Here is a 57,671-nt window from a genome sequence, read left to right on the forward strand (position 1 = left end):
CGAACTCTAGCTAGTGCCACTGCCAAACTCAACCTCTGCTTCATCAGGCTCATGATTAAGAGGCTTGCAGGTTCTTCCTAAGATGTCAAATGGGTTCTATAGATTTAGCCAGAAGTTTATGGTTTGATTTGTTTTTTCAACCTGTATTCTTCTTTAAGGACAAACTATTTGATATTTTTGGTTCTTTCTTAACTATATTAATAGCTATAGAGTTATTAGAAAACATCACAGGGTATTTACAAAAACACATTATTCAAGTTGAGTTAGTTATCGTTACTTCTTTAATTGCCGTAGCTCGCAAAATTATTATATTGGATTTAAAAAAAGTATCAGATAATGAATTGTTTGGTTTAGCCTGTGCTATTATTGCTCTGTCAGTTGGGTATGGAATTGTCAAATGGAGCAATGGTAGAAAGATAGAGTCCAATAATCATTGAATAATAAAATTATTACAATATTAAAAACATTTTTTAAAATATAAATACTACTTTTGATTGATTTTATTTAAAAAATATATGCAATATATCTTAAATGATAAAATAAAATTTAATACAAATGTATTGTAAGTTGGAAATTATGAATGGTTGTTTTACTCAATATGAAGCTCAAAACAATTTTTAATTGAGTTTACTACGCGGTAATCTCTAGTTACAAATGGCGGTGTCTACTATGCACATCAATTTTAGTTTGCAAAGCATAAATTCAATGGTAAACATAATTTTAGAGATTCCGGATTTATATTTATTAAAAAATACTCAATTCATAAAATCCTTTTCTCCTAGCTGTTAACCATGTCTCATAAAATGCTCTTAGGTCAAATCGTCTATAGCAGCTTTGCAGCCACAGGTTTTAGGACGGTGACGAGCGAACAGATCACCCCTCAAATCCAGCAAGCGTTTATGGAACGGGTTGTTTACCAGCACTGGGATGCCTATAAACCGCCGAAGTCTGGTTTCCGAGCCGTGTACATACATCAATTGGCCCCAGAGCAAGTCTTATTTGGCTGGTTATATAACGATGGAACAGATGATATAGCTCGCAGCGATGTACCATATTTTGTTGGCTACTACTTATCTGCACCGCTACTATTTTATTTTCAGCTAGAGCAAATTTTTAACTGTCTCCACGCAGGGCCATTAGCATGGATAGACAGAAACCGCCCACCAAAAACACCACAAGGCATTGTCATACAAAACGCGTGGAGTTACAAACCTGTGCGTCCTGGGGTAGCGATTCCCGCCCTCATCCGCGCACGTAGCCATATTGCTTTGAAGCAAGGAGAATTACTAAATTTATTTGTTCCATTTGATCCACAAGAAAATAACGTTGATAGAAATCTTCAGACTCAAACAGAGGATATAGATAACTGTGCAATTTATACTCGTTATTTAGTTAAAGCTGTAGAAACTGGTCTTGTATCTCTCAATGATGATGTTAATGTTATTAACACAAAGATTAAACAACCTTACCAAGGGTATAAAAAAAATTTGCAGCAATACGAACAAGCGTTTGTTTCGGTTGTTCAACGCGATTCCTCAATTTCCGAAGATATTCATCATAAATTAAAACGTTTGCAGCATAGTTTACATTTAATAAAAGAAGATATAGCCAGAGTTGAAGCTCGTTTTGAAAACGCAACTATATCAACTTTAAACAGTAGCAGTATTAAAAATAATTTTTCCCTATCACGTATAGTAAGTGTTAGTGCTACTATTTTGGCGATCGCCGCAGGAGCGACGGCACTTAATCAAATCAAAGTCCCGCTAGATCCTTCCCTACAGCCACGGGTCATCAATAAACCTATACTTAGCCAAAACCCACTTCAAATACAAAATATACCTCAAGGAATCTTTAAATATAGTGGTTCTAGTACATTTAACTTTTTGCGATCGCCAAATGTAATATCAACTTTTAACCAAGCTCATCCTCAATTTCAGCTACGATACATTGAACCAAAAGCAGACAAGCCTAGTTCTAATACGGCAATTCAAATGTTAATTCAAGGGCAAGTTAGTTTTGCTCAATCTTCTCGACCCCTCCAAAATCAAGAGTTAAAAAAAGCTAAAGCGCGTGGTTTTTTTCTAGAAGAGATTTTAGTAGGTATTGATGGCATCGCTGTCTATGTTAATCCGCAATTGTCCATACCTGGTTTGACCATCTCTCAATTAAACGATATCTACACAGGCAAAATCCGGAATTGGAGAGCAGTAGGTGGGCCAAATTTGCGGATTACTCCTTTTAGCTATGAGCTTGATGATGGCAATACACAAAATTCAGAAACAGTAGAATTGTTTCAAAAAGAAGTATTGAATGCCAAACCATTTGCTTCAAGAGTTCAAAAGGTGCGAGATACGATAGAGTCTATCCGTAAAGTCGCTAGCACTCGCGGTGCTATTAGTTATACTAGAGCCTCAAAGGTTGTTTCTCAGCACGCTCTACGTCTTCTGCCCTTGTCAAATAAATCTAACCAACCTTTCGTGGCTCCTTTTGCTCAAAGCAATACGACTGCTGTAAACAGTTCTGCTTTTATTAACGGCTCTTACCCCATCAATAAAAAAATATTTATTATTGTTAAACGAGATGGCAGTTTAGATGAACAGGTTGGTTTAGCTTATGCCAACTTCCTGTTAACACCTCAGGGACAAAAATTGATAGAAGAAGCTGGTTTTGTGCCTATCCGCTAGGAAAATCCTTGAGCATATGCTTCTAATGCTAATTCTGCGCTTTGTTTCAATAGCAATGACAGGTGCTAACTTTGATTGCACCTTGGTATGGCTTGAATAACCATGTTTCTCATAGCTGTCTCCAGATTTGTTTATAAATTGACTCTAAGTGGGAATACTAATTTTAACCAGTGTAGCTGGCTGCAAAACTTGTGAGGTTGATATCCATGCCAGAAATTAATATAGGTGAATCGTTAGCTCACCCCCTAGTCAGATATCGTAACCATTTAGAATTTAATGGATATTCTGTGGAAGAAGATGATGAGTTGCTTTTATGCCGTCATCAAAGAAAGCATAGTTTGATAGTTAAACACATACATAATCGAGGTGCGCTAATTAGAATACTTTATTCCTGTAACCTCAATATCAATAGAGTTTCTCTTTTGGAATATGTGAATGAATTAAATCTATTATTTATGTTCATGAAAGCATATATTGATAACTTAGGTAGTAACCTATATATGGAAATTTTCTGTGAAGGCGAATATAACAGAACTACTTTTTCTATTACTCTAGACAATATTGAATATGATATGGAAACGTTTGTTAATTATCAGCAAACTAGAGAGTATTTACTGTAAATACGAAATTTAATAACTAATTTTATGGTGGGTTATGCCCATCATAAATATTTTCATTATATGTAAGTAAAAATCCAACAATTATAATTATCTGTAATCAAATTAGGCTCATCAAAAAATGTATATTTTTATTTGGTACTTTGAAAGCGATCGCCTGAAGTTTATCTATCCTTAGCATACAATCTGAATATGGCTTTAATATTTTGCAACAATTACTAACTATAAATCTAGATTTATCGAGTTTTTTTGTTAACAAGTATTAAGCAAAAATTGATCGATAATCTGTATAACTTCGTGATGTAAGATCCAAAAGATAGTAAAAGGCGATTATACAGAGTCTAAAGAGAAATGGCACAGGATCGGAAGTCAACGGTTGTAATTACAGGTGCGTCCTCTGGAGTAGGTTTGTACGCTGCAAAAGCATTTGCTCGCAGAGGATGGCACGTTGTCATGGCCTGCCGAGATTTGGCAAAGGCAGAAAAAGCGGCTCAAGAAGTGGGCATACCCAAGGACAGCTATACTATTATGCACATTGACTTGGGTTCTTTGGATAGTGTGCGGCAATTTGTCAATAACTTTAGAGCCAGTGGTAAATCTTTGGATGCGTTGGTAGCTAATGCGGCAATTTATATGCCCTTAATTAAAGAGCCTTTACGCAGTCCAGAAGGTTATGAGTTAACCATGACCACTAATCACCTTGGTCATTTCTTATTGTGCAACTTGATGTTGGAAGATATGAAAAAATCTCCAGCAGCAGATAAGCGGATGGTGATTTTAGGAACTGTAACCCACAACCCCGATGAACTGGGTGGTAAGATTCCGCCACGTCCTGACTTGGGTAACTTGGAAGGCTTTGCTGCTGGCTTTAAAGCACCGATTTCGATGATTGACGGTAAGAAATTTGAACCAGTCAAAGCTTACAAAGACAGTAAAGTTTGCAACGTGCTGACTATGCGCGAACTACATCGCCGTTATCACGATTCTTCTGGTATTACCTTCACTTCTCTGTATCCAGGATGTGTGGCTGAAACACCGTTATTCCGCAACCACTATCCACTATTCCAGAAAATCTTCCCCTTGTTCCAGAAATACATCACCGGGGGATATGTCTCTCAGGAATTAGCTGGCGAACGCGTTGCAGCAGTAGTTATTGAGCCAGAATACAAGCAATCTGGTGCTTACTGGAGTTGGGGAAATCGTCAGAAAAAAGATGGTAAATCTTTTGTACAGAGAGTTTCTCCGCAAGCACGGGATGATGAAAAAGCTGAACGCCTGTGGGATTTGAGCGAGAATTTGGTTGGTTTGGCAGCAAAAGTGCTGAGTTAAAAGTGCTGTTAGCGGTAGCGGGGCATTTAGCCCTTGCTGAGTAGTGTTTACTGTAATCAGCACTCAGTCAGCTAAACAAGTCCCCAGCTTTTAAGAAAGGTTGGGGGCGATCGCATTACTGCTAAGAAACTTGTTAGAGTGAAACAACATCCAAGATTTAAGATCAAAGCAATCTAAAATTGTTTGACTCTAACCTAAGATAGATGTAATATTTCTATTAATCGAAGGGGAGTAGCTACTGGCAAAAGTTTCCAGCCAGTCCATCTGAATCAACATACTGGTGATGAACCTGGTTCAGATGTCAAATATTCAAGTATTTGAAAGCGAGACCTTCACTAAGTTCACAGACAAAATGTGAGCTTGGTGAGGTCTTTTGACTCTCTTCAAGCTCACATCAGGGAAAATTCTTCAGGAGCTTGAGAGAGTGTTAACAGCTTTTACCGCAGGTTTATTATTAATTACCGTTTCAGAGCTTGGTGATAAAACCTTCTTTATCGCCGTGATTTTGGCAATGCACCATTCACGGCGGTTGGTATTTACAGGCGTTATAGCTGCCTTAGCGGCGATGACCATCCTCTCGGTGGTATTTGGGCAAGCCGCATCGTTACTGCCAAAAGTTTATATTCATTATGCTGAAATTGCTTTGTTTATAGCCTTCGGGATTAAGCTGTTATACGACGCTAGTAAAATGCCTGCGTCTACTTGTAATAAGGACGTGGTAGAAGAGGCACAAGCGGCTGTTAAACAAGCAGATTTACAACTACCAAAGCGAAAAACACCTTGGGCAATTATAACAGAAGCCTTTTTATTAACATTTATGGCAGAGTGGGGCGATCGCACACAAATTGCCACTATTGCATTAGCTGCTGGCAATAATCCGATAGGGGTGACTACAGGAGCCATTTTAGGGCATGGAATTTGTGCAGCGATCGCAGTTATTGGTGGCAAACTCATCGCCGGACGCATTTCTGAACGTCAACTCACCTTAATTGGCGGCTGCCTGTTTTTAGTTTTTGGTGTAGTTGCCGCCATAGAAGGAGTGTGAGAAGAGGCCGGGGAGCAAGGGAGAAACTTCCCCTCTGCCCCTCTGCCACCATCTTTCCATTATGGCTTGGGCGTACTTGCCGGTGCTGGTGCTGGTGCTGAGGTTGCAGCAGGCGTAGGAGTTGGGGCAGTTGTAGCAGCTTTGTTAATTTCGTCTCTATATTGAGCCGGGGCTAAAGCTGCGGCATTATCAAACAGAGGTTTGGCTTGCGTCATTTTACCCTGTTCTTTTAACAGCATGGCTTTGGCTAAAACGGGGCGAAAATCTTTAGGGTCTTTCTTAATGGCTTGGTCATATACATTAATTGCCTGGGTATAGCGTTTTTGGACAGCATAAACATTGCCTAGTAGTACTTCCACAGCGACTACATTCACGCTTCCAGGCTGAATTGTATTTACTTGGTTGGCATTAGTCAAAGTTTCTTGTAATAAGCCAACAGCCGCTTCTGGACGTTGTTGATCTAACAGCAGTCCCACCATACCTTGCAAAGCCTTTAAATCACCAGGTTTGGTATCGAGAATTGTCCGATAAGCCTTAGCTGCACCTTCCTTGTCTCCAATTTGCTGCTTGGCTTGAGCTAGTAAAACTCCATATTCTGACCTTTCGGGATTCAACTGAGCTAGCTTTTCCAGAGGGGCAATTACCCCTTGAATATCACCTTGGTTAAGACTTAAAAGTTGTAGCCGCGCTTGTAATAAACCTTTAAGAGCAGTTTGATTTTCAGGTTCCCGTTGCAAAACTAGTTCATAACCCCGTACCTCGTCTTGCAATTTTGTTTTTTGGTCAGTGGAAGCTAAGTTCCCTTGAGGACGAGCAGGATTTTGGTTTGTAGATGTTGGGTTATTAAATGCGCCAATTATAGGCACCACAGATACACCCACAAACATTAGAACTGCTAATGCCAAGATTACCCGAACTATCCAACGATTACGCGGTTGAGACACAATTGTGTAATTCTCCAGAACTCTAATGACATTATGAATGAAGAAAGGCAGAGGGCAGGAGACAGGAGGCAGGAGGACAAAATTTATTTATGAACAAAGTCAACAAATGTAATTTGAACCGTGTCGCACCACAAATTAACAGTCTCTTTTGTTGCTAAATCTCCATTTATTTATGGAGATTCCCTTCTGCCTTCTGCCTGACGCTCCTACGTCGCTCTAAGCGAAGCTGTGCCGTCAGGCTTGACGCTACGCTAAAGTCCTCCTGCCTTCTTGACAAATCGGAAATGAAAAATTTCCAAAACTGTACGGAATACCGCCAATTGTCTGTGAATTTTATAACAAATAACTATTTACGCTGCTAAAGTAAGTGATGACTTTAGGGGGAGCCGTCAAAGTTGTACCTATGATATGCTTCCGAAACTAGTGTCTAGACGCTAGATTAAACATTTAGAGTATAAATGTAAATTTAGCGTTTTTTAGATTGTCTGGGCGTTTTGATGTGACTTTGTGGAAATAAATATACTTTCATCAGCCGCACAAACGCTCTTTCCATCTGCCTTAGTAAAATCCCACAATGGGATGTGTCTCCGCCGCAAGGAGTTTCTATGAATTCCGACCTGATGCCTTCGCCTGAATCTTCTAATTTGTCCCAGTCCAATCAGCCCGAAACCAGTGTAGAGACTACCGCTAATGTACCTACAGTAGCAGACACAGTCTCGAAATCTGAAAATTTAACTATTGACCCTAGCGAGACTACTAATGATGGAAATTTAGCCAATCGGCAGCAACCGATTCCACCGCCTAGCGAACCAATGCAGTATAGAGCAATTGGTTTAGTTCGAGGTCGCTATATTGCTAGCGAGGAACAGTTTACCCAAGGTACGCTGCTGACTGCGGATGGAGTGGAACTCCAAGCCGTTCTCCTCGGTCGAATTATGAGCTTGGTTAAGAATCACCTGGATTTAGAAAAAAATCATCTGTGGGTAGTTTATCCAAGAACTAAGCAAGAAAGTGATGCTTTGCACATCCAAATTGTGGGTGTGTGGGAACCAGAAAATCTGGCGAAACAGCAAGCACAAGATTCCGCAGCTGATGAATCGCCAACAACTAATGATGCTGTAACTGATAAAAACGACATCAAAGCCTCATCAGATATTCCCGATGGTGGTTTTTCTGTGCGTGGCGAGGTAGTTTACCAGTCTTTTGATGACAAGAACTTAGTTGTCAAAATTAAGCAGGCTGCTCGCAAACAAGATGAAAAACCTAAATATTTTAAGTTAAAACTCAAAGGTGTCCTGGCTACCAAAGCTGTGGGCAAGTTCTGGGACTTCCAAGCGAAACGAGATGGCGATCAATTGGCCATAGAAACGGCTGAAGCGATCGCGGATTTGCCCAAAAAACGCAGACCACCCCTAAGAGGTGGCGGTGGTGGGTTCCGTGGTGGTGGTGGCGGTGGTGGTCGCCGACCATTCCCCCCCAGACGCAACACAGGAGACAGCCCCAGCCCACGCCCTGTTAAGAGAATAGGCGGCGAAGCCTCTCCGGTTTCAAAACCTTTACCAAAAAGCTCGGCTCCTGCTCCCAAGCCGATTAAAAAACAAAAGCCACCGCAAGAGTCATAAAGTCTGTAGACGCGCAGCGGCTTGCCGCAGGCTAGTATGAAGGATGAAATTTAACACTTCATCCTTCAGCTTTTTTTATGCCCTAATAAGATTAAAAATCTGTCCACCGGTCTTGGGGTAAAAAAGATCGCTCCATCGGAATTGGGGCGACTGGTTCTGTCAGGGTAAATTTGCCTTCTGCAATCCATTGTTTTAACTCTGTAGCAACTTGCCGAGATAACAACATACTGGCTAAAGGTGCAGCTCGCACTGTTTTATTCTCAATGGTGAGTCGTCCAGATTTTAGTTGGGCGTAACTCACCAAACCAAAGGTAGGACGAACGCGCCGAGGAATGGAAAAATCGACAATTGGCGCAACTAAATCTTTGTCTTGAACTGCACAGTGTTCAACTACAGCTTCGTTTAATACAGGGAACGGTATCCCCACACCCAACATCAACGAGGGGCCATAACTTTTGAAATAACAACCACGCACCCACCTCGCTTCCATTTGCTTGGCATCACCAATTAAAGCTAAGGTTGCAGCTGGCCCAATAGGTGTACGGTTAGCTAACCGCTTTTGTAAGGGGAAGTGTTGCGTTCCTTCCCAAGCAATATAGCCGACACCACCGCCCAAAAAAATCCGCGTCCCAATGCCAATAAGTTGCAAATCAGGGTCATTGAACAGAGGAGAAATTGCCCCAGGATTAGAGTAGACAGCGTTACCTAGATGGGGTTGTAAAGGGCCGAGATAGGTAAATAATGGGCGATCGCCACCATTCACACCTACGATAAAATTTTGATAAAGGTTGCGCGGATTAAATAAATAAAACTGATTTATCGTGTCACGGGTAATTGTTGTTTCAAACGTTGCCCGTGGGTAACAATCTGTAACTTGCCCTTGCGCCCGGACGTGTACTTGTTTCCCTGCAATCAAATCTTGGATGACGTGACCGCCGCCACGTTCCCGGACTTCTTCTCCGTCCATTGTATCAACGGCACAACTAGCACCTAAGTATAAATCTACAGCCCCAAACCCGGAATATGCAGGTACGCCATCTATCCAACAACGGCGAATTTTAATGGGGGGGTCGGTGTGTCCAAGATTAATAATTGCACCACTTGATTCCATTGGCTCAAACGTGCCAGTAGTAATTACATCAACTTCTTTTGCAACTTTGCTTACGCCGACTTCTGCGACTCGTGCTTTGACTTCTTCAACTGTGAAAACGACTGCACGCTGGCGGCTGATTTTCTCGTTAATTTCGGCGATCGTTCGCATATTATTTCAAATTGGGATGAGTAGGTATGGTTTAATTTACCTGCAACAGCCCTATAGTAAAGATTTTGCAGCGTATCTGGACTAAATTGTTTCTGGATCAATATTTAATTCTCGCAGTTTAGCCGCTAATCTTGCGGCTCGTTCTTGAGCTAGTTCTTTTTGCTGGCGTTCAAACTCTGCTGCTTCTTCTGGAGTGAGAACTAGTTGACCTTCTGAGGTAAAAAATCGCAATAATCCCTCATAAATTCCCAAATATAAACCTAACTGCTGACTCCACAAATGTCCTTGAGTATTTGGTTCTAGCGGTTGGTATTGACCATCGACTAAATGAAAACCTGCAAATTCTTGACTTTCTGGGTCAAACCAAAAATAATCAGGTGTGCGGAATGTATTTTGATAAAGTTTTTTCTTCAAATCTTTATCTGTTTTTGCAGTTGATTCTGAAAGAATTTCGAGAATTACGTTAGGATATTTACCTTCTTCTTCCCAAACTACCCAACTTTTGCGAGTTCTGCGTTCTGTGTCTAGTACTACAAAAAAATCAGGCCCTCGGAAATCTTCTGTTTTGCGTTTGTTCCAACTGTAGTAAATGGTGAGATTACTAGCAATGTAGAAATCGTTTCTGTCTCGCCACAACCATTCTAAACATTCAAAAAGTAGGATGATTTGACGCAGATGCAGTTCTGTTTCAAAGGGAGGTTCGTCGCTATATAAATCTCCTGGAGGAAAGATAACATCTTCTGGGGTTGTTTGAGGAGCGTCTATTTCTTTAGCGAAGGACATGAGGACATTACTGCATCTGGTAGTTATGGGCTTATTGTAACTTTGAATCTAAGGTTTCTAAATCATAGTGTTGGCAGAGGGTTTTAAGTTTTTCTTTTATGAGCGATCGCACATTCTCTGGTGCTACAATCACACAATCTTCGCCATAGTGCAACACTTCCCGAATTAACCAGAAGGGATTTGATACTCGTCTTACGACTTGGCGCACCTCTCCAATAACTTCGTTGCTGATGTCGTTGGGTTTCGGTTCATAAGATTTGATCAAACCTTTGTACAAGTGTAAGTGTACTTGGAGGGAATCTAGCCCTTCATGTCGCCAGTGTCCGTTGATTGGTACCACACCCTTGATTCTATCCAGGCGTAAACAGCGATTGTGGATGAGTTCTGGAAAATCGGTATTTGGAATATCTTCAGTTTCGTCACACCAAATATTTAAGAAAAAACGCTTTTCTTCAAAACTTATTTCGGCATAACGCACTGTAAAAGACAAGTCTCCAAGTTGAGGATTTGCATAGAGTAAGTGAAAGGGTTGTTGATTTTGGCGGAATTGATCTGTCAAAATGCGCCACGCTTCTGTCGGTTGGCTGACTTGCTGGAGTAGCAATTGGCGCATGGGAGGCTCAAGTTGACCTCTTTCTAATAAAAGACTAGAGATAGTTTGCGCTTGTTCAATAAAACCAGAATCCTTCAACAGTCCGATAGCTTGCTGGAGTGCAGCTACTTGTGTTGAGTTTAAGGTGAACGGTTCACCAACTTCAAACTCTTGTTGGGCGATCGCTACTATTAAACCCGAAATACTCGGTTCTTTACCCCAATAGATATTGAGACGGCGAGCTATCTCCTCTAGTTGTACTCTTGTACCTGGGACAACTGAAAGTGTAAGTGCTTCTTTTTTTCTAGACATTTTTAAAATATACTTGCACTTTAGAAGAAACTATGTCATTTTAGATTTATTCTAAATACAGATTATCTCAAAATACAGGCATTTACCATGACAAAATACAGAATTAGCCTGAAATCAGTGTATTCGCGTCTGGCTGACTCATTACCTCAAGGATTAACCCTACCTAAAGAAATTTCCTCACTATCATGGCATCAAGCAGAAACTTACCAAGCATTACAAGACCCAAATATAGATGTTGTCTTCAATACAGCCATGACAGGTGATGGTAAAAGCTTGGCTGCTTATTTGTCCGCTATGATAAAGCGCACGTACACTTTAGCAATGTATCCTACAAATGAACTCGCAAGAGATCAAGAAAAACAGGTGCAAGGATACAAGGATATTTTTAAACCAAGCAAAAATCCGCAAATCAGACGATTAACCGCAGCTATTTTAGAGCAACATATTGCTGCTGGTCAGATATCTTCCAAGCGAGATGGTATAGAAGACTTTTCTACTAACTATGAAATTCTGCTGACGAACCCTGATATTTTCCATTACATCCATAATTTTTATTATTTGCGAGGAAAAATAGATAACCCTGACAGGTTATTCAGACGTATAGACGAGAATTACAAATTATTTTTATATGATGAATTTCATGTTTTTTCCTCTCCACAAATAGCCAGTGTAATCAATACAATCCTTCTCATGAAACACACTGGTAATCCTAACAAGAAATTTCTGTTTCTTTCTGCCACACCTAATGAATTACTTAAGAGTTATTTTCAAAAAGCAGGGATAGAACCAAAGATTATTAATCCGGTTGAGGTAGGAGCTTATAAATTTGAATCAGATTCGACAAATATTGGTTGGCGACAGATTAGTCAACCTATTGATTTATACTTTCCTCAAGCGATAGAACCGAATTTAAGTTCTAGCTACAAATGGATAGAGGAAAATGCTGAAACGGTAATTTTAAAGTTTTTTCAAGACCATCCCAACAGTAAAGGTGCAATTATTCTCAATTCAATTGCAGCAGTTAAAAAGTTATTACCTAAATTAAAAGCTATTTTTGAGCCACGATGGCAGGTTAGAGAAAATACTGGTTTAACTGGAGAAACTGAAAAATCTCAGTCAATAGCCGAAGCCGATTTACTTTTAGGTACATCTACAATTGATGTTGGCGTTGACTTTCGGATTAATTTCTTAATTTTTGAAGCTGCTGATGCGGGAAATTTTATTCAAAGATTTGGTAGGCTTGGTAGACATGAAGGATTTGAAACTTATCAAGCTTATGCTTTGATTCCTAACTTTCTGGTTGCTAGGTTGTTTAATGATAAATCTCATCCTTTAGAAGATGGAGAAACTTACGATCGCATTCAGTTTAATGATGCTATTCGTGACTCTTGGGTATTTAAAAACGACTTTAAGTATTATCCCAAGCGTTGGGGTGGAATCCAATCATTTTATATATACTCTATCCTCAAAAATAATGCTCATATGCAAGAAAAGTATCCAGATATTGATAAAAATTTTGGAACGAGCATTCAAAGAGCTTTAGAAATTAAACTTGAAAACATGAAAGCTCAATATTATCGATGTAAAGGTGAAAAGAAAGACAAAATTATTGATGAGGCTAGAAGTTTTCGCGGCAGTAGTCAGTTAGATTGTGCAATTTATGATTTAACTAATCCAGATGAGCCGGAAGCAGAAAGATTTAAAATGTATAATCTTCCAGGTATTCTCAGTAATTTTGTTTTCGAGTTATGGGATGAAAATAGTTTTATAGAAAAAGCTGAAAAAGCCGGAGTAATTACGACTCGTTTTGATAAAGCTTTGTGTTATTTAAAGTTAAAAGATTATCGGGAAGTGCGGGAAGATTGGCACTTCTATTATCCAGGAAATCTGAGAAATTTGGCTAAATCTGGCAAGGTGCAAGTTCTCCCAGATAAACAAAATGAATTACAGGGTTTAGAGATTTGTCAACGACACGGTTACGGTATCAACCAGATTAGCGATGCTGTGAGTAGACGTAAACTAGTGTGCTTTATTTCAGACCGCGATCGCAACTATTTACGCGCCACTCTTGGACTACCTATGCACTTTCAAGCTTACCCCCTCACTAACGAGCCAGAGGATAAAAGTCCACGCTACACCATTAGTTTTGGACAAGATGCGCTGTTGTTAGAAACCTTAACTTGGCATTGGAAGCCAAAGGACGATGAAGGATGGATATGTTAGAACTAGAGGCTATTAAAGGTAAAGGTGTATGAGTAATAATGATTTGCTTTCTCGCATTTCTATCGACCCAAATATTTGCTTTGGTAAACCCTGCATTCGCGGACATCGTATTTGGGTATCACTAATTTTGGACTATTTAGCTGGAGGTACCACAATAGAAGAAGTTCTAGAAGCTTATCCAAGCATCGAAAGAGAAGATGTACTTGCTTGTATCGCCTACGGTGCAGAGATGGCGCGGGATGTTTTTGTAGAACTTCCTTTGAACCAAAAAAAAGAAGCAAGTGCATGAAATTAAAGCTAGATGAAAATATCGACTTGCGCGTTGTAACTTTGTTGCAATTAGCAGGACATGATGTTGCAACAGTACCAGGACAAGGTTTAAGTTCTGCACCTGATACAGAAGTTATTGATGTTTGTCGCAGTGAGGGTAGATGTTTAGTCACTTGCGACAGAGGATTTGGAAATCGGTTGAAATATAATCCTGCTAACTATGCAGGTATTGTAATCATTCGCCTACCTTCTCGCTACACATTCGCTGATTGGCGTGAAGCGATTGAGACATTAATTGCTGGGTTGGAAGCCGCAGATGTGACAGGTAAGTTGTGGATGATCCGACAAGGAAAGGTATTGGAATATCAAGCTATTGAGGAAACAGATTAATGAGCGAATTTGATGATAATCTTCCCGAAGAAGTACCAGATTTTGAAACAACAGAAGATGAAGATGATGAATCACCGATAAAACGTGAACTTCTGACTATTCGGTTATTCAAAGAAGCTGTCAAAAAAACTCAAGGAAATACAGGCGATCGCATCCTTGAAAAATTTGCAGATTACGTCCTACCTAACTTAATACAACAACTAGCAGGAGCAACCGCTAAAGGTGGTAAATTCTTTGAAATTACAGTACCAATCATTAATGCTAAGAGAGCATTAGAAGGAAAAAAGCCACTTCGTAGAGATAATGCAGGCGACCAGTCTATAGTTGCTCATTTACTTAATGGTCTATTTCCCAGTTATCGAATTTTAAAAAAATTACAAGCAGAAGATATAAACACAAATCCTGTTAGGCGTAATTGTGAAGAAATACAGACATCTGTATTTATTGTTTCATACATCTTGCATGACTATGAAAAATTCCCTGACTATACAGATTGGCTAGAAAAAAACTTGATCAAGCGCAACTGGGAAGAAGAACCACCAAAAAAATTAGATGCGCCTAATCTGGGACGTGGCTACATATCCAAAAAGATTTTAGATTTTGGTTTACAACACTTACTAGGAGAAGCTTGGGAAGAATTAATTGATGACATCATTGAAATTAGTAGCAATGCAGGCGTAAAAAATGATGCAGATTTAGGTTTAGTTACTCGTGGCTTAAAACCTTTAGATGATGAAAGGCTAGATAGTAGAATTAGACAAGTTTTAATTGACTTAGTTTCACTATCTGATTTATTTGCTTCAGTCGTCAAACACCCACGAGATGTAGAAGATGGTCGTTTACCTACATTACTGAACAAATTAAGTAATCATCAATTAAAACTTACCTATCATTCTCTTTCAGAGAATCGCGGTATTCTCACCAATATTTTCAATAACACATTAATAGCAGCACATCCCCAAGATTTTTATACACCATTGCTGTATTTACCTGATGGTGTTGTCTATTTAGCTACTGTTGATGCTCCTCCGATTACAATTGATACAATTCCTGAACAAGTTATCGCCAAAATTAAGAACCTGTGTGCAGAAAAACTCAAAGAAAGACAAACAGGTTTTAATCGGGATGGTAAAGGTTTTAAATTCGCTGATTATTACTGGTTATTTTTTGATGTAGTTGAATTAATGGAAGTGAGTATTGACGCTGCTTCTCGACTACTTCCAGACTCAAAAACTGCTTCTGCTGAAAAGCGCGGCGAAAGCTTACAGAGTTATCAAGCACAAGGAGAATTACCTGAATATTTAAACTTACAATTTCCTAATGAAGTCCGTATCGATCGCTTGGCTGAATTTGGCGATATTTTGTGTCGAGGAATTTGGGGTAGTTGGTGTGAAAAAATTAACGATTGGCAAAAACAATTCCCAAAAAATCAGAGAAAAAATATTCCTGATTTAGATTTAACGCAAAAACTGGCAGAATATTTAGAATTATCAGCAGAAATTCCAGCTATCAGACAAATTCAATCTTTGAAAAAAACAGGTGGTGTACCTCTAGATTGGTATTATTTATCAGCCCAATACTTTCGCATACATTCAGGTTTAAGCTTTGCTGAAATTCTGGAAGTAATGAAAGGAATGGTAAATCATGCTGCTACTTTGATTAGACCAATTTTAGCAGAGTTTCAAGATATGCCCGATGGCTGGGATGACTTAAAAACTTATGTTAACCGAATCATATCACTACCAACAGGTGCAGTTATTAAACCAGAACCAGATTCATTTTTAGTTGAACTAAAACGCTATAACGCTGCAAAAATTACAGGTAGAGGACGAGAAAATGTTTGTGCAATTTCTAGTTCTGCATATACTGTGACTGAACAAATGGAATCAGCCACTTTATTTGCACCTCAAGTCTACAGTAACCGTCAGATTTTATTTAATGCTCAAGCTGCTAAACGGCAAATTTGCTCAATTTGGTCAATTGAAATCATGTTGAGACAAATTTTGATGAACCAGACGAATGCTGTAGGCGCAGATTTTGAAAGTCGAAAGTATCGCTATCTATACCTTTATCCAACTTATTTCTTTACCCCAGAAACCAATAAATTTTTACAACTGGCTTACAATCAATTTGCTCGAACTCGGTTTGATGCAGAAATGCGTAAGCATTTTATCACCGAAAACCAAGTTGCTAACTTTGAAATTGAAGATTACTTAAAAGTAGATTCTCTGTTAATTAAAGAAAATCTCAAGCCAGAAGACGATCGCACTTTCAAAATTAGTTTTCCAGAACATGAAACTTTAACGTTTTTCTTTCTCGGTTTACCGCCAGGAAGAGAACACACAGATACAGAATCATGGGTAACACCAGCTTGGTTAGCATTAACCTTACCGCTGGTTCTGGATGTAAAAGTAGTTGCATCAGAATCACCTGTACCACCTTTTATTAGTGGTGCTGATTTTGAAGAAACAGTTTTACTAGATGGAGAACATCAAGCAATTCGTTCTTTGATTAAAAAAGATAACTATCGCTTAGATAGCATCTTACCTCGTACTTCAGAAAAGCGGGAATTTTCACCACTTAACGCGCTGACTGCGGCTTACTCTATTCATTTAGAAGCAAATCGCAAAAAAGATGGCGACCCAGATTGGGGGAAATTAGCAGACTTAGCACGAGATTTAGAAACCAGTCCCTTGTATGTATTTCATTACCTGAATAAATGGTTGCGAAAGCAAGACAAAATAGATTCTGTGTCTATTGCTAAAATTCGCCTGTACCAATATCTTTACTATTGCTTTGACCATAAAGGAGATAATATGACGAAACTTGAGGAACTAACTAAGTTATACCGCAGATTTTATCGAGCTAAAAGCAAAGGTAAATCACCAAAAACTAATGCAATTCTTAAACCAATTGACGAGGCTGCTGATGTCATTTTGAAATTTGAAAAAGCTATAGCTAGTGATAATAAATCTCTTACTGAGGTAGTAGCAGCACGTTTAGCAAAACTCATGAATAATGTTCGACGTAAAGAAGCTGAAGGACAGGGTGCGTATGACTTAGTTAAGGGGGAGATGCGATATTTAACTTCTGAAGAAGAACGACAAGCAGTTTATAAGTTTGCTGAGTATTTTGTAGAGGTAATTTTTTATGAATGTTTTAAAGGCGATCGCGCACGTTTATCAGGTACACAATTGAATCTTATTAAAGATACTTGTGAGTATCTTTATAGAGTAGCAGATGATGAATACTGGAAAAACCGTAAGCAAAATTATCCTGAAGATATTACGGATGTGGATACTGATGCTGAAGATGCAGCATAGTCATAAAGCTGAAAGTTGTTATCAACATTAATACTGGAGTAATCAAACCATGAAATTTCTAAACACCATCGATTCTAAATTTTTCCATGACACCATCCCTGCTAAACCAATGGGTAAATACGTTCATTTCATTACTATCCGCGTTACTGAATCTTACCCTTTATTCCAGACAGATGGTGAACTTAATAAAGCCAGAGTCCGAGCAGGAATTGAAAATAAAGAACCGATTAGTCGTTTAGCAATGTTCAAACGCAAGCAATCAACACCAGAACGTTTAACAGGAAGAGAATTACTACGTAACTATAAAATTGGTGATTGGGAAAAATGCGATTACAACGTTGACTTTAGCAAAACAACTCCTGATTGTATCCTCTATGGTTTCGCTATTGGTGATTCTGGTTCTGAGAAATCAAAAGTAGTTGTAGATACAGCTTACTCAATTACACCATTTGATGATTCTCATCTGAATTTTACCCTCAATGCACCTTTTGAAAATGGCACAATGAGCCGACAAGGTGAAGTCACCAGCAGAATTAATAGCCAAGACCATATTTTACCTCAAGTGTTTTTCCCCAGCATTGTTAGACTGAAAGACCCAACTGAAGCTGGATTTCTCTACGTTTTCAATAATATTCTGAGAACACGCCACTATGGAGCGCAAACTACCCGTACTGGTAGGGTACGTAATGAGTTAATAGGAGTAATTTTCGCTGATGGTGAAATCGTTAGTAATCTTCTCTGGACACAAAAAATATATGACTTAATGCAGCAAAAAGGAAAAATCAATCCTCCAGATCCACTTAATGAAGATGATGTTTTAGAGAATGCGACACAAGCAATGATTGATTTGATATCTCAAGAGTGTATATCTCACACAGATTTTGTTGGTACATCTTTCACACCCCTTTTGAATGAAGTTAAATCTATTACTAGTAATGAAAATCGACTGCAAGAAATGTTGAGTCAAGCAAATACTGAATCATCTGTTTATGCTCAGACATGGGTGTTAAAGGCAGGTAAAAAAGAACCCAAAAAAGATAGCAAGAATAATAAAAAAGCTGGGGTTGCAACGGAGTAAATAATATGGTTTCAATTTACCGTTGTGAATTAGAACTCAACGACAGCTTGTATTATGCCACGCGTGAAATCGGGAGACTCTACGAAACCGAGCCAGTAATTCACAATTACGCTCTCTGCTATGCACTAGGTTTAGTTGATAGTGAAGTCTACTCTACCACTGTTGCAGAAGAACATTCCTATCGCTATTTTTGCCCCGAACAAGTACCAAAATATGAGGAGCATTTAACGCCACTCAATAAACAAGGTATCTATGTTACTCCAGCGCGTGCAGTTAGCCATACTGCCATTCTCAACACCTGGAAGTATGCTAACAACAATTACCACGTTGAAATGGAGAAAACGCATAAAAATATCCCTAGTTTTGGTAGAGCGAAAGAAATTGCACCGGAAAGTATATTTGAGTTTTTTGTCATTTGCCAAAAAGAACTCAAATTACCAAAATGGATTCGTTTAGGTAAATGGATGAGTAAGGCTGAGGTAAAGGTGGAACAATTACCTCAACCTCAAACTACTGAAGGTTTATTCACCTGCAAATATCCTTTAAATCCTTTAGATGTGATGTTTACTAATCAAGTGATTAGTTACGATGTGGTGAATATGCCTCCAGTTAGTTTAATTCAAAATGTCCAAATGCGAGGGCAATACTACCAATTTACTGAGATGAAAGACATCAAACTTCCGGTTCGGATGGCATATCATTTTCATAGCTAATTATTACTGCAACGCTCCGCACTTGTGAAACACTATCAGCAACAATCAAACGCCTTCCCCAGCGACTACCTCAATAACTTGTGGGGAGAAATCCACGCTTGTCCGTACTTTGCTGTCAACAACCTCAACCGCGATTTTGTCCGTACGAAGGGATTTTCTGTGGTATTCAGGCGATCGCACATCTCTACAGTAGAGCAAAAATTCCCCTACTTCAAACCTTACCTAGATTTGGCTCTCCAGCCTAACTGTAATGCTTTTTACCTCAACCCCTTACTCCTCAAAGAAGGTTCTCGCGTTGACCCCCATATCGACCGTTCTCTACGTTCCTACTGCAAAACCGTTGAACCGCCTACCTTTGTCAGCGTTCTCTATGTGCGCGTACCAGAAAATATGGAAGGTGGCGAACTGGTACTCAAATCGCACAAACGCCAACTAGGACAAATTAAGCCACAGATGAATACCTTACTTTACTTTCAAGGTGATTTAACTCATTCTGTCAACGCCGTGAAAACCCCTGGAAATCGCCTGAGTTTAGTTTGCGAACAGTATACTTTAAGCGATGTCGAACTCGTAGAAATACCAGAGTTTACCATCGAGTCTAGAGTTGCTCAATCTACAGCAAAAAAACGCAAGTAATTTTTTTGACTTTTGACTTGATTATATGCCCCACAGCCTAGTTCTTAACCTGCTTCCTCAGTCAACAATTCCGCCGCAGTATCTCACTGGTAGACATTTACACGCTTTATTTTTAACCCTTGTCAGTTCTGTAGATCGAGAATTAGGCGATCGCTTACATGATTCTACCGCAGACAAAGCCTTCACCCTCTCCCCCCTACAAATTAGTAGCACTAATTCCCCCCTTTTGAAGAGGGGTAAGGGGGGATATAAACTGCGCTGGGAACATCAACAACCAATTCCCGCCGGAACTCCCTGCTGGTGGCGCGTTTCCTTATTAGATGACACCCTGTTTAGTCAACTAACGCAACTATGGCTAAATCTCAATCCTAGTCACCCTTGGCATCTTGGCCCGGCTGACTTGTATATTACCAGCATTCAAGGCACACCCCAATCAACGCAACCTTGGGCAAATGCTTGTACTTACACTCAATTGTACGAAGAAGCTAGTGAAACTGAACGCTCACTTAACATTACCTTCGCCACACCCACCGCCTTTCGCCAAGGGCAATATGACAGTACCCTTCCCACCAGAGAATGTGTTTTCAATTCTCTACTTTCGCGGTGGAATAAATATAGCAACATAGAATTTTCTCAAATTGCTCTAGAGTCAATCTTCCCTTCTTTTATTAATATCCACACAGAAATATTAACTGACTCTCGCAGCAAATTTATTGGCATTATTGGCGAAGTTAATTATCGAATATTAGGTGAACTTGAACCCATACAAATTAAGCAAATAAACGTTTTAACTAACTTTGCATTATACGCAGGAGTCGGACGTAAAACAACAATGGGTTTAGGCATGGTAAGACGAATCTGAACAGAGAGGCTAGGGAATAAATTATTCTCTCTGCGTCTTTGCACCTCTGCGTGAATAAATCAAATCTACAACTTACTCAATCATAAAATTATGAACGATATCGAATATGTTCCAATTGCAGCATTAAACCAATATGCTTACTGTTCGCATCGCTGCTGGCGGATGTTTTGTGCAGGCGAATTTATTGATAACCAATATACAATTGAAGGCACAACTTTACACGATCGCGTCCATACTATAGGAGAAGGACAGCGTGAAGAAACTTGGCAAATCCGCGCAATTTGGTTGAAATCAGACCAGTATAAACTTATCGGTAAATCCGATTTAATTGAATTAGAAAATGGTGAATGCTATCCCATCGAATACAAACGCGGACGCAAAGGCGAATGGGATAATGATGAATTGCAAGTCTGCGCTCAAGCCTTATGTTTAGAAGAAATGACAGGCAAAACTATCAACACTGGCTATATTTATTATGCCCATTCCCACCAACGCCAACTAGTAGAAATTAAAGACGAATTAAGACAGAGTGCGATCGCAACAATTGAAGCCGTCCAAATGCTATTATTTACAGGTGCAATGCCCAAAGCCATCAAAACAAAACGCTGTGATGGATGTAGCCTATCTCCTCAATGCCTACCCCAATCAGCCGACAAAGTAAAACGCTATCAAGAAGCAAGCTAAACCCTCCGCGAAACTCTGCGAGAACTCCGCGCCACTCTGCGTTAAAAAAAACTCTCTTTTACCTCTAATAAGGAAACAATCATGGGTACAGTGTACATCAGCCAAGAAGATGCTTTCATTGGCAAAATTGATGAACGTCTCAGCGTCAAATTCGAGAAAAAGACAATTTTAGATGTCCCACTCATCAAAATAGAAGGTGTAGTAGTTTTAGGACGTGCTACTGTTTCACCTGCCGTTATTTCTGAACTGCTACAACGCAACATTCCTCTAACATTCCTCACAGAAAATGGTCGTTATTTAGGACGCATAGAACCAGAAGTTACGAAAAATATATTCGTCCGCAAAGCCCAATGGCAAGCCGCCGGGGAATCAGCCCAAGCAATTCATGTAGTTCAAGGATTTGTACGTGGTAAATTGAAAAATTATCGTCAGATTCTTACTCGTCGCCAGCGTGAATGTCCAGATATAGATTTATCTAAAAAGATTACACAATTAGAACAAGCGATCGCACCTATTGATACAACTCACAACATCAACTCATTGCGCGGTTTAGAAGGTGCTGGTAGTGCAGCTTATTTTGGTTGTTTTAACCAACTAATTAAGAATGCAGAATTTCAATTTTCTCACCGCCTGCGTCGTCCGCCAACAGATCCGGTGAATTCTTTACTTAGTTTTGGTTACTCCTTATTGCGCCATGATGTACAGGGGGCAATTAATATAGTAGGTTTTGATCCATATTTAGGATATCTGCATTGCGATCGCTATGGTAGACCCTCTCTAGCACTAGACTTGATGGAAGAATTTCGTCCCCTAATAGTAGATGCAGTTGTATTATCTACCTTAAATAAGCAACTACTAACACCCGCAGATTTTATCACCGAACCCTTAAGCGGTGCAGTTTCCCTTACACCAGAAGGACGAAAAAAATTCTTAACCTTATATCAACAGAAAAAACAATCGGAATTTAAACATCCCGTTATGGGGCGTAAATGCACTTATCAAGAAGCCTTTGAACTACAAGCGCGGTTATTAGCGAAATATCTTATGGGTGAAACCGAGAAATATCCGCCTTTGGTTTTGAAATAGGTAACAGGTTAGAGGTTACAGGTTACAGAGGAGAAGGTCTTAGTGAAAGACAATTTAAAAAAGAAAGTGGTTGTATCTTACGATGTTCCAGAAGACAAACGCCGGACGAAAATCCATAAAATTCTCAAGTCTTATGGACAGTGGGTGCAGTATAGCGTGTTTGAGTGCCAGCTTACCGAGACTCAATATGCCAAATTGCGATCGCGTTTGCACAAATTAATTAAACCAGATACCGACAGCATCCGCTTTTACTTTCTCTGTGCTTGCTGTTTTGATAAAATCGAACGCATCGGTGGCGAACAACCCCGCGACGAAACCATTTTCTTTGCTTAATGCGCGGATGGGTAGGTGTAAAAAATCGGGCTTCAGGAAAAATGGCTGTATTCCTTTTATGACAAGCGTTTGCAGAAAAAATAAATTAAATCTATCCGCGCGCCTTGTACAGTAGTCTAGGTTTCAGCTATTTCCCTTTCCTCAACCCATATTCTCTACTGTTATAATCAACCCATCCGCGAAACTGAACCTCGAAAACCAAATACAGACTAGCTTTTGGGCTACCGCAGTTGAAATTTCAATTAATCCCTATCAGGGATTGAAACAGAATCAGATTCTTGCAAAAATCTTAATCTTCGCCAGTTGAAATTTCAATTAATCCCTATCAGGGATTGAAACAAGTTTTGGAATAGCTTCCTGGTTCACTTTCTCTTGTTGAAATTTCAATTAATCCCTATCAGGGATTGAAACTTTCAAATAAGTCAACACCTGATTTTTGAGAATAATGCTCAAGTTGAAATTTCAATTAATCCCTATCAGGGATTGAAACGTATACTTTTTTATATAGTGGAGGTTTTGAACCTTCAGTTGAAATTTCAATTAATCCCTATCAGGGATTGAAACATTTTGTAGACTTAGTATCTTTATCAGTATCTATGTTGAAATTTCAATTAATCCCTATCAGGGATTGAAACAGCATCACAAGACCAACAAAAAACACCTAATCAAAAGTTGAAATTTCAATTAATCCCTATCAGGGATTGAAACCAGGACAGGAAACATATAATAGAACTTTTCTAACTGTTGAAATTTCAATTAATCCCTATCAGGGATTGAAACAGTAGTTACAATAACTATCTTTTTATTTAGTGACCGTTGAAATTTCAATTAATCCCTATCAGGGATTGAAACCCGCTTCGAGGAATGCTTTACTCATCTTACGACCTCTACGTTGAAATTTCAATTAATCCCTATCAGGGATTGAAACAGTAGCCATACTCCATAATTAAACTCTACAAAAAAGTTGAAATTTCAATTAATCCCTATCAGGGATTGAAACAAACATCCTTGCCATTTATCCTCATGATCAGTATGTTGAAATTTCAAGTAATACCTATTAGAGATTAGACATCTTACAAAATTATTTGCGCGCTTTCCTTTGCGTCTTTGCGCCTTTGCGCGAGGCAAAAGAATATTGATGCAAGAGGTTTATTGATACCTCCTACCTTAAAAATAGAACTCACCAAGGATTACCAATCATCGTAAAAGCTGACCAAAAATAAGGATGATTCAGGCTTTTATCACCCAGTTCTATCAAAGCTGGCGGGAGAGTAAAATCCCCGCTAGGAGTTTTGAGTTTGCCATCTTCTAGCCTGACTTCTCCTTTCAGCATTCCTACTTGTGCGCGTCTGAGGGCTTCGGCTTTGATGGGGGCTTTTCGCAGCTGTTCATAAAATTCGGTCATCAGTCCAAAAGTGCCTTCATCGGAGACATACCATAAACTTGCTAACGCAGACTTAGCACCAGCTTGCACAGCAAAGCCAGCAAAACCTAACTCTGCTTCTTCGTTACCCAAGGCTGTACGACAAGCACTCAACACTACTAATTCGACGGGTGGTTTATTCCAGCCGAGTTGCCGCATTTGATCCATTTTTAATTGGGTATCCCACAATTGAATATAGGAATTACCTGGCGCACCAGGTCTAAATTCGCCATGAGTAGCTAGGTGAATAATACCGAAGGGTCTTTCTCTTCGTTGTTCTTTGAGATTTTGTAAAGTGAAGCCTTCATTTAAAAATGATCTACCTGGCCAAAGCTTTTGAGTGATGGTAGTTAATTCTGTTGGTACAGCTGGTAATGGATCTTGGTTGGGGAATTGAGATGCACCCATACCCAAAACTTCAGCTTTTCTGATGTCAACATATCTAGTATCGGTAAGGCTAAGGCTGGGCATTAACCCAACACTGTAGGTTTCTATTAAATACTTTTGACCATCATAAAGGGCAGCCACCGGCATCGATCGCAAACCTGTATCCATGAGAAAGACTAAATTATTAATTTGCCGTTCTTTAAGTCCAGAAATAATTGGTGTAATTAACCACTGGTATAGTTGTTTCGACGGTGTGATATAGCTACGTCGCAATGATGGGTCAGTCACAAGACTAGTAAATTTTTGGCTGGCTGCTAAAACTTGCGATCGCGTTACATTTACTACTTGACGAATTGGTTCACCCTTAGCTGTCACCACTACCAATTCTAAAAGGTCATTATCTTGGGTAAGAAGATTTTCTTCTGGTGCTAGACCTGCTTTAATAGTTCCAGGCACAAACGAAACATAAATCAATGCTGGTTTTACACCAGCTGCACTTTCAATATCTACTAATATCTGACGGGCTTCGTTAATTGTTGTAGCTGGAGTTGGACTTCCACCTAAATATTTTCCTACTTTATCAGTAAACTTTTCATCGATTTTGGCTAATTTTGTGCCATGTTCTGATTTTGGCGGCATAAATCCTCCATGTAGCGGTGGACGTGGAGGGCGTGGAGGATGTTTTGTCAAAATCTCTGGGTCGGGAGCATCATCTAAATCAGGATTATTATCTGGAGGAATAGTTGGTGGAATATCTGGTGGAATATCTGGTGGAATGATTGGTGGTTGAGTGACATTTATGCTAATTTGCTGTGGTGCAGATGAAGAAACAACATCATTAGCTCTAATAGTAAAAGCAGGAATAGAACCACTAGCACCAGTTGGTGGTGTATACACCAGAACTGTACCTGGATTAAGAACGGTTCCTGATGTGATTGGTGTACCATTTTGAAATGTCAGATTTCCCGATGAAATCGCATCAAAAATGATAGTGCGATTGTCATTATTGGCATCAGTTGTTAATGGATTTAAAGAACCAAAAGTAAATGTGACAGACTGATTTTGTTGAGTGTTAGGTAGAGAATTTGCAGTAACAGTAGGCAGATTGTTAACAGAAATAATTGAAATACCATTAGGAGTACCCACAGCAATACCACCATTAGGAAGTACAGGAAAAATATTAACTGTTGATGTGGGTGTAATGGTTGTATTACCAGTATTAATTACACCTATTGTTCCATTGATGCTGGGATTACCAACTATAAATGGTAAGTTATTCGGCCCACCATCATGTTGAATAGTGATTGTCCCTGATTGAGTAGTACCACTAGAGTTAATCGTATCGTTACTGATAACTTCAATTAAAGGGATTAATCCCGTTCCTCTGACAACACCATTTGCTAAAATGCTGACATTGCCACCTTGACCTGTTCCAGTATCACTAGTAGCTTGAGCATTGATACTGTTAAAAGTAATATTGCTACCAAAGGGTGTACTAGTGGCGTTAAGTGTGACTGCACCAGCGATCGCATCACTTCCAAAACCTTCTGCTGATGTATTAATATTACCAGAGGTAATACTATTTCCAGATATTAGCCTTACTTGACCAGATGCACCATCAATTTCATTGGCAAATGATGTATTGATATCATTAGTTGTAATGCTACCTCCTGCTGCTAATTGAACTAAGCCACTAGGTTGAAAGCTGGAAGTATCTATATTTTGAGTAGTAATATTACCTCCGGCTGTTAAATTGACACTGCCAGATCCATCAAAATTAGAAGTATCTATATTTTGAGTAGTAATATTACCTGTGGCACTGATAATTACAGGCCCACCATCACCGCTAAATGAGATGTTGCCTGTAACATTAACATTACCTGGGAAAGATGGGCCGCCAACTTCGTTAAAAACTATTGGTGCAACGCCAAAGTTTGTTCCTAAAATATTAGTTTCACCTGCTCTTAAAATCAAAGCTGGCTGACTACTCAAGGTTTGCACATCTGTGACGCAATTAGGAGAAACACTACCACCACAAATAGCAGTACTGCTAGGAAGTGCTGTATCTGCACCAGTAATCACAATTTCACCAGCCGAGATACTACCACGGGATTCTACCTTTAAAGATGGCCCTGTATAATTACCAAATGTCACATCTTGATTAGAACTAATAATTGGGTCAACTAAACTGATAAAATTGCCTGCTTGACCTTGAGAAGTAAGAATCGAAAACTTACCAGCACTACTAAAGTGAGCATCTAAAGAAATTTTGCCATCGCTGATTAAAGTTAAATCACCACCGCTAATAAAAGGGGTTTTATCTAAATGATTGATAGCAAAAACATCAATAGCTTGATTACCTTTAATTGTGAGATTACCACCAGCAATAGCGGAAAAGTTTTTGGCTACACTATCACGGATGATAACTGTATTTTGAGCTAGTAAGTTTAAGTTACCTGTTGTTAGAAGTTGACTTTCTGGTAATGTAAGATTTTGGTTAGCAGCGAGAGTAATATTTTTAGCTTCTGCATTGGTCACTACAACATCGCCATTTTCAACTTTCAATCCCGAACCCGTAAGTTGTACTTCTCCATTACTGTTAACTTGTACTTGAGAAGCGTTATCACCACCGCCACCAGTTAACAATGCTGGTAGAGAATTCGTAGTTGAATTATTAGTAGTAGTGGAATTCAATGGTTGAATTTCTAAACTTAATGGGTTCCCAGGTATAGTTAATTTGAGCAAACTACTACCGGGTACAGTTGCAACAGTAATGTTTCCCCCTGGTGCTGATAGGGTTCCGGTACTAACAACTGTACCGCCGAATAAACTCAAGTTATTGCCATAGGGAACAGCCAAATTGCCTTGATTTAAAATAGCACTGGTCACACTAGAATCAAAGGCGAAGCTATTAGGTGAACCGATGAGTGCATTATAGTTATTTGTCCCGATCGCATTAAACCACCCATTACTAAAACCAATGCGATCGCTTGTTGTTGCTGTAAACGATGCTGGCACATTTAAACTAGCATTATTCCCAAAAACAATTCCGGCTGGGTTGATTAAATATAAGTTAGAATTACCCCCAGTCACACGGATCAAGCCATTGATAAAAGAAGCTTGTCCACCTGTAACTCTTCCTAAGATATTTTGAATTGATGGTTGCGATAAAAAGTTAGCTGTTTGATTCGCATCTAGCCCAAATTTGCTAAAGCTGTGAAAGAGGTTGGCTTGATCACCACTTAAAGTTCCACCACTAATATTAATATTGTTACCTTGAGTATTGACAACTGTACCAGTGCCATCAGCAGCCGGAGTGATTGATTGGGCTTTAACGGTTATAGGTAGTAGCGATAATATTAAGGCTAAATTACTAACGGCTAATACTTTAACTGTAGGTAATAAACTCTGACTCAAATTAGGTCTTGTTTGTGCTAAAGCACTTTTAATAGCAGCTTTTAAATAACGTTCTCGATGATAAACTGTAATAACTAATGAAATGACGGGCTGCATAAATGCTTTAGTTTTTTGATTTATAAAATTTTCCTTGTATGAATAGGCTACCCATTAATTCATCAGCTTTTATAAATTATTAAGAGTTGCCGTTTATCCGTTATAAATCTTATTAATCGCAGCTTTATACCAATTCGTAATTCGTAATTCAGAAGTAGTTTTGTAGGGTGTGTTATCGCGCCAGCGTAACGCACCGCAAATCTCTAGTCATGAAATTTTTTGAACAAACAGCAAGGATGTGTTTTTATGTAGCGCAAAGCACCATCTAATATGATCAGTACACTCCTAAACTGTCTCACCTGTATAGCAGTGCGTGTAGGAATTACAAACAAATCTACTCCCCACTCCCTATTCCCTACCTCAACCAGTAATTTAGAAATCAAATAGGATTGCTGTATATCCATCAAAAGAGATAATTATTAACATTGAAATATCCAAATCATCCGTGAGTTCACCCGTTTAGGTGAAGGCATATAAAATTACAAAGGGATAACATTAAGGAACATTAAGCAGAAGTAAACTATCTTGCTTAGAGTTGAGCAGAATTTAATTTATATAACTGGCGATACATTCCTACGTTATCCCCCCAAAGTATTTTATAGATCGTTGATTATGAATACCTACATCGAAGTTCCCGTCATTGGCAAAATTAAGCACCCCTACCGATGGCTGATGGGGTTGATAGCAACGGGTGCTTTGGTTGTGGGTACAACTACTACATACAACTTGGTAAATCGGGGTGCAAGTCAAGGAGATATTACCAAACTCACTGTTCCTGTAGAAAATAAAGATGTCACTTTGAAAATTACCGCCAGTGGTAAAGTAGTACCCGTTCAAAGTGTAAATATCAGCCCTAAAAATCCAGGGGTGTTGGCAGAACTTTATGTAGAGCAAGGCGATCGCGTACAATCAGGACAAGTCATCGCTCGTATGGATGTTGGTGACTTAGAAGCCCAAATCTTGCAAACCCGCGCCAACTTAGCACAAGCCCAAGCTCAATTAGATGAAGCCCTAGCCGGAAATCGCCCGCAAGAAATTACCCAAGCTAGAGCGCGGTTATCTCAAGCTCAAGCACAATTAGCCCAAGCGCGTACAGGAAATCGTCCCCAAGAAATTGCCCAAGCTCAAGCCCAAGTAGATGCAGCACAAGCAAAGGCAAATTATACTGCTGAACAAGTGAAGCGTTACCAATACCTCTACCAACAAGGTGCAGAAAAAAGGCAATTATTAGATCAAGCAGTCAGTGAAGATAAATCTGCTCAAGCTAATTTAGAAGAAGCTCGTCGTCGGCTGTCGTTGTTACAAAGTGGTAGCCGCAGCGAAGAAATTGCCGCAAAAGAAGCAGCTGTTACTGAAGCACAAGCAGCATTAGTACTGTCAGAAAATGGTAGTCGTCCTGAAGAAATTGCCCAACGCCGCGCCGCAGTTAAAGCAGCACAAGCACAGTTAGCATCGGCCCAGATAAAAATCAAAGATACAGTCATCCGCGCTCCCTTTGCAGGAATAGTGACGCAGAAGTATGCAAACATCGGCTCCTTTGTTACCCCTACTACCTCTGCTTCCACCAGTGCATCGGCAACTTCTAGTTCTATTGTCGCCGTTGCCAAAGGTTTAGAAGTGTTAGCACAAGTGCCAGAAGCAGATCTTGGCAGAGTTAAACAGGGACAAGAAGTAGAAATTGTGGCAGATGCTTATCCTGACCAAGTATTTAAAGGTCGTGTGCGCTTGATTGCGCCAGAAGCAGTCATAGAACAAGGTGTAACGTCCTTTCAAGTGCGAGTTGCGTTAGATACAGGCATAGATAAACTGCGTTCTGGCTTAAATGTAGACTTAACTTTTTTAGGCGATCGCGTTAACAATACCTTAGTATTACCAACCGTCGCCATTGTCACCGAAAAAGGTAAAACTGGCGTACTAATTCCTGATGCAAAAAATCAACCACAGTTTCGGGAAGTGACAGTAGGCGCGCAAGTAGGCGACCAAACTCAAGTTTTATCAGGCGTGCAATCAGGCGATCGCGTGTTTGTTGACTTACCAAAGAACTACAAACTTCAAAAGGCGAAAGAAGAACAAAACAAATGAACTTCTTAGAAAGTGTGCAAATGGCAGGTAAAACCCTGCTATCAAATAAATTGCGTACAGCCCTCACCATGTTGGGTATTGTGATTGGTAACGCCTCCGTAATTGCCATGATTGGCATTGGTGAAGGCGGACAGAAATATGTTTCTAATCAGTTAGAATCTCTAGGGCCGAATGTGTTGTTTGTCATTCCTGGTAATCAAGCAACTCAGCGCATTTCTCGTGATGTTCCAAAAACCTTAGTCTTAGAAGATGCCCAAGCGATCGCAACTCAAGTCCCAACAATCGCCAACGTGACTGCGGAATTAAATAGTAGGCAGGTAGTTACTTACAGTAACAGAAACACCAATGTCAACATTATTGGTACAACTCCCAGTTTCTTGACAGTGCGAGATTTTGAACCTGAAAAAGGGCGGTTTTTCTCGGAAGTAGATATGAAACGCAGTAACCAAGTTGCTGTGCTGGGTGCAAAATTAGCTGAACGATTATTTGGTAACACTACCCCTGTTGGTCAGCAGCTACGCATCAAAAATACTAGCTTTCAAGTAATTGGGGTATTAGCAGCTAAAGGTTCTAATTTAGGTGTTGATTATGATGATGCGGCATTAATTCCCGTCAACACAATGGCCAACCGCATTGTCGGGCGAACCTCTCCTTATGGATTAGAGTTAACTTATATTGTTGCTTCAGCTAAAAATGCCGATAGTGTAGATGCAGCCGCCTTTCAAATCACCAACTTGCTGCGACAACGGCACAATATCACCGGAGAAGATGACTTTACCATCCGCACCCAAAAAGATGCTTTACAAACCGTCGGACAAATCTCAGGTGCATTAACAATTATGCTGGCTGCGATCGCTGGTATATCGTTATTTGTTGGCGGTATCGGTATCATGAACATCATGCTAGTTTCCGTTACCGAACGCACTCAAGAAATCGGACTGCGAAAAGCGATCGGTGCAACCGAACAAGACATCTTATTACAATTTATGGTTGAAGCCGTGATTGTTTCCGCCATTGGTGGTGTCGTGGGAACAGCCGTTGGTGTCAGTGGTATTTTGATAGTCGCCGCTTTCACCCCATTAGAAGCCGGAATATCAGCAGTCGCAATTAGTACAGCCGTTGGTGTTTCAGGTGCGATCGGTTTATTCTTCGGTGTCGTTCCCGCCCGCCGTGCTGCTAAACTTGACCCAATCGTAGCCTTGCGAAGTGCTTAAAACAGTAAACAGTGAACAGTAAACAGTGATCACAGCATATAGTGGGGGATTTAAACCCGCCACCAACGTCTACCACCAATTGGTGTGGAGTGTCACCTTCATATAAACACCTCATTCTTTACTGATTAACGTGAGTTCGACGGATGTTAAAAACCCCTCTCCAAACCTCTCCCCTGCAAGGAGAGAGGCTTTCAAAACTTGTTTTTTCGTTCAAAACTAGGAAGATTTATGCCCCTCTCCGCGTCGGAGAGGGGTTGGGGAGAGGTTCATCGAACTCACGTTAATATAATTTGGGGCGTGGTCAAGACTACTTTTGTGAAGAAGATTTTTTAACGCAGAGAGGCACAAAGGTAAGCCAGTGCGTTGCGCGGGTTCCCCGCGTTGTAGCAACTGGCGTAAACGCAAAGTTACGCGGAGGTATTTTAGTTTTCAACGTTCCAACCGAGGGCTGTGGCTACTTGATTAGCTAATTCTAAGGGGTTGAATGGTTTGGCGATCGCTGTTACTATACCCATCTGATCATAGCGGCGGCGGTCACTAGCTTGAACTTTAGCAGTCAATAAAATTACAGGAATTTTTTTGGTTGCGGCGTTGGCTTGAAGTTTTTCAAAAGTAGTGATGCCATCCATATCTGGCATCATGACATCTAATAAAATCGCATCTGGTTGGTAAGTTTCGGCTTGAGTAATGCCTTCGTGACCAGAACTGGCGGTGATTACATCCCAACCAGCGACGGTTTCTAAACAAATTTTGGCGACTTCTTGAATGTACTGCTCATTATCTACTACTAGAATCCGTTTCACGGTCATAACTAATACCAATTCCTAATTCGTAATTCGTAATTCGTAATTGAGGAAGTTAATACCAAATTGCACTCATAAGTAAAATTCCTCCCCTGTCTCTACTTTCTGTTGCCTATTGCCTATTGCCTATTGCCTATTGCCTATTCCTTCTGTTCTTGGTTGTGAGTTATTCGCTGAAGTAGTTCCATCACTCGTTGTTCAAATTCTTGAGTTGTTACACGCCCTTTAGTTAAAAATTCTGTATGCCCTAATTTTAGGCGTTTACGTTCAGATTCATCTAAATCTTTGGCTGAGTAAACAACTACTGGCATATGACGGAGTTGATTGTGTTGCTTTAACCAATCAACTACAACAAAACCATCACTTTCAGGCAGAATTAAGTCAAGAATTAATAAATCAGGATTAACTTGTTGGCTGAGGTGGATAGCTTCTCGTCCAGTCTTTGCTAAACAAGTTTCGATGTCATGACGCTCAAACAAAGTATTTAGCAAGTCTGCTAAATCATGGTCATCCTCAACAATTAAAATGCGGCCGCGTTTGGAAGGTTTGGCGACAACTTGCTTGAGTGACTGCAATAAAAAACTTTCTTGGACTGGTTTACTCACCCAATCAGCAAAATCTGTAATTGCGTTGCTATTGGTGGTGGATTTATAAACACTACAAATCACAATCGGAATGTGCTTGGTATCCTCACATTCTTTTAAAATTGCCATTGTTTCCCAGCCGTTCATCCCTGGCATAAGCAAATCAAGTAAAATCACATCTGGTTTTTGCTCCGATGCGATCGCGATCGCTTCTTCACCAGTAGCAACTGTTACAACACGATATCCACCTTCTTGTAGTAGTGTTTGCAATTCAGCACAAATTACTGGGTCATCGTCACAAACTAGAACTAGCGGGGAGTGGGGAGTGGGGACTAGTGACTGTGGAGGTAGATCTTGTTCTATTTCTGGTTGTGTAGCCTTGATGATAGGTAATGTAAAGTAAAATGTACTACCTTCACCTAAGACACTTTCCACCCAAATTCGACCGCCATGCTGTTGAATGATACTTTTGCAAATAGCCAAACCCAAACCTGTACCATCGTGGTTGCGTGAATCAGAAGAATCAACTTGTTGAAAACGCTCAAAGATACTATCAAGTTTGTCGGCTGGGATGCCACGCCCTTTATCTTTAACAATCAGCACTACTTCATCTTCTTGTTGTTTAGTTTCTAAGCAGACTGTCTCTCCTGGTGGCGAAAACTTAATCGCATTACTCAACAGGTTGGTTAAGATTTGGACAATTCGGTCAGTATCAGCCCATAGCACTACAGATAAGCTAGAAACTGAAATTTTGACTTGCGCTTTTTGGGCTAAGGGTTGCATAACATTCACAGCTGACTGAATCAAATCGGCTAGGTTGCAAGTTTCCCGTTCCATCTTCACCTTGCCAGATTCAATCCGCTCAATATCTAAAATGTCATTAATTAACCGTACTAAGCGTTCAGTGCTATCAGTAGCAATTTGTAGCAACCGTTTTCCTTGGTCTGAGTCTGGTAGTAACAAGCCACTAGTCAGCATTCCCAAAGAACCATGAATCGAAGTTAAAGGTGTGCGGAGTTCATGACTCACAACCGAGACAAACTCATCTTTCATCCGCTCAACTTGTTTGCGCTCAGTAACATCCCGCAAAATAACTGTATAGTAAACTTCCGCTCCTATACTCAATTTAGAAATCGAAGCCTCAGCCGGAAATTCGCTTCCATCTTTGCGCTGACCAAATAATTCTCGCCGTTCACCCATGCGACGCGCCAAACTTGTAGATTTGCCAAAGTCAGATACATGGTGACGATGAGCGTGGACAAATCGTATTGGTAAAAGTATGTCCAGCTTTTGCCCCATCACTTCTGGGGCAGAATAACCAAAGATTTTCTCTGCTCCTTGATTAAATAAAGTAATCTGTTGGTTACTGTCTATCGAAATAATGGCATCATCAGCTATATCTAAAATTCGGGCGAACTTTACTTGCGAAACACGCAGTTCTTCTTCTACCCGTTGGCGTTCATCTAATTCTGACTGTAATTGGTGGTTAACTTCGATTAACTCTGTGGTGCGTTCAGCGACACGCAATTCTAGTTCATTATTAGTTTTTTGTAAGGCTATTTCGGTGTGTTTGCGATGAGAAATGTTACGCGCAACAACCACAGCCGCAGGTTTTTGTTGGTATTCACAAGGTGCAGCTACTACCTCAACATGGATGACTTCTCCATTTAGCCGCACAAACTCTTCTTCAATTAAGGGAACTGCCTGTCTAACTTCTTTCAGATATTGAACGCGTTCTTGAACTATGGCTTGAGAATGGGGATGTACTAACTCGATTACTGGTCTACCTAATAAGTCTTCGGCTTGGGTGGCACCAAAAAGTTGAATAGCCGCACTATTGACAAAAGCAAATTTCCCTTCGCTTTGAATAAATATTGCTTCGGGACAGATTTCTACTAGTTGGGTGTAGCTGGCTTGACTTTGTTGTAATGCGGCTTGGGCTGAAGCGCGCTCGCGTTGATTGCGTAATGCGACAATACCATAGGCTAAATCTTCAGATAATTCTGTCAATAGTTTCACCTCATCCGTATCAAAAGCATTTGCTTCAGCAGCATAAATATTCAAAGCCCCAAAAGCTTGACCGTTAGCTTTTAACGGTAAGGCGATGCTAGACGCAAAACCCCGTTCTTGGGCTTGACAACGCCAAACTTCGTATTTGGAATCAGTCAAAATGTTTTGAATTATGGATATTTCGCCAGTCCGAATGGCTTTACCTGTTGGCCCTTGACCATACACTGTATCTGACCAAGTAAGCTGGAGAGTTTGTAAATAGCCATTGTCATAACCAGCTTGCGCGACAGGATGAATACTTTTTTCAGGATCATTTTCTGCAAAACCTACCCACGCCAGCCGATAGCCACCAACCTCAACAATAATTTGACAAATTTTATCTAGTAAATCTTGTTCATTTTGAGTACGGATGATTGCTTGATTACAGTGGCTGAAAGTTTGCAGTGTCCGATTAATCCGGCGAATTTCGGTTTCTACTGTTTGAGTATCTTGTTTTGGTTGGCTTTGAGTCATTCGCTTGAGTAGTTTCATCCGCTCTAAGCGATTAATAATTCGAGTTACTAGTTCTGGCCCAACTATCGGTTTGCTGACAAAATCATCTGCACCCGCGCTATAAACTTGATTCACAATCTCAGCATCATTGTGAACTGTCAGAAATAGGATAGGTAACTCACTCCAATTCTGGTCGTTTCTCACTACTTGGCAAAGCTCAATGCCGTTAGTGTGGGGCATTTCTACATCCAGAATCAATAAATCTGGTTTTATAGTTTCTAAAGTTTCCCAAAAGCGGCGCGGATCATCTAGAGAAATTACGTTTAATCCCCAAGGAGTAAGTAAAATTTGTAACAAAGCCAAGATTTTGGGATCGTCATCCACTGCTAAAATTTTGGCTTCGGCTGGGGGTGCTTGTTGAATTAATTTAGCGATCGCTCCTCCTACCTGGGCTGTAGCCATTGGCTTCTGCAAAAAGTGATGTTCACCTTGTCGAGCCAATTCTAAGCGATTACTAAAATCTGCCTGCTCGGTAAAAACTAACACTGGCACAGGCGGTTTAGATTGAGCTAGTTCGGCTAACAAACTTAAACAATCGTCTTGATTGTCAAAAACACTAGGGTCAAGCAGTACTGCACTAGGATGCTGTAGATACAGCAGATTTCTAGCCGTATCCTGATTAGTGGCAATATTGACCCGAAAATTCCAGTTAGGAGCTAATTGGGCTAGTTGTTCGCCTACTGTATAGTCCCGATCAACCACCAAAACCACAGGGATTCCATTGTGATTTGCTCCGGTATCTGCGGTATTCTCACCTTGACCTTGAATTTCTTGGCGTAATAACTTCACCCAAGTTTGCAAGTTAGCAGCGTCTTCTGGTGTTAACGACTGACCTGTCTTTAGTAGTTGTTCAATTTGGCGTGCTAATTTTGAGCCAGCCGGGAAACCAAAAGTACCTAGTGACCCTGCTAAGTTATGAGCTTCTTGACTTGCTTGTGTCAGCAATTGGACGTTTGGAGATGCTTGGCTGAAAGCTACTTGTTCCAGCACCTTCACCTGCTCGCCAACTCTTCCTTGAAACCGTTGCCAAACTTCTGCTATGGCTGTTAGTGTTTGCTGTTCAGATGACGTTTCTGGTTTAGATTTGTGGTTTTTAGATTTGGAATTAACAGATTTTCCATTTTTTGGCTGATGTCCATTCCCGGCGATCGCTGTTTGTTGTGGTGAAGTGTAACTATTTGCTACGGTTACAGGGATTTTTTCTTCTCCTTGGTGTTTCAGACGATAGCCAATCCCATATACTGTATCAATCAAATCACTGGGCGCACCTACAGCTTTTAATCTTTGCCTTAAGCCCTTAATATGAGTACGAACAGCTTCTTCTCCGGGGGTGTCTTCGTATGACCAAAGATGTTCTAAAATCATGCCGCAGCTAAAAACTCGGCGGCTATTACGCAGAAATAACTCTAAAAGTGCATATTCTTTGGGAGTTAATGATAATAACTCTTGCTTATAAGTTACTTGACAACTGCTGGGGTCTAAACGTAAATCTCCCCATTCCAAAACTGGTTGGGATGTTGACCCACCGCGACGTAATAAAGCTCTAACACGCGCTACTAATTCTTCGGCTTCAAATGGTTTAACTACATAATCATCTGCACCTGCATCTAATCCGATCGCCTTTTCATGACTGCTATCACAACCTGTCAATAACAAGATTGGCATTTGCAAGTTATTTGAGCGGATTTGCCGACAAAGACTAATACCATCTAGCTTCGGCAACATTACATCTAACAGAATTAAATCGTAATCGTAAGTTTGAATTAAATCCCAAGCAACTTCACCATCATTTGCGACTTCAACTGCATAGTTTTGGTTTGAGAGAATGGCTGTAAGTGCATAAGCATTTAACTCATCATCTTCGACAACTAAAATTTTCATATTTAAATACTAGATTTTAATAATGTTAGAGAATGAGCTAAAAAAAGAAGTTAAAATTTCAAAATATTTTAATTTTGTATTTAAACATTGCTGAGTTTATATAAACTTAACTAAACTTTATATTTTTTGATATTTATCAATCTCTAGAAATATTTTTCAATGCAATTTCCTGAAAAAATTAACTACAGGCAATAAAAGTATCTTTTTTTAGTGAATATTTAAATTATCTTGACTTCCATCCTCACAAGTTTCTCAACTTGTTACTCTATAAATATAGATGTAATTTGCAGGTGTAAAGGCATTTATCCCAACTAAAGAGAATATTGATATTTAGAGGGGATTGCCAATAAAGGCAAAATTATTAATTTTTGTGGCTTTTGCCGCTTCAGACCAAAACTTAAATTACTCATACATTATTAGCAATTAAAACCAGAGGTCTATATGCTGAAAAAGATTTTAGTCGCATTGGATCGCTCGGAAATGGGACAACAAGTTTTTGAGCAAGCATTGGCTTTAGCAAAGGCTATGTCAGCTCAATTATTTTTGCTCCATGTATTATCTCCTGAAGAAGAAGGTAGTCCTTATATTCCTATGTTATCTAATGTGGACTACTACCCAGGTTTAAGTGGTCAAAGCTTAGATTTATATCAAAAACAGTGGGATCGCTTTCAAGCTGAAGGCCTTCGGATGTTGCAGTCTTTCTGCGCTCAAGCAAACACAGAAGGAGTAACGGCAGAATTTACGCAAATTTTGGGCAATCCTGGCCAAACTATTTGTAAATGGGCTGCTCAATGGGAAGCCGACTTAATTATTATGGGACACCGGGGTCGTTCTGGTTTAGCAGAATTCTTCTTGGGAAGTGTGAGTAACTATGTTCTGCACCACGCGGCTTGTTCAGTTTATATAGTGCATCATCCTCAAAGCCAAAAAAACGCTGAGGAAGCTACAGCTAATAGCAAGGCGAATGTCTCTTAGTCATAGCTGGCGATCGCTATATACTTGAAGCGGCAACTTCATAATTATCGCCAAGAAAAATAGCAATAGAATCTTCAGCCGTTGACTCTGAAGCCAGATTAGGAGGTAAAGATGAAGTTTCCACTGATCCGCCAAATATTTTGGTCGCTGCTATTGCTAGGTATTTTCACAACATTTATATTCCTGGGTTTAGGAAGCTTCACATCGCCAACGGCTTCTGCTACTGTCACCAAGTTAGAAGCCGTCCCAGGTGAAATACTTTATCGCTCACAGACAAAATTAGATGATCAAGCAGGACACGTCTGGCAAGCTGTCCTCTTTAAGCAAGTTTATCCTGGTCAAGCTACAAGTTTAAATCTGCGACTTGTGGGCTTTCCCAACTCTGCCGAATTGATTCATCCCCAACCACTAAAAATTACCACCGCTTCCGGCAAGGTTCTCACTGCTGCTGACGTTTTCTTAGATGAAGCACCAGCACCGACTATTGGCCAGTACAACTTCAAAGATATCTTGCCCCAATTGCCCAACGAAGCCCTACAACTAGGTATACCTTTACCTGGACAACACTTTATCAACATCTCAGTCCCCCAGTCTGTAGTGAGTGAATGGCATGAAGTGATGACGAGTCGGGAATAGAGAAGATTTTAATTTCTGAATTTACGAATTACAAATTATTATGCTCGTTTGCGGCTAGCAACAGTAAGGTTAGGTGAGTGTTTTGGCTGTCATCGCAATTTTGAATTAAACCCATTTGGGGAAAGGGAAAGGAAAAAGATACATATGTTAAAAAATCCATTCCTTTTCCCTTTTCCCCTTACCCTTCCCCTTTCCCCCTTTCTTGGTAACACTTGCCATCCCAACCCAGTAACCATTATCTGGAGATTAATTATGTTAAAAGCAGCAGACATTATGACAAAAGATGTCGCCACTATTCGCAGTTCTGCAACAGTAGCAGAAGCAGTAAGCTTAATGCGGGCTAGAGATTGGCGCGCCCTAATTGTAGACCGTCGTCATGAACAAGATGCTTATGGCATTATCAGCGAGAGTGATATTGTCTATAAAGTAATTGCTTATGGTAAAGACCCTCATAAAACGCGTGTATACGAGGTGATGACTAAACCTTGTATCGTCATTAATCCCGACTTGGGTTTGGAATATGTCGCACGTTTGTTTGCCCAATATCACTTGCACAGAGCGCCTGTTATTCAAGGTGAATTAATTGGGATCATTTCTCTGACAGATATTTTGGCTTTAAGCGATTTTACAGAACAACCGCGATCGCTTAACCTAGAACAACAACTACAAGATGAAATTAAAAAAGCTCGTGCTGTTTGCACAGAGAAGGGTGTCCGCTCAGAAGAATGTGCTGCTGCTTGGGATGCAGTTGACGAAATGCAATCAGAAGTAGGACACCAAATGGCAGAGAAAATTGATAAAACAGCGTTTGAAGAGTATTGCGAAGAGTATCCAGAAGCATTAAAAGCCCGGATGTACGAGCTTTAGATGTGCTGGACAGAGTACACAGAGATTGATAAAAGATTATTAATAATAACTGCCGATGAGAATGTTATTCATCAAGTTTGGCAGCATTAAATTGTTCTAACAATGTCTCGACACTAGCATTGTGATCTAAAAAAGAAAACAAATGTCTATAAAGTAATTTGCCATCTTTATCTAACACAAACTGTGCTGGTAAAGGTGCGCCTAATGCTTGCCCAACTTTATATCTCCGAAATACTTGGCAACTTGGGTCACTTAATAATGGCATCTTTAAACCTAAATCTTGCACAACTACTTGACTCTGCTTTTCGTCAGTACTAGTAATCATCAAAACTTCTATACCGCGATTTGAAAATTGCTCGTAGTTTTCATTCAAAGCTTTAATATGAGGAAAACAAAAGGGGCAATATTGCTTTTCTGTAAAAATTCTAGTAAAGGCAAGCAATACAGGTTGTTTGCCCCTATAATCTGACAGTTTAACTAAAGTCCCGTTGGTAATATCCGGTAGTTGAAAATCTGGTGTTCCTATCTCCAGGCGATAGTAACTTGTAGCTGGTATTGGTAAGAAATTACGGAAAAATCGCTCGTTAAATAAGCCGCTAAAATTTTTTGAAGTTAACATACTTTTATTTTTGAAATATATATAGCAATCCTACTTAATTTATAAACTAGTCGTGGAGGCAGGCAATAGGGTTGAGGCAATAGGCAAGAGATTTATTTGGATATCCTACATGGTTTGCTATCAATAACAACACAAAACAAAACCACAGATAAACACTGAAATTAACACTGATTTTATATCTGTGTTTATCTGGTGTTCATCTGTGGTGAGGATGAATTTAGCTTTTAACTCTAATAAATATAATTAGAGTTAAAAATTAGCAAATTCTAGACAGAAGCGAAGTAAACTTTAGACTTCACAGGATCAGGAGTCATAGTCTTATCACCAGGTTGCCAACCAGCTGGGCAAACTTCGTCAGGATGCGATTGGACATACTGAATAGCCTGTAATGTCCGCAGTGTTTCATCAACGCTACGACCAAAAGCTAGGTTGTTAATGGTAGCGTGTTGGATGATACCATCTTTGTCAATCAGAAACAGACCGCGCAAAGCAACACCTGCTGCTGGGTCAAGGACGTTGTAAGCTGCGCTAATCTCTTTCTTAATATCGGAAACTAAGGGATAATTGAGGTCGCCTACGCCACCAGATTTGCGATCAGTTTGAATCCAAGCAAGGTGGGAGAACTCACTATCCACGGAAACACCGAGAACTTCAGTGTTAATTTTCTTGAATTCTTCGTAGCGATCGCTAAATGCTGTGATTTCAGTAGGACAAACAAAGGTAAAGTCTAGGGGGTAGAAAAATAAGACAACATACTTGCCGCGATAGTCGGAAAGTTTAACTGTCTTAAATTCCTGATCTACTACAGCAGTTGCTGTAAAATCGGGAGCTTGTTGACCAACGCGGAGGCTTCCTTCTGTTCCGTAAGTGAGGGACATTAACTTAAATTCTCCTTCGACTTATATCCGTTATTAGTAGCGTTAGAATTCGGGTCAGATAAAACTCACCCATCCACGCTGATTCACAGTTTAATTACGATCTGTTACGACTATATCATAGTCATAACGATTCTGAGTAGCAAATGACCAATTTAGATACAAGAGAATGGTTACTCACCAATGGCTTAGGCAGTTTTGCCAGTGGTACCGTTTCTGATGTGCGAACACGGACTTACCACGGTTGGTTGTTTGCCGCGACAAATCCACCCTCTGGTCGCACCCTACTGTTATCACACATAGAAGCCAGCTTAGAAGTAGCCGGTGGTGTTGTAGCCTTAGGGACAAATATCTGGGGTAGTGGTCAGATTGAGCCTACTGGCTACAGATTACTGCGCTCATTCGATATTAACCCAGTTCCGAAATGGATTTGGAGCAAAGATAACTGGCAGTTAAGCAGGCAACTGCTGATGCCTTATGGTTTAGAGGAGGGGAGTAGGGAATTGGGAGTAGGGAGTAGAGAAGATACTGCCAATTCCCATTTATGCCATCGAATTTTGATTCACTATCGTTATGATGGTGCAGATACAGCTATTTTGAGGCTGCGACTACTAATTGCCGATCGCGACTTTCACCATCAGCAAAAAGCTGTCCCAGGGTTACAGTTTTCACAATTGCTAGGAAATCAGCAAGTTTGCCTACAAGCGATCGCAGATGGTGGTTTTGGCAGACCTTGGCACTTGCGTTGGACACAAGGTACATATAAAGCAGACGCAGTTTGGTACTGGAATTACGGCTTACCAGAAGAAATGCGTCGGGGATTAGGCGACAAAGAAGACCTCTATAGTCCTGGTTATTTAACCGTCACTCTGCAACCAGGCGATGCCGTAACTTTAGAAGCAAGGGTAGGCTTCCCCGATCCCCAAGAAAATATTCTAGCAACTGAAGTCTTTGCAGAAGCCGTAGAAGCAGAACAAGAAAGACTCTGCCAGATTTTTGGATGCAGCCCCAGAGAAAATGGAGACTGGCAACTAGGTACTAAAAATTGTGAAAAAACCACATTGTTACTCAACAACCAATCCCAAATATGGCAACGCCTACTTAAAGCCAGCGATCAATTTATTGTTTATCGAGCTTCTATTAGTGGCCCTACCGTAATAGCAGGTTATCACTGGTTTAATGATTGGGGACGAGATACTTTAATTGCCTTACCGGGTCTAGCGTTAGTTACACAGCGTTTTGAACTGGCAAAAGGTCTATTAGATACTTTTGGGCGTTACTGTCGCCACGGTTTAATTCCTAACGCTTTTCCTGATGCTGATAATGAACCTTTTTATAACAGCATTGATGCAGCGTTGTGGTGGATTGAAACATTAGGACTTTACTTAGAAGCAACACAAGATTGGGAGTTTTTGGCAGATCAATTTCCCGTAGTCCAGCAAATTCATAAAGCCTTTGTTGGTGGCACACGTTATAACATCCAAGTCGATGCTACTGATGGATTGGTGGGTTGGTATGCTAGTGGTGTAGCCCTAACTTGGATGGATGCAGTTGTGAATGGGCAGCCTGTAACGCCGCGTTATGGTAAACCAGTAGAAATCAATGCCTTATGGTACTCAGCCTTATGTTGGATGAGCCAGTGGGCAGAACGCTTAAGCCAGATGCAAACGGGCGATACGTCACGCCTCAACAAGCAGGCACAACGTTATGCTCAACAAGCAAAGCAGGTAAAACTTTCACTACAAAAATTCTGGAATCCGCATTTGGGATATTTTTACGACACAATTGAGCCGGACGATCGCCGCAATTCCCAAATTCGCCCCAATGCTGTTTTAGCCCTTTCTCTGCACCATTGTGGTTTTTCCCAACAGCAAGGTCGTCAGGTACTAGATTTAGCCACCTATCGCTTGCTTACCCCCTATGGTCTTCGGAGTCTTGATGCCGTAGATCCAGAATATATTAGCAAATACACAGGTAATCCGCAGGAGCGCGATCGCGCTTATCATCAAGGTACAGTTTGGAGTTGGTTGATTGGGCCTTTTACTCGTGCTTGGCAACGTTTTTACCCCAAACAGCCACTACCTTTTAGTTGGCAGCCACTGCTAGAGCATTTTCTCTCTGATGCTTGCCTTTACTCTATCTCAGAAATTTTTGATGGCGACCCACCATACACACCAAAAGGTGCGATCGCTCAAGCTTGGTCAGTAGCAGAAGTAATTCGCCACATTCATGAATTCTGATTATTAGTTCCTGATTAGCATTGAAAAGTTCAGAAGCTAATTAGAAAATATTAGCTTCTATTTTCCAGCTATATGAGTTTAAGATAATAGTAAACGATTTACTTTGAGGAATAATTTTTCTAAATGGCTCAGGTCGGATTTGAACCAACGACCCCAGGCTTATGAGTCCCGTGCTCTAACCAACTGAGCTACTGAGCCGAATGCATTTGCATTAATTCTTAATATAGCATACACATTTGTTGATGACTAGTCTATTTTTCAATTAATTTTTGCCCATAAATATAAATAACAGAGGGAGGTTCCTCCCTCTGTACTGAGTGGAATACAACCAAGGCTTAGACCCGGCTTTGTTTTGGCGGTAGGAAAGCGATGGGGTTAACTGCACCCTTGCCATCTGGATGGATTTCAAAGTGGGTGTGTGGCCCAGTGCTGAAACCGGTACTACCCATTAAAGCAATGGTTTCTCCTTGACGCACTTCCTGACCTACACGTACTAAAATCTTGCTGTTATGACCATAGCGAGTCATGCTGCCATCAGCATGGCGAATATCTACAAGATTGCCGTAGCCACCTTTATTCCAGCCAGCTTTGACAATCACACCGTCAGACGATGCGTAAACTGGAGTTCCAGTAGCGTTAGCTACGTCAATACCTCTGTGCATTCTGCCCCAGCGTGGGCCATAACCGGATGTAAATACACCTTTTGCTGGCCAGATATAAGCAACAGATGAGCTTGAAGGAGGAGCTAGATTTTCATCAACAGGTTTGGGTAAGTAGCTATCTACTGCTGCTAAAGGTGGTAACTGTGGAGATACCTTAGTTCCCCGCATTCTACCTAAAGAGTCAGAGCCATTAACACCAACGGGTGGTGTCATTACCCTATTACGAGATGTATTCTCGAAAGAAGAAAGTGGTCGTGCTGATTGATTGGCCAGAAACTCTGGATTAATTGGTTCGCTTGTCGCGCGAGCAGCACGAAATTCCTCTTTAACAGGTTCAGCGTTGTAGCTTGGCAGGATTGGTGTAGGAACAGGAATTCGGACTGCAAAATCCTTATTTCCGGAAACAGGCTTAGTTGCTGACAAGTTACTAGGAGAAACTACAGGAATGGTTATAGCTGCTCTATTACTTTCTTGATCAGGAGTCGCCGCTACTACGTTTCCAGATTCTTGGGCGCGATATTTCTGCTGTAATTTCTGGATTTCCGCCTGTAAACTACGCAAACGCTCAGTTTCTCTACCCCTTGCTGCGTTTTGGGCTGGTTGGTTCGCGGTTTGGAGTTCGGCAAAAACTTTTGGTACTGGAGTATCGCCACCTACGCCATAAGAATCAGTTTTAGAAGAGTTTGTGACAGAATTTTTCTTTTGCTGGTTGGGAGTGGTTACTGTAATGGGTACGGTAGCAGGATTAGTGTTATTAGCAAGAACTGGTGAAACTGGTGCTAAAGAAACATTTGGGTCAATGCTAGCAGTGCTAACAGGTACAGCCGCTACCCTGAGATTATTAGTCTGCACACCAGATGGATTAACTACAACAGGTATAGGAATGCCAACATTGCGGTTAACCTTGGAAGATGGCAGAATCAGTTTTTGACTGATTTTCAACTGGTTGGGATTGCTAATATTGTTGAGTTTTGCCAGTTCTGCAACTGTAGTATTGTGTCTACTAGCGATCGCAGCTAGAGTATCTCCTGGCTTAACTTCGTAAGCTGTATCAGTATGAGATGGAGTGACAATTTGCGGTGTAGCGGGTATGGATGTTGTTGCTAAGGGTTGTGCTTGCTCACTCGCAGATATTATCTTTTGAGCCTCTGGAAAGAACTTCGTTTTGTCTTCATTGGCAAGAGATGGCAGCTGTGGGATTGTCTCTTGGTTGGCACTAGTCTGCGGCGATTTCTCTTCTACAGTTGTCTGCTGCGTCGATGCAATAGTTTTCCCTGACTTTTTGGACTCCCCAGACCGCAACTCCGCCAGACTTGCTCGTAAACGGTTCGATTTTTCTTGTAAGTGATACAGGGCGAACTCTTGCTGCGCCTTCAGTTGAGCATTAACTTCTTCACTGGCTACTGTATTTTCGTTGACTGTCGTGGGTAGTTTGTTTACCCCAAGAGCAGTTAACCCAATAGCATTTGGAAGTTGCTGTATTGCTTCTTGATTTTTCGCTAATTGCGGTTGCTGATTGGCAGCATTCTGATCAATTGCTTTGTTGGCAATATTTTCTGGTGTCTGAATTTGTACAGACATCCCGCCAGATGCAACTTGTAATTTAGCTTCAAGCCCAGGCAACTGTGAAATTGCTGTTGGTTCAACAATGACAGGATTCTCTGGCATTGTTGCTGAGGATACTAGTTTGGTCTCCAGTTTTGTGGGAACAAATTTCACCTCAGTGTCAGGAGCGGCGGAAAAGGTTGATGTCGCCTTTTGGCTACCTACAGGTGCCGCTGCTTGGGCTTGATCGCTTTGTTGAGTCACTAGCAGGCCGCCTGCCCCCATTGATATAGCTAAACCTAGCATGGCGGCTTGTGTGCGAACCCGGCAATTATTTTTGGAATTTACCAGATTTAACTGTTCGACCGGGACACCTTCACTGCTGGGGGTATTTTTCAGCACAGCCTTTACTCTTTTTTTCAATGCTCGTTTCAAAGACGACCTCCTATGATCACTAGCGCTTAACTGACCTCGATTTTACAGTCGGATACTAGTCAATGATTTAGATCACATCGAATGATGGATTTTGATCACATTCACCAGAGATACTTACGCAAGATTAACTCGCTTCTCTGATTTAGACAAGTTCACACCTGTTAGCAAAACATAAAGTTGCTGTGCTTACTTGTCCGCTCCACTCTTCACACCATAGAACTTCTGCTTTTTACTGTTGTTTGTCTGCGTCTGTTTTGCTTTACTAGCTACGACTAGGAAATTTAATATTAGCCGAGTCTGCTTTTGCTTTTAGCAACTTCGTCGCTATGACTTATAAAAAAGCGATGCTCCCTGCTGTAGATATTTTCAAGGTTTTTATCCCCGATCAGTCTTCCCAACACGAGACTTTACGTTGATTCTTCCCTAAAAAACAACCGTACAAACTCTCAACTACTTTTGTCCTCCTCAAATATACTTATTTTGTAAAAATGGGAAAAATGCTTGTCTTGTATGGATTTTAAGGCTTTTATTCTTTTAGAGTAGACAAACCAAATTCATCAAAATCTATCATTTAATTCTAGTAGAATCTGAAAAATCCTATATAAATTTCTTATATTATGCTCCTATAACTAGCCCAAAATTTTCAGTGTTTTAACTGAAAAAAATCCAAATATTGTATAGGAATTACATATTATTTCTAGTTATTAGATGATGATTACCTGCCACAATGTAGCTCCTATATGGATTTACAGCTTTTTTCCATATCAGTGCTTATTAATATTTAAGTCAAAAATTATAGCAAGTAACCTAATTGCCGACGAGATTCAAATAAGCCTATAGCAACACTTACTGAAAGATTTAAGCTACGAACTCCTGGTTCAAACATGGGAATGTATAAGGTTGCATCACAAGCTGATAGCGACTCTGGTGGTAAGCCAGTAGTTTCGCTACCAAACAGCAGCCAATCATCAGCTTGAAATGGAAACTGCACATAATTAAAGCTGCCTCGCACTGAGAAACCCAAACATCTGCCTCCACGCTGTTGTTGTAGGCTTTTAAAGGCTGCAAATGTTTCGTGATAATGCAGTTTTACATAAGGCCAGTAATCTAAACCTGCCCTTTTAAGGTAGCGATCGCTAATTTCAAATCCCAATGGCCCTACTAAATGTAATTCTGTACCTGTTGCAGCGCAAGTACGCGCAATATTTCCTGTATTGGGCGGAATTTGGGGATTAACTAAAACTACCTGGGGCATCGCCAAAATTGTATAAAAAGTTATATTGACAATAAAAAATCTATCAAAATATAGACCTTATTCATAGGTTTTGTTAATAATCATCAAGTAGTTTACATTGATTAGTTTTTTAAAACAAAAAACAGTTAATTTTCCCAGAAAAATTTCTGGGAATGTATTTTATGAACTGTCAGACAGAATTACTTTGTCTGCGGCAAACCTACTGGCTAATATGTTCGCAAGTTATTTGCTAGCTACTTTGAGTATATGTATCTTATCTAGGAAGATCTAGCGATCACCAAAAATTTTTGGGTATTAGATGTCAAAAAGCTAAGGTTTTTTTTGAATATCTAATACCCTATTCCCAATTAAGCAAATAAAGAAGAACACAATTTACTTTCTAGTTCGATTTCACGTTCTTGGGTAGCTACAACCGCTTGGGTAATGACACGCTGAGAGTCGAAACCGACGCTGTGTAATTGTAGCCACTGTTGGGCTTCATTGCCTTCACGCAGGATTTTGTGTAATGGGGAAAGAAAACAGCTAAAGCCCTGTTGTTTTGCGATCGCCCAAACTTCTTGATATAGTTCAGCGATCCAATCTCTGGCTAAGATGGTTCTGCCGTCTTGCCAATGCTTGAGTTGGGCATCAAGGCTAGCACTAGCGGCTGCTATTTCATTGTTAGTGGTGAGGGCGATTAATTCTTCAGGGGAGAAGGTGCTTTGAGTTAGCGGATCTAAATCGGGCTTCTCTATTATCTGCAACAAACGTGCTTCTAACAATGCGGTAATTGCGAGTAATGCAATTGGATCTGTAACTAGGTCACAAATTCGCAATTCTAGGCGATTTAGGTCATAAGGGCGGCGATCGCCATTTGGTCTTACCGATACCCACAAATGCCGCACATTTTGCATTGTTCCAGCAATTAACTGTTCTTCTACCCACTTAATATGATGAGCGTGGCTTTCAAATAATGGCACGTAGGCAGGGGTCTGAGGAAATACACCCCAACGGGTGGAATGATAACCAGTTGTGTTGCCATTCAAAAAGGGTGATGAAGCACTCAGGGCAAGAAACAATGGTGCTTCGACTCTGATTAACCTACAAGCCCGCATTAAGATTTCTGGGTCGCTAATACCTATATTGATATGCACACTAGCAGTAACTACTTTTGTGCCGTAGGTCTGTTCAATATAGTCATGATAAGGATTTGTAGGATCGGAACGAAAGAAGCGATCGCCTCCACTTAAAGACAGTGTGCTTCCTGGAATTAAAGTGTAGTTTCCCAGACGCTGGAGATATTTCCTTAACTCCCGACGGGGGCGCAGCAAGGCGCACAAGAGATTTTCGTAACTTGTAGATGGGTTAGTTATGTATTCTACATTCCGGCTGTCTGGTTCCCGCACAAACCCATCTAAGTCGGCAACAATTTTATCGGAGAGACCAACAATTTCACCTTGAGGTGTGCCAGTATACATCTCGATTTCAAAGCCTTTTGATAGCACCACTTAGTTCTCCTTGGCTCTCCCAGCCTATTAATTGTATCGAATCTGACGATTTTCTGTGTCTTTTTGCCTATTATTGAACGTTAAGAATCATTTATTAGGCAATTTCAAAAGCCGTTTTCTGAGCTTTATTTCTTAGTAATTACTTAATCGTAAAAGTATAAATTTTATTTCTCTCTTAGTAGGGAGATTCAGGTATAACATTAGGTTGAAAAACAAAAGTGATGATTCTACCTGTTGTTTAAAGTCGAAATTGATGATAAATCTGACTAGCGGCACGGTGTATCAGAGAATGTCGCCAGACAAGTGCATCCATATCATCAGCATAGCCACCACCGATGACGCAGGCAACTGGATAACCTGCGCTAACACAGGTAGTTAAAACCTGCATTTCCCGGCGGAAAAGGCCAGTATCAGTCAAGGATAATTTTCCCAAGCGATCGCCTATATGTGGATCAACCCCCGCATCGTAAAATACTAAGTCAGGCTTGACATCCGCTAACAAATCTGGCAAATAACTTGCCAAAACCTGCAAATAAGCATCATCTTCCATTCCCACAGGTAAGGGAACATCTAGATCACTTTTTTGCTTTGTACCAGGAAAATTGACTTCACAGTGCATGGAGAAAGTGAAAACACTCTCATCATCTTCAAATATGAAAGCAGTACCGTCTCCCTGATGGACATCTAAATCTACAATCAAGATTTTTTGAACTAATCCAAGTTTTTGTAAAACACGGGATGCGATCGCTAAATCGTTGAAAATACAAAAACCAGATCCATAACTGGGAAAGGCATGATGAGTGCCACCAGCTGTATTGCAAGCTAAACCCTGACTTAAAGCTAGCTTTGCACTCAGTATTGTACCACCAACCGCTACACAGGTACGATTCTCTAAAGCTGGACTCCAGGGCAAGCCAATTCGACGTTGCGCTTTCGGCTCTAAAGTTCCTTCGCAATATGCTTTAACGTACTCTGGTGTATGTATTAACTGGATTAACTCTTGAGGTGGACGTATGGGAGTATGAAACTGTTCTGGTTGTGCTACACCGTCAGCTAATAGCAACTCGTACAGTTTACGAAACTTAGCCATTGGGAAGCGATGTCCTTCAGGCAGGGGGGCAATGTAATCTGGATGATAAATAATGGGCAAGTCCATATTATTGATTTTTCTTCAAAATCTGATGTGAAATACACCCAAAGTTGTGGCAAAAATAAATCAAAATACTATTTTTGAACGATATAAATTATTTTATAGCTCTTTATAATGTTACCGAACAAAAGTTATACATTAGCTAAAATTAGCCTAATTAAGTTTAAACTTTAATGGGTGTTAATGTCAGAGTTTAGGATCAAAAATAGTTATGATGCAATTGATTCCACCAATCGCATTTATTGTAGCTGGCTTGTTAACGGGATTCATTTTTGAAAACTTTCTGTTTCCTAAGCTCAAACAAATCATTTTGCAAAAACATATTCCCGGAACAAGAATAATTTTTCAAGCTTTGCATCGAGTAGCCTTTATTTGGTTTATATTAACAGGTTTTTCATTCGCTTTAGTTGTTGCTCCAAATATAAATGCAGATTTGAAAGTTGTTGTCAAGCAAATTATTACAGTTCTCTTTTTGTTTTCTATTACTTTAGTTTTTGCAAGATTAACGGCTGGTTTTGTCAATCTATTTACTCGTAAAACTGATGGAATTTCAGCTTCATTAATTTCTAACCTTGCAAAAATTGCTGTTTTAGTTTTAGGCACATTAATTATATTACAAACAATAGGAATACAAATTACCCCAATAGTTACAACTTTGGGAGTTGGAGGTATCGCTGTCGGTTTAGCCTTGCAAGATACACTAGCCAATTTATTTGCTGGATTTTATTTAATTATTTCTAAACAGGTCAGAACTGGTGATTATGTTAAATTAGATGCTGGGCAGGAAGGATATGTTACAGATATTACTTGGCGGAATACTACTATTAGAGAGCTTTCTAATAATGTTGTGATTGTACCTAATTCTAAATTAGCTTCGGCAATATTTACGAACTATCATCTACCAGCTAAAGAAATTACGCTAACAATGAATGTTGGTGTGAGTTACGACAGTGATTTAGAGCAAGTAGAAAGAGTAACTGTAGAAGTTGCTAAAGAAGTAATGAGAGAAATTGCGCCTGAATTAATTGAAAATGAACCTTATATTAGATTTCATACCTTTGGTGAATTTAGTATCGACTTTACCCTTTATATGCGAGTTAACGAATACTTTGACCAACGCATAGGGAAACATTTATTTGTCAAGAAATTGCATAAGCGTTATCAAGAATTAGGAATTTCTATTCCTTTTCCAATTCGAGATGTTTATGTGCAGAATAATAGTAATTTAGAATAGTGCTAGAGGCTAGGTATGACAATGCGATCGCCTATGAATCTGTGAAGTTCTACTTTAAAGTAGAAATTGGCAGATAATCAGTGCTAAGTTTATACCAATATTGAATAATTGTTGCTGAAATTATGTCGAAGCAAAGTCAACCTTAATAAAATTTCTTACAAGTGAGAAACACTTGATTTATGAGATTCAAGAATTAACAGTAATTTTAGAGTTTATTGGGCTATAAAAGCTATTTAAATGGTTAATAGTAGTAAGTCACGCTTTTAGCTTAAGTATCAGTTCCAAGGGCTGAGTTTAGCACATTATTTAGAGATATCAGTAATGCTTGAGTTGTGAAAGGTTTGGGTAAAAAATCTTGGATATTAAGATTTCTATTGTAATTATTCCAGTTAGGCATCAGTCCACTCATAGCAATGATTTTTATCGGCGGATTTATACGTTGTAACGTGAATATTGTAGTATAACCATCAATTTCTGGCATCATCAAATCTATCAATACTAAATTGATGTCATTCTTGAATTGAGTGTAAGTTGCTAGTGCATCAATACCATTACTAACACTTAAAACTCTATAATTATGACTTTCCAACGTGGTTTTAGTAATCTCGCAGATTGTAACCTCGTCATCTATGACTAAAATTAATTCACCATTGCCATTTATTAGTTTTGCATCAACTGTGACTGGAAGTTCACATATTTGGTTACTCGGCAAATAAACCTTAAAAATGCTACCCTTGCCCACTTCACTATAAACATTCACAAAACCGTTATGATTTTTAATAATACCTATAACGGTGGAAAGCCCTAGACCTGTTCCTTTGCCTATCTCTTTTGTTGTAAAAAAAGGGTCAAAAATACGATCTATAATTTCTGGCGCAATCCCTGTTCCATTATCACTAATAGTAATTACTATGTAAGGGCCTACTTTAGCATCAACTTGCATCTTCGCATAGCTTTCATCAACCCACAAATTTTCGGCACTGATCCTCAGTATCCCGCCATTAGGCATAGCATCACGGGCATTAACTGTTAAGTTCATCATTACTTGATGAATTTGAGTTGCATCAGCCACAATCGTCCCAAGATCAGATGCTAACTCAGTTTGGATTTCGATGGATTTTGGGAAAGTTCTCTGAGCAATCTGTGCAATATCAGATAGTAAATGTCTAGCTTGGATGGTATTACGAATCCCTTCCGTACCTCGACGCGTAAAAGATAGAATTTGCTTGACCAAATCAGCACCACGCTTGGCACTACCTTCTAATATTTCTAGCATTTGATGACTTTTCTCATCCAAATTGGGAATTTTAAGAGGTAGGAGTTGAGCAACTGCCAAAATAGGAGTGAGAATATTGTTAAAATCGTGAGCAATACCGCTTGCTAGAGTACCAATACTTTCGAGTCTTTGAGATTGTAAAAACTGTGCTTGGAGTTGTTTTTTCTCTGTAATATCAGTGCTAACAGTCAAAATAGATTTGGGTTTGCCATTTTCATCGCGTACAAGTGTCCAGCGGCTTTCAACGATGATATTCTTACCATCTTTTGTAATTTGCTGCAACTCACCTTGCCATTTTCCTTCCCTAATTAGGGTAAACTGTATTGCTTCAAAATCTGGCAAATTTGCTGGGCGGTACAACCGTTCAACAGTTTTCTTGCCCACAATTTCTGCTGCTTCCCATCCGTACAAGTGTTCAGCACCTTTATTCCAAAATGAAAGATGTTGCTGCAAATCTTGCACAAAAATTGCGTCAGTAGCAACATCTAGCAAAGCAACTTGTTCACGAATTTGTTGTTCTGCTAGTTTGCGATTTGTAATGTCCTCGGCAATACCAACAGTTCGGTAAGGTTCACCAAATTTATCTCTAATAGGAAAACCGCGATCTCGTATCCAACGCATTGAACCATCAGGACGGATAATGCGATATTCCTCATCATAATTACCTGTCAATGACTTCTCAAAAAAGATAGACTGAATGTATTGCCGATCTTCAGGATGAATTGCCTCTAGCCACCCCATAGAGTTAGCATACAAGCTCTCGCAAGTATATCCCCAGATAATTTCGTAGGCAGGACTAACGTAAAGCATCTGACGTTCTTTAGGGTCAGACATCCAAAAAACCATCTCAGTAATATTTTCCGCTAATTGGCTAAACCGTTCTTCGCTCTGCTGTAAAGCCTGTTCGGTGATATAACTTTGATGCCGTTGTTCTGCTTCTCGTAACTCCCGTTCTACTGCGGGAACTAAACGAGCTAGATTACCCTTGATTAGGTAGTCGTGCGCTCCAGCTTTCATGGCAGCGACGGCAATATCTTCGCCAATCGTACCGGAGACAATAATAAATGGTATGTCTAACTTCCGGCTTTGAAGAATTCTCAACGCTTCTGGGGCAGTGAAAGCAGGCATATTGTAATCTGCTATGACAATATCCCAAGTCTGCTGTTCTAACGCTGCCTGCATAGCACTTGCGGTATCTATCCGAATATAATCTAGAGTGTAGCCACCTCGACGTAATTCCCGCACGGTTAAGATAGTATCATCTTCTGAATCTTCAAGAATTAGAACACGCAGGTGAAAGTTCATCTTGAGTGCCTCTTTAAACTGGTGGTGGTTCGTTCAAAAGTAACCAATACATTCCTAACTGCCGTACTGCCTCTGTAAATTCAATAAAATCTACTGGTTTACGGATGTAGCTATTGCACCCTAAGCTGTAACTATTAAGCCGATCTTGTTCTTCACTAGAGGTAGTCAAAACTACTACAGCCAAAAGTTTAGTGCGCTCGTCTTCTCGCAAGCGGCGCAATACTTCAATACCATCAATGCGGGGTAATTTGAGATCCAACAAAATCACTGTCGGTTGAATGCTGGTATCTCGACCAGTATGAACTCCAGTCCCAAACAGATAATCTAAAGCTTCAACACCATCATGAGCAACTACGATTTGATTACTGATGTGATTTCGTTTCAAAGCTCTGATTGCCAAAGCCTCATCATCAGGATTATCTTCAACTAGAAGAATTGTCTTGTTGTTCACTCTCATCCCCTGCTTCTTCTGCTAACAGTGTAAAGTAAAAGGTCGCTCCTTGTTCCACAGCCGCTTGGGCCCATACTCGACCACCATGTCGATGCACAATTCGCTGCACAGTGGCTAGGCCAATTCCATTTCCGGGAAATTCATTTACTCCATGTAACCTTTGAAATGGCCCAAATAGTTTGTTCGCGTATGCCATATCAAAGCCAGCACCATCATCTTTTACAAAGTAGATTGGGATGTCAGTGTCACTCATAATTGTGCCAAACTCAATCTTTGCTTGGGGATGTTTAGAGGTAAATTTCCAAGCATTATTCAGTAAGTTTGTTAGCACTACTCTTAACAGATGCTTATCGCCTTCGACTAACAATTGTGATTGAATAACAAACTCCACTTCTCTGTCTGGCTGACTTTGTTGTAACTCATGACAAATATTGCTAGCTAACAAACTCAAATCTACTAATTCCAAGTTTATGTCGCTACGAGTAACTCTAGATAAGTTTAGCAGATCGTCGATTAATTGCCCCATCCGGTGAGTTGCGCCACGAATTCGCCGCAGATAGTCTTGCCCGGTTGTATCCAGCAAATTAAAGTAATCTTCCAATAAAGCTTGGCTAAATCCATCAATACTACGTAAAGGCGCACGCAAGTCATGAGAAACAGAGTAACAGAAGGCTTCTAGTTCTTTATTTACTGCTTGTAATTCAACAATCGTTCTGTGTAACCCTAGATTAAGGGATTGAACTGCTTGCTGTGCTTGTAGGCGCTCTAAGACTTCCGCTCGTAAATTGGCTGTAAGTTCTGCGTGTTTGAGAGCTACGCCAAGGTGGTTGGCAATTTGCGTCACAAACTCAATTTCTGTGGTTTGCCACTTTCTGGGAGCGCGACATTGGTGAATACAAAGCAATCCCCAGAGCTTTTGACTTTGAAGTAGCGGTACTACTAGGTTCGCTCGAATTTGAAATTGTGACAATATTTGAATATGACACTCACTCAATCCATAACTGTAGATATCTGCAACGGACTGAATTCTCCCTTGCTGATAATGAATTGCAAACTGTTCTCCAAAGCAATGATCGTGAACTTTTTGTGCCATTGCTGAGACAAACTCTGAGTCTACATCTTCCGAAACAAATTCTCCATCATCCCAGCCTGATTCTGGGTAGAAACGAAACATCCCTACTCGGTCTGCTTGTAAGAGTTGACGCACCTCGACAGCTGTGGAATGAAAAATTGTTTCCAAGTCAATAGGTTCCCGCAGGCGAGTTACTACACGGAATAATGCCTTTTGCTGCTCTACTTGGAAATATGCTTGAGTAATTTCTTGGTCTAAGTGTTGAACTTCACTTGTAATGATCTGTTTGACTTCTTCAAATGCTGCTTCATCTCGACACAAGCCCTGTAACTTTGTTAATAATTCTAGATTCATTAATTTTAAGTTCTTTGGCTTTACTTATAATAAGATTAGCTAAAATAGCTCGCCAATCATAAACTAAAAATTATCAATTGATGTACTTGGCTAGTTGAGAAAATTATCCCTAGTTTATGTCCTTTTTGAAAGGTGTAAACTGTTTAGATTTATGAATTAATTTACTGTTGCAGATTTACAAATCTTTGCCTATACCCTTGGACGCGGCTTGAAAAGCATCGTTTTGGATAGACTTAATTTTTTGCGCTAACATAAATTTGCAGTAATAACACCTCAGATTTGTTGTTATTCTTACACCGGATACCGCCGCATCATCTCTGCTAATTCCACCGCTTCACCTTCTGGCGTATACAAGGCCTCACCAGACATAGCAATTACAACCCTGTTTTTTCGCGCCCACTCGAACCAAACAACCACACCAGACTTGGACTGCGCGCGGACTTAGGTTTCCAGCCCTCCTTACAAACGGCAACAAACATGGCTTCTGGTGATTTAATCCCTTTCCCATGTCCGCCAAGTCCGCAGTGCATTCTTCAAATAAGCGATGTCTACGACAAGCTATAAATTTACTGGCGATGTATGCTAAATTGCTGAGTTAAAAATTACCTAATTAAACTACTATATAGTAATATAGTAGTTTAATTTATTTAAACGATGATGGTTGAAGGTTTACCTATGGCCCTTGGGCCAATAGCTGACTATTTTAAGGTGCTTTCAGAAATTAGTCGGCTTCAAGTGCTGTGCAGTTTAAAATCAGGTAGCAAAAATGTCTCAGAAATTATCGAAGCAACTGGAATGGGACAAGCAAATGTATCCAAGCATTTGAAGATGTTGGCGCAAGCAGGAATTGTTCAACGTCAACCACAAGGGGTGAATATTTATTATGAAATTGCAGACCCATTAATTTTTGAAATTTGCGAATTAGTGTGCGAGCGCCTTTCAGTCCGTCTTCAACAACAGTCAGAGCATTTAAAACAACTGCAAGCGTTGCGGAATAACTAAAATATCATACTGAAGTTGAGGGGAGCCTTATGTAAAACGCCCCCAACTACTCAAAATTGTTCATAATCAAAGCCCTGGTGAGTGAGATTAAAGCAGCCTAGATAAGCTGCTAGATCAAGATTAAGTATATCGTTGCAAATAAACTGAAGTATGTAACGAAAAATAAAGTTGTCTAAAACCCTCTTTCCTTCTGCCTTCTGCCTCCTGCCTTGTCATAACGACAATTAATTTTTAACATCGACCTACTTATCGCTTTTTGAGATGTTAGTGAATTATGGAGAGTATCGAGGGAATACTAAATACTTAGTTAACTCAATTATAAAAATTTTTACTTTGTTGCTGGTATATAATCGCGCTTATATGGGTAGTATATGACTCAACGCGTTCCTTTAACTCTCCTACTAATTGATGATTGCGCTGTAGATCGTTACATCTATCGACAGTATCTACAACAGAATAAATTATATACCTATGAAATTTTAGAATTCGAGACAGCAAAACAAGCTATAACATGGTGTGAGCAACACACACCAGATGTGATTTTGCTGGATTATTTATTGCCTGATGACGATGGGCTAGAGTTTTTGCAGCAATTGAGAAAAAATATCAATAATCAGCAATCTGCTGTCATCATGCTAACAGGAGCAGGAGACGAAATGATTGCAGTTAGTGCTATGAAAAATGGCGCTCAGGATTATTTAGTGAAGAATCATTTTAGTCCGAAAGCTTTGCAAAGTGCAATTCATAATGCAGTAGAACGGATGCATCTAGCTAGAGATTTAGAAAAAAGCCGAGAACAACAACAATTAATTTCTAAGATAACTTTACAAATTCGTCAGTCTCTCAAACTAGAAGAAATTCTGCATGAGACAGCAACACAAATTCGTCAGTTTCTCAAAGCTGATAGAGTATTAATTTATCAATTCCAGGCGGATATGAACGGCTCTATTGTAGCAGAGTCAGTTCTTGGAGATTGGACACTAGCTCTAGGGAAG

Annotated in this window: 43 protein-coding genes, 1 tRNA gene and 1 CRISPR repeat array (1 of these 45 running past the window's edge); of the genes, 26 read left to right on the forward strand and 18 right to left on the reverse strand. The window is 40.0% G+C overall.

Features of this window, described 5'->3' with window-relative positions; genetic code table 11:
* Positions 1-89 precede the first annotated feature (89 nt).
* The 5 genes from H6G76_RS22390 (at position 90) to H6G76_RS22410 (ending at position 5,675) form a co-directional block, all read left to right on the forward strand.
* Positions 90-437 carry a phosphate-starvation-inducible PsiE family protein gene (locus tag H6G76_RS22390; RefSeq protein ID WP_190705741.1) on the forward strand — a complete coding sequence of 116 codons (348 nt, stop codon included), beginning with the start codon at positions 90-92 and terminating at the stop codon, positions 435-437.
* Positions 438-791: 354 nt separating this feature from the next.
* Positions 792-2,684 (forward strand): PstS family phosphate ABC transporter substrate-binding protein, encoded by a 1,893-nt coding sequence (locus tag H6G76_RS22395; RefSeq protein ID WP_190705744.1) that lies wholly within the window; start codon positions 792-794, stop codon positions 2,682-2,684.
* 206 nt (positions 2,685-2,890) lie between these two features.
* Positions 2,891-3,304, forward strand: coding sequence for a DNA mismatch repair protein (locus H6G76_RS22400; RefSeq protein WP_190705747.1), 414 nt, complete (start codon positions 2,891-2,893; stop codon positions 3,302-3,304).
* A gap of 348 nt (positions 3,305-3,652) precedes the next feature.
* The gene (locus tag H6G76_RS22405; RefSeq protein WP_190705750.1) at positions 3,653-4,630 is read left to right on the forward strand and encodes a protochlorophyllide reductase; all 978 of its coding nucleotides are present in this window, start codon (positions 3,653-3,655) and stop codon (positions 4,628-4,630) included.
* 424 nt (positions 4,631-5,054) lie between these two features.
* Positions 5,055-5,675, forward strand: coding sequence for a TMEM165/GDT1 family protein (locus tag H6G76_RS22410; protein ID WP_190705753.1), 621 nt, complete (start codon positions 5,055-5,057; stop codon positions 5,673-5,675).
* A gap of 59 nt (positions 5,676-5,734) precedes the next feature.
* Here H6G76_RS22410 and H6G76_RS22415 read toward each other — a convergent pair whose 3' ends face one another.
* Positions 5,735-6,619, reverse strand: coding sequence for a tetratricopeptide repeat protein (locus H6G76_RS22415; RefSeq protein ID WP_190705756.1), 885 nt, complete (start codon positions 6,617-6,619; stop codon positions 5,735-5,737).
* 605 nt (positions 6,620-7,224) lie between these two features.
* On the opposite strand from H6G76_RS22415, the gene H6G76_RS22420 reads away from it, so the two are divergent.
* Entirely contained in the window at positions 7,225-8,241 is a 1,017-nt protein-coding gene (locus H6G76_RS22420) for a hypothetical protein (protein WP_190705759.1), read from the forward strand.
* A 91-nt stretch (positions 8,242-8,332) separates the two neighbouring features.
* Here H6G76_RS22420 and H6G76_RS22425 read toward each other — a convergent pair whose 3' ends face one another.
* The 3 genes from H6G76_RS22425 to H6G76_RS22435 form a co-directional block, all read right to left on the reverse strand.
* Positions 8,333-9,502 (reverse strand): homocysteine biosynthesis protein, encoded by a 1,170-nt coding sequence (locus tag H6G76_RS22425; protein ID WP_190705762.1) that lies wholly within the window; start codon positions 9,500-9,502, stop codon positions 8,333-8,335.
* 81 nt (positions 9,503-9,583) lie between these two features.
* Complete coding sequence (locus tag H6G76_RS22430) at positions 9,584-10,285, reverse strand: Uma2 family endonuclease (protein WP_190705765.1); 702 nt, start codon at positions 10,283-10,285, stop codon at positions 9,584-9,586.
* Positions 10,286-10,316: 31 nt separating this feature from the next.
* Positions 10,317-11,189 (reverse strand): YafY family protein, encoded by an 873-nt coding sequence (locus H6G76_RS22435; RefSeq protein WP_190705768.1) that lies wholly within the window; start codon positions 11,187-11,189, stop codon positions 10,317-10,319.
* A gap of 87 nt (positions 11,190-11,276) precedes the next feature.
* On the opposite strand from H6G76_RS22435, the gene cas3 reads away from it, so the two are divergent.
* The 11 genes from cas3 to cas2 all read left to right on the forward strand — a co-directional run bounded on the left by cas3 (position 11,277) and on the right by cas2 (position 22,787).
* A complete protein-coding gene (cas3, locus tag H6G76_RS22440; protein WP_190705771.1) occupies positions 11,277-13,412 on the forward strand; it encodes a type I-D CRISPR-associated helicase Cas3' in 2,136 nt (711 codons plus the stop codon).
* A gap of 28 nt (positions 13,413-13,440) precedes the next feature.
* Positions 13,441-13,701 carry a DUF433 domain-containing protein gene (locus tag H6G76_RS22445; protein ID WP_190705774.1) on the forward strand — a complete coding sequence of 87 codons (261 nt, stop codon included), beginning with the start codon at positions 13,441-13,443 and terminating at the stop codon, positions 13,699-13,701.
* A complete protein-coding gene (locus tag H6G76_RS22450; RefSeq protein WP_190705778.1) occupies positions 13,698-14,072 on the forward strand; it encodes a DUF5615 family PIN-like protein in 375 nt (124 codons plus the stop codon). Before H6G76_RS22445 ends, H6G76_RS22450 begins: the two co-directional genes overlap by 4 nt.
* Complete coding sequence (gene cas10d / locus H6G76_RS22455) at positions 14,072-17,395, forward strand: type I-D CRISPR-associated protein Cas10d/Csc3 (RefSeq protein WP_190705781.1); 3,324 nt, start codon at positions 14,072-14,074, stop codon at positions 17,393-17,395. The genes H6G76_RS22450 and cas10d overlap by 1 nt, the downstream gene beginning before the upstream one ends.
* Before the next feature lie 49 nt (positions 17,396-17,444).
* Positions 17,445-18,473, forward strand: a complete 1,029-nt coding sequence (gene cas7d / locus H6G76_RS22460) for a type I-D CRISPR-associated protein Cas7/Csc2 (protein ID WP_190705784.1) — start codon at positions 17,445-17,447, stop codon at positions 18,471-18,473.
* Between the two features lie 5 nt (positions 18,474-18,478).
* Positions 18,479-19,186, forward strand: a complete 708-nt coding sequence (cas5d, locus tag H6G76_RS22465) for a type I-D CRISPR-associated protein Cas5/Csc1 (protein WP_190705787.1) — start codon at positions 18,479-18,481, stop codon at positions 19,184-19,186.
* A gap of 24 nt (positions 19,187-19,210) precedes the next feature.
* Positions 19,211-19,822, forward strand: coding sequence for a 2OG-Fe(II) oxygenase (locus tag H6G76_RS22470; protein ID WP_190705790.1), 612 nt, complete (start codon positions 19,211-19,213; stop codon positions 19,820-19,822).
* 25 nt (positions 19,823-19,847) lie between these two features.
* Entirely contained in the window at positions 19,848-20,684 is an 837-nt protein-coding gene (gene cas6 / locus H6G76_RS22475; protein ID WP_190705793.1) for a CRISPR-associated endoribonuclease Cas6, read from the forward strand.
* Positions 20,685-20,774: 90 nt separating this feature from the next.
* Positions 20,775-21,368 (forward strand): CRISPR-associated protein Cas4, encoded by a 594-nt coding sequence (gene cas4, locus H6G76_RS22480; RefSeq protein WP_190705796.1) that lies wholly within the window; start codon positions 20,775-20,777, stop codon positions 21,366-21,368.
* A gap of 81 nt (positions 21,369-21,449) precedes the next feature.
* Positions 21,450-22,454 (forward strand): type I-D CRISPR-associated endonuclease Cas1d, encoded by a 1,005-nt coding sequence (gene cas1d / locus H6G76_RS22485; RefSeq protein ID WP_190705799.1) that lies wholly within the window; start codon positions 21,450-21,452, stop codon positions 22,452-22,454.
* Positions 22,455-22,496: 42 nt separating this feature from the next.
* Positions 22,497-22,787, forward strand: coding sequence for a CRISPR-associated endonuclease Cas2 (gene cas2 / locus H6G76_RS22490; RefSeq protein ID WP_103123822.1), 291 nt, complete (start codon positions 22,497-22,499; stop codon positions 22,785-22,787).
* A gap of 229 nt (positions 22,788-23,016) precedes the next feature.
* Positions 23,017-23,858: direct repeats of the CRISPR family, unit length 37 nt; unit sequence GTTGAAATTTCAATTAATCCCTATCAGGGATTGAAAC.
* 109 nt (positions 23,859-23,967) lie between these two features.
* On the opposite strand, the gene H6G76_RS22495 is transcribed toward cas2, so the two are convergent.
* Positions 23,968-28,110: a CHAT domain-containing protein gene (locus tag H6G76_RS22495; protein ID WP_190705801.1), complete on the reverse strand. Its 4,143-nt coding sequence runs from the start codon at positions 28,108-28,110 to the stop codon at positions 23,968-23,970.
* Positions 28,111-28,722: 612 nt separating this feature from the next.
* On the opposite strand from H6G76_RS22495, the gene H6G76_RS22500 reads away from it, so the two are divergent.
* Complete coding sequence (locus H6G76_RS22500; protein WP_190705804.1) at positions 28,723-30,192, forward strand: efflux RND transporter periplasmic adaptor subunit; 1,470 nt, start codon at positions 28,723-28,725, stop codon at positions 30,190-30,192.
* Positions 30,189-31,406 (forward strand): ABC transporter permease, encoded by a 1,218-nt coding sequence (locus H6G76_RS22505; RefSeq protein WP_190705806.1) that lies wholly within the window; start codon positions 30,189-30,191, stop codon positions 31,404-31,406. The genes H6G76_RS22500 and H6G76_RS22505 overlap by 4 nt, the downstream gene beginning before the upstream one ends.
* 422 nt (positions 31,407-31,828) lie before the next feature.
* Here H6G76_RS22505 and H6G76_RS22510 read toward each other — a convergent pair whose 3' ends face one another.
* Both H6G76_RS22510 and H6G76_RS22515 read right to left on the reverse strand, forming a co-directional pair.
* Positions 31,829-32,215, reverse strand: a complete 387-nt coding sequence (locus H6G76_RS22510) for a response regulator (RefSeq protein WP_190705808.1) — start codon at positions 32,213-32,215, stop codon at positions 31,829-31,831.
* Between the two features lie 134 nt (positions 32,216-32,349).
* Positions 32,350-37,236 carry a response regulator gene (locus H6G76_RS22515; protein WP_190705810.1) on the reverse strand — a complete coding sequence of 1,629 codons (4,887 nt, stop codon included), beginning with the start codon at positions 37,234-37,236 and terminating at the stop codon, positions 32,350-32,352.
* Positions 37,237-37,677: 441 nt separating this feature from the next.
* On the opposite strand from H6G76_RS22515, the gene H6G76_RS22520 reads away from it, so the two are divergent.
* The 3 genes from H6G76_RS22520 (at position 37,678) to H6G76_RS22530 (ending at position 39,714) form a co-directional block, all read left to right on the forward strand.
* Positions 37,678-38,211 carry a universal stress protein gene (locus tag H6G76_RS22520; RefSeq protein ID WP_190705812.1) on the forward strand — a complete coding sequence of 178 codons (534 nt, stop codon included), beginning with the start codon at positions 37,678-37,680 and terminating at the stop codon, positions 38,209-38,211.
* A gap of 111 nt (positions 38,212-38,322) precedes the next feature.
* Positions 38,323-38,847, forward strand: coding sequence for a DUF3122 domain-containing protein (locus tag H6G76_RS22525; RefSeq protein ID WP_190705814.1), 525 nt, complete (start codon positions 38,323-38,325; stop codon positions 38,845-38,847).
* A 252-nt stretch (positions 38,848-39,099) separates the two neighbouring features.
* Positions 39,100-39,714: a CBS domain-containing protein gene (locus tag H6G76_RS22530; RefSeq protein ID WP_190705816.1), complete on the forward strand. Its 615-nt coding sequence runs from the start codon at positions 39,100-39,102 to the stop codon at positions 39,712-39,714.
* 64 nt (positions 39,715-39,778) lie between these two features.
* Here the strand turns inward: H6G76_RS22530 and H6G76_RS22535 are convergent, their stop codons facing one another.
* Together H6G76_RS22535 and H6G76_RS22540 are read right to left on the reverse strand one after the other, a co-directional pair.
* On the reverse strand, positions 39,779-40,333 hold the full coding sequence (locus H6G76_RS22535; RefSeq protein ID WP_190705817.1) for a peroxiredoxin: 555 nt from the start codon (positions 40,331-40,333) through the stop codon (positions 39,779-39,781).
* Between the two features lie 266 nt (positions 40,334-40,599).
* On the reverse strand, positions 40,600-41,211 hold the full coding sequence (locus tag H6G76_RS22540) for a peroxiredoxin (RefSeq protein WP_190705818.1): 612 nt from the start codon (positions 41,209-41,211) through the stop codon (positions 40,600-40,602).
* A gap of 143 nt (positions 41,212-41,354) precedes the next feature.
* On the opposite strand from H6G76_RS22540, the gene H6G76_RS22545 reads away from it, so the two are divergent.
* On the forward strand, positions 41,355-43,448 hold the full coding sequence (locus H6G76_RS22545) for an amylo-alpha-1,6-glucosidase (RefSeq protein WP_190705819.1): 2,094 nt from the start codon (positions 41,355-41,357) through the stop codon (positions 43,446-43,448).
* A gap of 124 nt (positions 43,449-43,572) precedes the next feature.
* Here H6G76_RS22545 and H6G76_RS22550 read toward each other — a convergent pair.
* The 5 genes from H6G76_RS22550 to H6G76_RS22570 form a co-directional block, all read right to left on the reverse strand.
* Positions 43,573-43,646, reverse strand: a tRNA-Met gene (locus H6G76_RS22550).
* 137 nt (positions 43,647-43,783) lie between these two features.
* The gene (locus H6G76_RS22555) at positions 43,784-46,057 is read right to left on the reverse strand and encodes a peptidoglycan DD-metalloendopeptidase family protein (protein ID WP_313934819.1); all 2,274 of its coding nucleotides are present in this window, start codon (positions 46,055-46,057) and stop codon (positions 43,784-43,786) included.
* Between the two features lie 826 nt (positions 46,058-46,883).
* A complete protein-coding gene (locus tag H6G76_RS22560) occupies positions 46,884-47,345 on the reverse strand; it encodes a tRNA (cytidine(34)-2'-O)-methyltransferase (RefSeq protein WP_190705821.1) in 462 nt (153 codons plus the stop codon).
* A gap of 347 nt (positions 47,346-47,692) precedes the next feature.
* A complete protein-coding gene (gene gshA / locus H6G76_RS22565) occupies positions 47,693-48,832 on the reverse strand; it encodes a glutamate--cysteine ligase (protein WP_190705822.1) in 1,140 nt (379 codons plus the stop codon).
* A 238-nt stretch (positions 48,833-49,070) separates the two neighbouring features.
* Positions 49,071-49,988 carry a histone deacetylase gene (locus H6G76_RS22570; RefSeq protein WP_190705824.1) on the reverse strand — a complete coding sequence of 306 codons (918 nt, stop codon included), beginning with the start codon at positions 49,986-49,988 and terminating at the stop codon, positions 49,071-49,073.
* A 205-nt stretch (positions 49,989-50,193) separates the two neighbouring features.
* On the opposite strand from H6G76_RS22570, the gene H6G76_RS22575 reads away from it, so the two are divergent.
* Positions 50,194-51,216: a mechanosensitive ion channel family protein gene (locus H6G76_RS22575; RefSeq protein WP_190705827.1), complete on the forward strand. Its 1,023-nt coding sequence runs from the start codon at positions 50,194-50,196 to the stop codon at positions 51,214-51,216.
* Positions 51,217-51,484: 268 nt separating this feature from the next.
* Here the strand turns inward: H6G76_RS22575 and H6G76_RS22580 are convergent, their stop codons facing one another.
* The 4 genes from H6G76_RS22580 to H6G76_RS37800 all read right to left on the reverse strand — a co-directional run bounded on the left by H6G76_RS22580 (position 51,485) and on the right by H6G76_RS37800 (position 56,091).
* On the reverse strand, positions 51,485-53,797 hold the full coding sequence (locus tag H6G76_RS22580) for a PAS domain S-box protein (protein ID WP_190705829.1): 2,313 nt from the start codon (positions 53,795-53,797) through the stop codon (positions 51,485-51,487).
* Positions 53,798-53,810: 13 nt separating this feature from the next.
* Positions 53,811-54,254 (reverse strand): response regulator, encoded by a 444-nt coding sequence (locus H6G76_RS22585; protein WP_190705832.1) that lies wholly within the window; start codon positions 54,252-54,254, stop codon positions 53,811-53,813.
* Complete coding sequence (locus tag H6G76_RS22590; protein ID WP_190705834.1) at positions 54,220-55,674, reverse strand: GAF domain-containing protein; 1,455 nt, start codon at positions 55,672-55,674, stop codon at positions 54,220-54,222. The genes H6G76_RS22585 and H6G76_RS22590 overlap by 35 nt, the downstream gene beginning before the upstream one ends.
* Before the next feature lie 291 nt (positions 55,675-55,965).
* The gene (locus H6G76_RS37800) at positions 55,966-56,091 is read right to left on the reverse strand and encodes a hypothetical protein (protein ID WP_277883122.1); all 126 of its coding nucleotides are present in this window, start codon (positions 56,089-56,091) and stop codon (positions 55,966-55,968) included.
* A gap of 240 nt (positions 56,092-56,331) precedes the next feature.
* Here H6G76_RS37800 and H6G76_RS22595 point away from each other — a divergent pair, with 240 nt between their 5' ends.
* Positions 56,332-56,676, forward strand: a complete 345-nt coding sequence (locus tag H6G76_RS22595; protein WP_190705842.1) for a helix-turn-helix transcriptional regulator — start codon at positions 56,332-56,334, stop codon at positions 56,674-56,676.
* Positions 56,677-57,047: 371 nt separating this feature from the next.
* Positions 57,048-57,671 carry the 5' end (the start) of a response regulator gene (locus H6G76_RS22600; protein ID WP_190705836.1) on the forward strand. It continues 2,544 nt past the right edge of the window, so the window shows 624 of its 3,168 coding nt (coding positions 1-624); it begins with the start codon at positions 57,048-57,050; its stop codon lies off the right edge, out of view.

The sequence above is a fragment of the Nostoc sp. FACHB-152 genome, assembly GCF_014697475.1.
Taxonomy (GTDB): Bacteria; Cyanobacteriota; Cyanobacteriia; order Cyanobacteriales; family Nostocaceae; genus Nostoc_B.

What these genes read in the sequence shown, in the direction of transcription:
- H6G76_RS22390 (WP_190705741.1), top strand. Translation starts at nt 90, where the DNA reads ATGGGTTCTATAGATTTAGCCAGAAGTTTATGGTTTGATTTGTTTTTT.
- H6G76_RS22395 (WP_190705744.1), top strand. Translation starts at nt 792, where the DNA reads ATGTCTCATAAAATGCTCTTAGGTCAAATCGTCTATAGCAGCTTTGCA.
- H6G76_RS22400 (WP_190705747.1), top strand. Translation starts at nt 2,891, where the DNA reads ATGCCAGAAATTAATATAGGTGAATCGTTAGCTCACCCCCTAGTCAGA.
- H6G76_RS22405 (WP_190705750.1), top strand. Translation starts at nt 3,653, where the DNA reads ATGGCACAGGATCGGAAGTCAACGGTTGTAATTACAGGTGCGTCCTCT.
- H6G76_RS22420 (WP_190705759.1), top strand. Translation starts at nt 7,225, where the DNA reads ATGAATTCCGACCTGATGCCTTCGCCTGAATCTTCTAATTTGTCCCAG.
- H6G76_RS22425 (WP_190705762.1), bottom strand. Translation starts at nt 9,502, where the DNA reads ATGCGAACGATCGCCGAAATTAACGAGAAAATCAGCCGCCAGCGTGCA.
- H6G76_RS22430 (WP_190705765.1), bottom strand. Translation starts at nt 10,285, where the DNA reads ATGTCCTTCGCTAAAGAAATAGACGCTCCTCAAACAACCCCAGAAGAT.
- H6G76_RS22435 (WP_190705768.1), bottom strand. Translation starts at nt 11,189, where the DNA reads ATGTCTAGAAAAAAAGAAGCACTTACACTTTCAGTTGTCCCAGGTACA.
- cas3 (WP_190705771.1), top strand. Translation starts at nt 11,277, where the DNA reads ATGACAAAATACAGAATTAGCCTGAAATCAGTGTATTCGCGTCTGGCT.
- H6G76_RS22445 (WP_190705774.1), top strand. Translation starts at nt 13,441, where the DNA reads ATGAGTAATAATGATTTGCTTTCTCGCATTTCTATCGACCCAAATATT.
- H6G76_RS22450 (WP_190705778.1), top strand. Translation starts at nt 13,698, where the DNA reads ATGAAATTAAAGCTAGATGAAAATATCGACTTGCGCGTTGTAACTTTG.
- cas10d (WP_190705781.1), top strand. Translation starts at nt 14,072, where the DNA reads ATGAGCGAATTTGATGATAATCTTCCCGAAGAAGTACCAGATTTTGAA.
- cas7d (WP_190705784.1), top strand. Translation starts at nt 17,445, where the DNA reads ATGAAATTTCTAAACACCATCGATTCTAAATTTTTCCATGACACCATC.
- cas5d (WP_190705787.1), top strand. Translation starts at nt 18,479, where the DNA reads ATGGTTTCAATTTACCGTTGTGAATTAGAACTCAACGACAGCTTGTAT.
- cas6 (WP_190705793.1), top strand. Translation starts at nt 19,848, where the DNA reads ATGCCCCACAGCCTAGTTCTTAACCTGCTTCCTCAGTCAACAATTCCG.
- cas4 (WP_190705796.1), top strand. Translation starts at nt 20,775, where the DNA reads ATGAACGATATCGAATATGTTCCAATTGCAGCATTAAACCAATATGCT.
- cas1d (WP_190705799.1), top strand. Translation starts at nt 21,450, where the DNA reads ATGGGTACAGTGTACATCAGCCAAGAAGATGCTTTCATTGGCAAAATT.
- H6G76_RS22495 (WP_190705801.1), bottom strand. Translation starts at nt 28,110, where the DNA reads ATGCAGCCCGTCATTTCATTAGTTATTACAGTTTATCATCGAGAACGT.
- H6G76_RS22500 (WP_190705804.1), top strand. Translation starts at nt 28,723, where the DNA reads ATGAATACCTACATCGAAGTTCCCGTCATTGGCAAAATTAAGCACCCC.
- H6G76_RS22505 (WP_190705806.1), top strand. Translation starts at nt 30,189, where the DNA reads ATGAACTTCTTAGAAAGTGTGCAAATGGCAGGTAAAACCCTGCTATCA.
- H6G76_RS22510 (WP_190705808.1), bottom strand. Translation starts at nt 32,215, where the DNA reads ATGACCGTGAAACGGATTCTAGTAGTAGATAATGAGCAGTACATTCAA.
- H6G76_RS22515 (WP_190705810.1), bottom strand. Translation starts at nt 37,236, where the DNA reads ATGAAAATTTTAGTTGTCGAAGATGATGAGTTAAATGCTTATGCACTT.
- H6G76_RS22520 (WP_190705812.1), top strand. Translation starts at nt 37,678, where the DNA reads ATGCTGAAAAAGATTTTAGTCGCATTGGATCGCTCGGAAATGGGACAA.
- H6G76_RS22525 (WP_190705814.1), top strand. Translation starts at nt 38,323, where the DNA reads ATGAAGTTTCCACTGATCCGCCAAATATTTTGGTCGCTGCTATTGCTA.
- H6G76_RS22530 (WP_190705816.1), top strand. Translation starts at nt 39,100, where the DNA reads ATGTTAAAAGCAGCAGACATTATGACAAAAGATGTCGCCACTATTCGC.
- H6G76_RS22535 (WP_190705817.1), bottom strand. Translation starts at nt 40,333, where the DNA reads ATGTTAACTTCAAAAAATTTTAGCGGCTTATTTAACGAGCGATTTTTC.
- H6G76_RS22540 (WP_190705818.1), bottom strand. Translation starts at nt 41,211, where the DNA reads ATGTCCCTCACTTACGGAACAGAAGGAAGCCTCCGCGTTGGTCAACAA.
- H6G76_RS22545 (WP_190705819.1), top strand. Translation starts at nt 41,355, where the DNA reads ATGACCAATTTAGATACAAGAGAATGGTTACTCACCAATGGCTTAGGC.
- H6G76_RS22560 (WP_190705821.1), bottom strand. Translation starts at nt 47,345, where the DNA reads ATGCCCCAGGTAGTTTTAGTTAATCCCCAAATTCCGCCCAATACAGGA.
- H6G76_RS22570 (WP_190705824.1), bottom strand. Translation starts at nt 49,988, where the DNA reads ATGGACTTGCCCATTATTTATCATCCAGATTACATTGCCCCCCTGCCT.
- H6G76_RS22575 (WP_190705827.1), top strand. Translation starts at nt 50,194, where the DNA reads ATGATGCAATTGATTCCACCAATCGCATTTATTGTAGCTGGCTTGTTA.
- H6G76_RS22580 (WP_190705829.1), bottom strand. Translation starts at nt 53,797, where the DNA reads ATGAACTTTCACCTGCGTGTTCTAATTCTTGAAGATTCAGAAGATGAT.
- H6G76_RS22585 (WP_190705832.1), bottom strand. Translation starts at nt 54,254, where the DNA reads ATGAGAGTGAACAACAAGACAATTCTTCTAGTTGAAGATAATCCTGAT.
- H6G76_RS22590 (WP_190705834.1), bottom strand. Translation starts at nt 55,674, where the DNA reads ATGAATCTAGAATTATTAACAAAGTTACAGGGCTTGTGTCGAGATGAA.
- H6G76_RS22595 (WP_190705842.1), top strand. Translation starts at nt 56,332, where the DNA reads ATGGTTGAAGGTTTACCTATGGCCCTTGGGCCAATAGCTGACTATTTT.